The organism is Christiangramia forsetii KT0803, assembly GCF_000060345.1.
In the GTDB taxonomy this organism is placed as follows: domain Bacteria; phylum Bacteroidota; class Bacteroidia; order Flavobacteriales; family Flavobacteriaceae; genus Christiangramia; species Christiangramia forsetii.
This window is the reverse complement of record NC_008571.1, coordinates 3,734,559-3,792,229: the sequence shown is the minus strand read 5'-3', so window position 1 is coordinate 3,792,229 and position 57,671 is coordinate 3,734,559. Positions and strand designations below refer to the sequence as shown.

Below are 57,671 nucleotides of genomic sequence, written 5' to 3'. Positions count from 1 at the left end.
ACGGAACCGGGGCAGTATTTCTTTTAGATAGTGGTATTACCGGTGAAACAGGCCCAATGGTGAGCATTTTTATGGAAAACATGAAACAGGAACCTTTCAGAAAAATGCTGAAAGATCAGTTTGTAAAACAAACCGATGCCTGTGTAGATGATTTCTTAAAAGGAGATGTAAAATCTTTATTTTCAAACGTAAAGAAACTCTCACATACTGTTCTTGACAACTTTAAGCCGATGATTCCTGCTAAATTTCATAAACTTTGGAAAAATGGGATCGAAACAAATGATTATTATTTAAAACTTTGCGGTTCTGGTGGCGGAGGCTATATTCTTGGTTTTACAGAAGATATAGACAAGGCCAGAAAAGCTCTTAAAGATTATAATTTAGAAGTAGTATATAACTTCTAAAATCTACTTATGCCTTCCACTGCGAATAAGCGCTTGCTACTGAAGATTTTCAGTCTTTTTTCTGTAGTCAGAGGTTACAACATTCTGGTGGTTGCCATAGCTCAATACCTGACTTCGGCTTTTATACTGGCTCATGATAAACCCCTTAGGGAGGTTCTTTTTGATGCCAACCTTTTCTTTTTGATTCTGGCATCTTCAAGTGTGATCGCTTCCGGTTATATTATCAATAACTTTTACGATAGCGAAAAAGACCTTATCAACAGGCCTAAAAAAACGATGCTGGATCGTGTGGTTAGTCAGCGAACCAAATTATCTGTATATTTTATTCTAAATTTTGCGGCAATCTTTTTTGCCAGCTATGTTTCGTTTAGAGCCGTAGTCTTCTTTTCTATATATATTTTTATTATCTGGCTGTATTCACACCGTCTCAAAAAGATTATTTTTCTGGGTAATCTTGTTGCCTCCATTTTAACGATCACTCCGTTTTTTGTGATTTTCGTTTATTACAAGAATTTCGAAACCGTAATATTTATCCATGCTACCTTTCTTTACCTGATGATTGTAATGCGGGAGCTTGTAAAAGATCTGGAAAATATGCAGGGAGATCTTGTCCAGAATTATCAAACGATCCCTCTTGTATATGGAGAAAAATGGAGTAAATTTTTTCTGTCTGTTTGTAGCGTCCTGGCAATAATTCCTATTTTTCTTTTGGTTACCAAGTTTGAAACAGGATATATGGATTATTATTTCTATGCTTCTTTTATACTGTTGGTGATCTTTCTTCTAATGCTTTATTTCAGCAAAGCAAAATGGCAGTACCTCTTACTTCATAACATTCTAAAACTAATTATCGTTACAGGGGTTTTCAGCATCTTATTAATTGATATTGATGAAGTTCTAAACCGGGTATTTTAGGATAACCCGCTCATCCTAAAACTTTTCTCAAATACTTAGCTTGCTCATTGGGGATAATGTATCTTTGCAAAAAATTTAGCGATGAGTAGAAACGACAGATCTTCGGGCAACAGAAACAATAAATCTTCAGGTAGCAGGGGCGATAGATCTTCGAGTGGAAAACAGAGCGGAAGACAAGGTGGTGGAGAAAGAAAAAAATCTCATGCCCGTGGAAATGCGCCAGTGAAACCAAAAATGGAGAAAAGCCCGTTAACGAATTCTGACGGGATTCGTCTAAATAAATACATTGCTAATTCCGGGGTTTGTTCTCGTCGTGATGCCGACATGTATATCGCAGCCGGAAATGTTACCGTAAATGGTAAATCTATTACAGAAATGGGGTACCGTGTAAAGCTGGAAGATGATGTACGCTTTGACGGAAGAAGATTAAACCCGGAAAAGCCGGAATATATTCTGCTTAATAAACCTGCAGGCTTTTTTGTGACCGGAAACCCCGAAAAAGGTGGGAAAACTGTTATGGAGCTAGTTGCAAGAACTACCAGCGCTAAAGTAAGTCCGGTAGGGAAACTGGATAATCAGGCAAAAGGCCTTTTGCTTTTCACAAATGATGGCACGCTTGCAAAGAAACTGGCTAAACCAAAGAATGGGATCAGACAGATATATCAGGTCACTCTAAATAAAAATTTAACTAAGGAAGACCTCGAAGGCATTGAGAAAGGTGTTTATATTGAAGGTTCCAAAGTACTCATTACTAGTATAAGCTTTATTGAAGACAAGCCTCATAATGAAGTAGGCATTGAACTTTACAGCATTAAAGAACATATTGTAACACGTATTTTCAAAAGTTTAGGTTATGAAGTAGAGAGCCTGGATCGTGTTGTTTTTGGCGGTCTTACCAAGAAAGATCTACCTCGCGGAAGACATCGTAATCTTACTAAACAAGAGGTAATAAACCTCGGGATGCATTAATTATATTTTTAGGTTTTCCATTCTGTTTTTTTAATACATTTACTTAGTCAAAAACCGAAGCAGTCTAAAAAGTAAAAAAGCGTCTTCCTGAATTTATTTCAGCTTGACGAAATTTTGACTTTGTAGATAGTTTCTTTTGGATTTTATTTAATTGGACAGAATTTTTCCTTTTAAGTCTGAAGTTACTTCAGCATTTCAAACCCCTAATGGTCATCATCTTTTTGATCAGATAAACGGGTTATCAGATTTTATTCTTAACATTAATTTACCAGTTGATTCTTTCGACCCTATAAATTATTATCTAATTTTTAGCCTTAAATCTTTTTAGGAAATTGAATACTAAATACAGCGATCTAATAGACCAGACTTATTACTTCCCTCAGGAAGAATTCAATCTGGACGGAGCCGAATTAAAATTCCATGATATAGACCTTATGGAATTAGTTCGAACATATGGAGCTCCTTTAAAATTTACCTACTTACCAAAGATATCTCAAAATATAAATCGTGCTAAAGACTGGTTTAAATCAGCCATTGAAAAGCATGATTATAAGGGATCTTACAATTATTGTTATTGTACCAAAAGCTCCCATTTTGAGCATGTTTTAAATGAAGCTCTTAAAAATGATATTCATATTGAAACTTCTTCTGCATTCGACATTAATATTGTGGAGAAGCTGAAAAAAGCGGGGAAAATTTCAGATGACAGATGGGTAATTTGTAATGGTTTCAAAAGAGATCAATATATAGAAAATATCAGTCGGTTATTAAATGGCGGGCATAAGAACTGCCTTCCTATAATTGACAATTATGAAGAATTAGACCTGCTTTCAGAAAAGATCGATGACAAATTCCAGGTGGGAATTCGGATCGCTTCTGAAGAAGAACCAAAATTCGAATTTTATACTTCCAGACTTGGAATAGGATACAAAAACATTGTCCCGTTCTACAATAAGCAGATCAAGGAAAACGATCAGGTAGAATTGAAAATGCTACATTTTTTCATCAATACCGGGATTCGTGATACGGCCTATTACTGGAACGAATTAAATAAATGTTTAAAAGTTTACATTGCACTAAAAAAGGTTGCGCCACACCTGGACAGCCTGAATATTGGTGGTGGTTTTCCTATTAAAAACTCCCTGGCTTTCGAATATGATTATGCTTATATGGTTGATGAGATCATCAATCACATTAAACTAACCTGTGATGATGCTGAAGTTGACGTTCCAAATATTTTTACTGAATTTGGAAGCTTTACCGTAGGAGAAAGTGGGGGAGCGATCTATGAAGTTTTATATCAGAAACAACAGAACGATCGTGAAAAATGGAATATGATCAATTCATCTTTCATTACCACTTTGCCAGATACCTGGGCGATCAGCAAGAAATTTGTGATGCTGGCGGTGAATCGCTGGAATGATGAATATGAAAGGGTACTTTTAGGTGGGCTTACCTGTGATAGTGACGATTATTATAATTCTGAACAACACACAAATGCCATTTACCTTCCAAAATTCAAAAAGGAAAAGCCTTTATACATAGGATTTTTTAATACCGGAGCTTACCAGGATACTATTGGTGGTTTTGGTGGATTACAGCATTGTTTAATTCCGCAGCCGAAACATATTTTGATAAACAAAGATGAAAATGGCCAATTAAACACCCGCCTGTTCAGTGAGGAGCAAAACCATGAAGACATGCTGAATATTTTGGGTTATGATAGAAACAAATAATATTTATAACTTTAAAGATCAACTAACTAATCAATTCAATTAGCCATGAGCAAAAAGAATTATGCCGGGATACCCGATAAACACGCTCGTATAGACGAAGCAAAAGTGGTATTGATTCCTGTTCCCTATGATGGGACCAGTACCTGGCAAAAAGGTGCCGATAAAGGCCCTGAGGCATTTTTAAACGCCTCCGAAAATATGGAGCTGTACGATATTGAGACTCGAAGTGAGGTTTACAGACAAGGTATTTACCTTGCTCCTCCTGTAACCGAAGATTCTTCTCCGGAAAAGATGGTGGAAGCTGTTTATAAGACCACCAAAAACTATATTAAGCAGGACAAGTTTGTTACTTTATTTGGGGGTGAACATTCGATCTCTATTGGGAGTATCAAAGCTTTTAACGAGTCTTTTGAAGATCTAACGGTAGTACAACTAGATGCACATGCCGATCTTAGACCGGAGTATGAAGGCTCCAGCTGTAATCATGCATGCGCCATGCACGAAGCTAGCAAAACGACGAATTTAGTACAGGTAGGAATTCGTTCTATGGATGTTTCAGAAAATGACCATATGGATGAAAATCAGGTGTACTTTGCTCATGATCTATATGAAGACTGGCAGGAAGATGCTATAGGACAAATGACGCCTAATGTATTTATCACCATAGACCTGGATGCTTTGGACCCAAGCATTATGCCTTCTACAGGAACCCCCGAACCAGGAGGATTGTTCTGGTATGAAACGCTGGAATTCCTAAAAATGATGTTCAAGAAAAAAAACGTGGTAGGCTTTGACATTGTAGAATTATGCCCGAATAAAGAGGAAAAATCGTCAGATTTCCTGGCGGCAAAACTTTACTATAAAATGTTGAGCTACAAATTCAAATATCAAGATTATAACGAACAAGACGAAGATGAGTAAAGGACAGATATCTCAGTTTATTGAGAAATACTATTTACATTTTAATGCAGCGGCTCTTGTAGATGCTGCGAAAGATTACGAAAAACAGCTTGAAGGAGGTTCTAAAATGCTGGTTTCCCTGGCTGGCGCGATGAGTACAGCCGAAATTGGGAAAATCTTTGCTGAAATGATCCGCCAGGATAAGGTTCATATTATCTCCTGTACGGGTGCAAACTTGGAGGAGGACGTAATGAACCTTGTGGCCCATTCACATTATAAAAGAGTTCCAAATTATCGTGATCTTACTCCGCAAGATGAATGGGATTTACTGGAAAAAGGATTGAACCGCGTGACCGATACCTGTATTCCTGAAGAAGAAGCTTTTAGAAGAATTCAGGAGCATATTTTCAAGATCTGGAAAGATGCTGAAGAAAAAGGGGAACGTTTTTTTCCGCATGAATTTCTCCATAAGCTTTTATTAAGCGGCGTGATGGAAGAGCATTATGAAATAGACCTGAAAGATTCATGGATGTACGCTGCAGCTGAAAAAAACCTGCCAATGGTAGTTCCGGGTTGGGAAGATTCTACGCTTGGGAATATTTTCGCCTCTTATGTTTTAAAAGGTGAATTAAAAGCAAGCACCATGAAATCGGGTATTGAATATATGACTTTCCTTGCCGACTGGTATACTGATAATTCTAAGGACGGAATTGGATTCTTCCAGATTGGCGGTGGTATCGCAGGGGATTTCCCAATTTGTGTAGTGCCTATGTTATACCAGGATATGGAAAGACCAGATACTCCTTTCTGGAGTTACTTCTGCCAGATTTCAGATTCTACAACCAGTTACGGTTCCTATTCCGGAGCGGTTCCAAATGAGAAGATTACCTGGGGTAAATTAGACATCGATACTCCAAAACACATTATAGAAAGTGACGCAACCATCGTCGCTCCCTTAGTTTTTGCATATCTGCTGGATATGTAATTAACAAATTATTAAAGTAAGTTAAAGCTGTTCAGTATTTCTAAATTAGTAATATTGAACAGCTTTTTTAATATGGCCTTTTTAGATGAAAAAATATTTTATTTTACTTGTCGCCCTTTCTTTTACTCTAATTTCCTGCCATAGTCCCAGCTATGTATTTGACCGAACTTCATCTAACTATTTTAAATTTCCAAAAGGAAATTATCTATTGAATACAATTGATGCGCCAGAGGCAGTACGACTGGATATGCAGGAGATGATTTTTGAAGAATTTGGTGAAGAAATAGGTCAAAAAAATATTACAAGCCTGCAAAAAGCAACAATACGTATTATCCCATCGAAAATCCACTTTCACCCAGATCAGGAAACTATAAAGGAATGGGATCAAAGTACTGGTAATTATGACTATATTATCAATATCATTGCAGAAAAAGAAAGTGATGATGTACAATCAATGGTTATAGGCAATCTGGATCCATCTGATAAAAATATAGTAACGGTAGGAATGGAAATTATTAATTTAAACGATCAGGCAAGCATCTTTTTTTCTCAGGTAAGAGCAGAGCTTTCTGACAACAATGATACTAAAGATTTTTCTTTTGCCGTAAGTTCGAATACCATGCTTAATAAGAGTTTGAAAAAAATCTTGAGAAGAATATAAATATTTAACTAATGGAAAACTGGCCCATATTTACTATTGGTTTTTTAGCGCAATTATTATTCTCTGCCAGGCTCATTTCACAGTGGTTTTTATCTGAAAAATCTCAGAAAGTAGAGACTCCGGTTCTTTTCTGGAAACTTAGCCTACTCGCCTCGATCCTTTTATTTATCTACGGGTATTTGCGGGAAGATCTGGCTATCATGCTTGGACAGTTTTTAATTTATGGTATTTACTGGCGAAACCTGAATTTACAAGGTGAATGGCATAACAGGAATATTTTTTTTAAATCTCTGGTCATCGTTTTTCCAATTGGTATTACCGCTTATATTTTATTTCTGGGCTCCTTACAATGGTCAGATCTTTATAAATCTGAAAATATCACGGCGCTGCTTATAGCATTGGGAATAATTGGCCAAATAGTTTATACCTCAAGATTTTTTTACCAGTGGTACCATTCTGAAAAGACTCAAGAATCTTCATTGCCAATGGGGTTTTGGGTACTAAGTCTTATAGGTTCTATTTTATTATTTACCTACGGAATTTTCAGAGATGACCCGGTTCTGGTGGCCGCCCATTTCTTTGGAGGTATTATCTATGTGCGAGATATGTACCTCTTGAAAAAATCTGGAGAACGAACGGAGAGCATTGAGTCCTAATTTCATTTCAATGTTTTTTTCAATTAAATAAGTATTGAGAGGACTAGCTATTGAAAAATACCAGCTTTACGGAAAAAATTAGTTTTCCTATGATCAAAGATCTAAGTTTTGACAATCCTTCCTGACTTTAAAAATAGCTCTCTAATCATATATCCAAATACAACCAGGTATTCAAATGCAACCAACCAAAGATTCTCCTGGAAATCGGGATTAGAATAGGCGTAATAACTAACCATAATTACAATGGACCATGCGATTACATATTTCATCTCTGTAAACACACTAAGAATTAATGGAATAGCTAGATACCATGGATGCACCGTAGTTGCTAAAAATAAATAGGCGGTTACCGCAAACAACATATTTTTCAAAAGCTGTTGTATATTTTGATATTTCCTCAAAAAGGTCAATCCTAGAATTATAAGAATGGTAATAATTGGTAAGATCTTTCCAACGGTTTCAATAATATTGTAACCCTTAACCTGGAACCCAACCCACCTTATAATATAATAGATGCTGGCATTGAATTCGAATTTCCCAAACCATAATCCCACACTGCTAAGGAAATTTGAAACTACTTCCGCAGAATAAAATGGCAGAAATGAAACAACTACAGTTGAAATACATACAACATAATACAGAAACAACCTTTTGAAACCGTCTATCCTTCGACTACGCTCAGGATGACTTTTATCTGTAACATTCTCATCTTCACTTATAGCATTTGTCTGGCTGAGCGCAGTCGAAGCCTTAAAGAAATATTTGAACAATAATGGCAACAATAATAATGGCAGTAATTTTACAGATATGGAAAGTCCGAATAGAACAGCACTCCAAAACCATTTTCGCTGGTGTAACAAATACAGCGACCAGATTAAAAAGAAAACCATTACAGACTCGAAATGCAAGTTCCCAGTCATTTCAATAATAATAAATGGATTTAGAACATACCAGAAAATTTGATATTCTGGCAATCCAATTGATTTCAATAATTTTCTTCCGAAGAACAGCGTACCAAGATCTGCAAGAATAATAAATATCCTGAAGATAACAACGGCTCCTAAAATACTTTGAGCCGAAAGCCAACCTGCAATCGCGAACATCAACTGATTTAAAGGCCCATAATTGGAATAATGGCCGGAACTTAGACTTCCCATTCCTTTTATTAGTTCCATAGGCTTAGAAATGCTAAATTCCGCTTTACTAATTAATTCATCAGGAATAAATTCATACGGATTCCAACCTTCAGCAATTAACCTCCCATCCCAGATAAAGCGAAAATAATCCTGAGACAGTTCCGGTAAGGAAACAATAAAAACCAATCTAAAAATTAAAGCCAGCGCTGCCAGAAACCAGAAATTAAATTTCTGCATCTGTATAAGTTTAAAGCTTAGATAAAAAAGTGCCGCGTAAAGACCTATCAGCCTAATAAAGTCTGCCCGTTCAAGCCCATAAGCAAAAGAGAAATAAAAAGCTACGCAAGAAAGCGCCAGCAAGATTGGGAATTTATAAAGTTTAAAGAATCTGAAATCCATAAAAGAGCAGTAGACTTTCAGCTAAAATATAAAAATTTATGCTCTCAGACTTTTAAAGAATACAAAGCCAAAACCTGTAAATAACATTAAATGAAAGATCAACAGGCCAAAATCATTCAACTTAAAGGCACTCCATATGGCAAAGCCAAAATAAAGAAACAAGAGTCCTTCTAAAATTATATTTTTTGAAAACTGATTGCTTAAATATTTATTTCCCTTCCAGGAATCTTTGACGGAATTAAGATTGAACTTTGGAGTTCTAATAAATTCAGATTTCTTTCCAAAATGTCCTTCCAGTACTGCCAGTGAATTGTGAACAGAAAAACCCATAGCAATAGAAAAGAACGTAATAAACATGCCTATAAATTTCAAAAAACTTTTAAAACCGGCACCATGAATTCTTGAATAGGCTACGTAATAACAAGCAAAAAATATAAAAGTACTGGTCGCAAAAGTTGCCAGCACATTGAAATACCACGAAAAGTCCGGGTTGTTATTTTTGATATAAAGCACCGGAACGCTCAAAATCCCTAATAGCAAAACTATTAGAAACATACTGGAATTCAATAAATGAAAAAAGCCATGAAATTTGGTACTAAAAGAAACCGATTTATCCTTCCATAATTTCCCGTAATTCTTCTTAAAGTTCTCTGCAGCTCCTTTATTCCATCTAAATTGCTGACTTCTCGCCGCACTAATTACTACGGGAAGTTCAGCTGGAGTTTCCACATTTTCAAGATATTTGAATTCCCAGTTTTTCATTTGGGCACGATAACTTAGATCAAGATCTTCGGTTAAAGTATCCCCACTCCAGTTACCGGCATCCAGAATACACTCTTTTCTCCAAATTCCCGCAGTGCCATTGAAATTGATAAAATTTCTTCCAAAATTTCTACCTGTTTGCTCCAGAATAAAATGAAAGTCCAGCGCAAAAGCCTGAATTCTGGTAAGCAAAGAATAATCTCTATTTAAGTGACCCCAGCGGGTTTGGACTACTCCTATTTTTGGATTTTTAAAATAAGGAAGTGTTTGCATAAGCCAGTTTTCACCTGGAACAAAATCGGAATCGAAAACGGCAACAAATTCCCCTTTAGCTATTTTCAAGCCTTCTTTTAATGCACCTGCTTTAAAACCGGTTCTATTTTCTCTTCTTATATGTTGAATATCGAGACCTGAATTTTGAAGCTCCAGAATGATTTCTGAAGTTTTATCAATAGAATGATCGGTAGAATCATCTAAAACCTGGATCTCCAATTTATCTTTGGGATAATTGATCTTCCCTATATTTTTCAGAAGTCTTTCCACGACATAATATTCGTTATAAAGTGGAAGCTGGATTGTAACTATGGGCAATTTATCTTCTGAAAAATCAAACTTTTCAGCATCATCAGTAGCTTTGGTTGCCTTTAAATAATTGATTAATAAATGAAGCTGGGAGAGGCTATAAACAAAAATAGCGAGTAAGGCTAGTGTATAAATTATAATTACCGCTAAATCGATCATTTAAAACTGTATTTAAAAATCCAACCAAGAATCTTCACGCCGGCAAAGATAGCACCTTTGATGGTTCCTGAAACTTTTGAAACACCAATCCTATTTTTATAATGCACAGGAACCTCAGCATAACTTAAATTTTGTCGTAAAGCTTTCAATTGCATTTCAACCGTCCACCCGTAAGTTTTGTCTTGCATATTTAGCTGAAGCAATTTTTCATACTTTATCGCTCTAAATGGACCAAGATCTGTAAACCTGGAATTGAAGAATAACTTCATTAATGTGGTCGCCAGTTTGTTTCCAAATCTCTGAGGAAGCGTCATGGAACCTTTTTCTCTCCATTCATCAACTCTTGCCCCTACTACAAAATCTTTATCATCATTGATAATTGGATCTACAATTTTGGACATCTCATCAGGATAATCGGAATAATCACCATCAAGAAATACGATAATATCAGGTTTCTGGTTTTGTTTAGAAATATAATCCATCCCTTTTAAGCAGGCATAACCATAACCTTTTTGAGCTTCAGTTAATACCGTGGCACCTGCGCTTTCAGCATTCGCTTCAGTCTCATCTGTGGAATTATTACTAACCACGATTACCTCATCTACTGAATCCGGAATTTCCGAAATCACATGCGAAATCGATTCAGCTTCATTAAATGCGGGAATAATTACCTTGATAATAAGTGGCACTGGGGTATGCAAAATTCAGAGTTTAACAGGAAGTGCGAATATAAGCCTACACCTTATAGATTATTTACTTTTTTGATTGATTAGATCCAGAAGATCTACATTATCGCCTAAGATACCATCTTCAGAATCAATCCTATTTTTTTGCGATCCATTTTCGAGTTTCAGTACTCCTCTTGGACAAACTGCTGAACAAATTCCGCAACCAACGCAACTGGATCTTACAATATTCTGACCTTTCTGTGCATATGCCCTAACATCAATTCCCATTTCACAGTAAGTAGAACAATTTCCGCAGGAAATACACTGCCCGCCATTCGTGGTGATTCGGAATTTTGAAAACAACCTTTGTTGTAACCCAAGAATCGCTGCCATTGGGCAACCAAATCTACACCAAACCCTGTTTCCGAAGATTGGATAAAAACCTGTACCAATAACTCCGCTGAATATCGCTCCAATCAGGAATCCATAGGTTGATCTAAGGGTTTCAGCATTAAACAGGAACAAATTATTTCCGCTCATATAATGAAAACCGATTAGTGAAAGAATAATCACCAGATAACCAATTGCGCCATACCGGGCATCTTTTTCAAGTTCTTCTCTCTTAAAATGCCAGATAGCAGCAAAAAGTAAAGTAAGAAACACCCCCACTCCAATGAGAAAAACATCCCTTGTGAGCCAGTACTTTGCGGGATCGTCTCCCAGATAAGAATAAACAACAGCGGTAGTCATTACCACTACAAAAACCAGTACGCTATGCACCACCCATCTTTCTACTTTCCAGGCAAACTGGCTTTTATCTGATAAATGACGGTAAGGGTCTCCGGCGGTTTCAGCCAGACCTCCACAACCACAAACCCAGCTACAGTACCAGCGTTTCCCATATTTATAAGTTAGAATTGGGGTAATTATAAAGATGGAAGCGATCCCGAATAGTAATAACGCCAATCCAATATTCCCTGCAGAAATAAAATCATCTACGCGATATTGTTCAAAATTATAATAATTGAGCGGCCATATATTCTTAAGATCATAATAGGGCAGGGAAAAGCCTTTACCATTCAATCTCGACATAAACTCCGGAATAAGAAAGGCGAAAGACGTCTGGAAAAACATAACAGAAACCGTTCTGATCTTTTCATATCTATTATGCCGGTATTTTAAGAAAAACTTTACCCCGAAAGCAGTAATGGCAATCGTATATAAGGTTCCATAAACAAACCACTGGCTGGCGGGATTTCCGCTTAATAGGTTACTTAAAGGATCAAATAATGCAATTAAACCTACATTATCACCTTCTGCCCTTAAACCAATAAATTGAGGATAAAAATAAAGAACAATATAAAAACCGGTGAGTGCGATACCTGCAATCCAGGCTAGGTAACCCCTATTGGTCATTGACTTGAACCACACTCCATCATTTTTGATCCCCGGATGTGTATCTGCATAAGCAGCCTGGGCAAACCAAACAATTCCGGTAATTATGGAAAGTAAAGAAATACTTAACCACAAAATTTTATTCGGAAAATTTATATTCAAAGAAGCAAGGAGAAGGATGATAAGACCAGCCATTCCTAAAAAAGTAGCGAGCTTTTGTTGGGTATTAATAGCTTTGGGAGCTTCTCCGGTAAGCGCCATATTATGTTCAATTCTACTCATTAGTATGCTTTCTCTAAATTATTTTTAAAACTTCTGAAAATCTCTTTTTCGTGTCGGTCGTAAAACTCGGGATCAAAATTTGCAAGTTTCAGGTTTGCAAGAACATGATCTATCTTTCGATGTTCGTCCAGCCATAGGTTTATCACTTCCTGTCTCATTCGTATTCCGAAGGTGTTAACACCCAAAAATTCATTGATTTCAGAATTATAGGAAATGGTAATGGCTTTTAATCCCGACTCATGTTGCCAGTGAAAGTGTTGTTCATTGTTTTTCGGCCTCGGCCAAACCCAGCCATAAGTTTGATACTCTATATCAAAAAATTTAGCTGAATTAAACCAATTTCCCGGTTGATAGGCGGTTCGCTCTCCGGTTAAAGTATAGGCAAGTGTCTCCCCCATGATTCTCCCTGTATACCACACAGCTTCCACTGGTTTTCTTAAACCTATGGTCGTTTTTTGTTGAGCGCAATCCCCAATAGAATAAACGTCTGGAATATTGGTTTCCAGAAATTCATTTACCAAGATACCCTTATCGGTTTCCAAATCTGAATCTTTTAAAAAGTCTATATTAGGTCGTACTCCCGCGCAAAGCCCTACAAGCTGACAGTCTATTTCTTTGCCATCTTTAGTTTTCACAGCTCTTACTCTTCCATTTTCATCGGAAAGAATTTTATCCAATTCGGTATTATGCCTTAGATCTACCCCATGAGACTTAATATGGTCTGAAATCAGCTTTGCATTTGGAAGCGGTAATACACTACTCCAAAAAGCTTTTTCACGAACCAAAAAAGTAACTTCTATCTTACGAGTCCTAAGCATTTCAGCAAGCTCAACACCAATTAAACCTCCTCCAATGATAACGGCTTTTTTTGTATAAGGAGTATTCTCTTCGAGTTCAATAAGGTCCTGTTTCGTAACCAGTCCCTGAACTCCTTTAAGATCCTGTCCCTCCCAACCAAATTTATTATAAACAGAACCTGTGGCAATTACGAGCTTATCATATTCCAAAGGCTCTCCCGAAGAAAAACGCAATTTCTTTTTCTTAAAATCTATTTGTTCTACCCAGGCTTTCTTTAATTCAATTCTATTCTTCTCCCAAAACCAGTCTTCATAAGGTTTTAAGTGGTCCCACTTCATATGTCCCATATATACATACATTAGGGCGGTACGGGAAAAAAAATAATCTGATTCGCCTGAAACCACAGTAATCCTGTGATCGGAACGTTTCCGGATATGCCTCGCAGCAGTGATCCCTGAAATTCCGTTACCAATAATTACAATATGACTCATTAATTTTATGATCTAGAAGAATAGCAGGTAAGAAACCAACGTATTAACTTTAGTAAAGTAATAAGAAAAGTTAAGGATTACCAAGATAAGCCTGGATTAAATTAATATCTCAAAATTTAATCTAAATAATAAAAGATTGATACGATCAATCTCCATAATTAAATTACTTTAAGCCCCTACTTTTTATTTCACTTTTTTAGACGAATTAAAAAGCTGAGATTACATCTAATGTTGAATTAAATTTAGCCTGTACTTTTTATGGATTTAACGAATCCCTTGATTTATGGAGTTCCATGCTTTATAGCATTAATCTTACTAGAACTTTCTTATAGCCATCATGATGGAAATAAGGAATTATATTCTTGGAAAGATCTTATGGCAAGCGGATCTATGGGAATTGGAACTGCTATTATATCCCCACTGTTAAAGGTGGTTTTCATGATTTTCTTATTTGAATCGGTGTATGCACTCTTTAATCCCGTAGTGAATGGTGTACACACTAATATTTTTGGATATGAATCCTTTGGATACCAATGGTATTTCTGGGGTTTATGTATGCTTGGAGATGATTTTGCATATTACTGGTTTCACCGGGCCAATCATGAAATAAGAATTTTCTGGGCCGCACATATTGTACATCACTCTTCAGATAATTTTAATCTCGGAACGGGCATCAGGAATGGCTGGTTTACCCTTGTTTATAAACCTTTCTTTTATATGTGGTTACCTGCGATTGGTTTTCCGGTAGAGATGGTTATTATTTGTTTAGGTATCGAGTCCTTATGGCAATTCCAGTTACATTCTCAATACATTCCCAAATTGGGCTTTTTTGAAAAGTTCCTGAATACGCATACCATGCACCAGGTACACCATTCTCAAAACGTAGAATATCTGGATAAAAATCATGGAGGGATTCTTAATATTTTCGACAGGATGTTTGGTACCTGGAAAGAATTTGATGAAAGTATCGAAGTAAAATACGGAGTGACCCATGCTCCCAATTCCTATAATCCGCTGATCATTCTGACCCATGAATTTAAAGACATTTGGAAAGATGTAAAAAATGGGGAAAATTTTAAAGAAAGATTCATGTACGTATTTGGCCCTCCCGGCTGGAGTCCTGATGGCAGTACTTTAACGGTGAAACAAATGCAGCGTCAGTTTGAAAGTGTGAATAAGAAAAACCCGGAAAAGTCGTATCAAAGACCTAATTAAGATATTAATTTGCTTATTTCTAATTAAATTTGATCATGGATCATTTCAAGCTTTTACCAGTATGCAAAGCCCTTTATTTTAATTTGAATTAAGCGTGAAATTTGAATTTTTCTTTACCAGAAATTCCCTGAATTATTTATTGCTGATAGGCTCCCTCTTTCTTTGTTCCTGCCAGAGTTCTAATAACAAGGAAAAAATCAACGGGATTAGTCTTGTAGCTTCCCGGGACAGCCTTCATTCAAATCATCTGGATCCAATTATAAATATCAATGCTAATGCCGTAGCACTTATGCCCTATGCCTTTATGCGGAATAAGGAAAACCCTGAATTGATCTTTAATATAGAACGGCAGTGGTTTGGCGAAAAAGCTGAGGGCATAGAACAGGCTATTTTGCTTTTGAAAGAGCAAAATTTGAAAATTATGATGAAGCCTCACATCTGGTTAAGAAATGGGGATTTCACTGGTAATCTCAAATTTTCTTCGGAAGCTGAATGGAAGCAATTTGAAGCTTCGTATAAAGAATACATGATGCTCTATGCAAAGATCTCGGAAAAGCACCATATTGAGATTTTATGCATTGGCACAGAATTGTACAACTTTGTAAATTCCAGACCTCAATTCTGGAAAGAACTTATTGTAGATATTCGAAAAGTTTACAATGGAAAATTGGTATATGCCGAAAACTGGGATAAAGCTGATAAGATAGATCTGTGGAAACAATTAGATTATATTGGTGTAGATGCTTATTTCCCTTTAAGTGAAAAGATTTCTCCTACTGAAGAAGAGATCAAGCAGGGGTGGGAAAAGCATAAAATAATGCTTGAAAAGCTGTCTTCTAATTATGATAAGCAGGTGGTATTTACAGAATATGGTTATAGAAGTATTGATTATTCTTTAAAAGAACCCTGGAATTCAAATAGGGATATTATTGGGACAAACCATAGTCTACAAGCGAGGGCGCTGAAAGTTATCTATGAAGAGTTCTGGACCCAAAGCTGGTTTGCCGGCGGTTATATTTGGAAATGGCATCAGCATGAAACTTCTGGCGGACTAGATAATAACCGTTTTACCCCCCAAAATAAACCTGCTGAAAATATAATTAAAGAATACTATGAAAAATTCAGGAACTAAGCCTTTTGTAGTAGTGATTGTAGAGTTCTTCGGGTGAAGCTCCACGCCTTCTTTTCCAGTAAATTTCAATAAAAAACCACTGTGTATTCCAAACTCCCATTCTTTCGTAGAGGCGCGCTGAGGTAGTGATCCAGCTTTTAATTACCGTAAACTGTTTCTTTTTATAAAGTCTTCTAATAATCTCATTGTCTTCATATACCCTGTACGTCTCATTAAAACCACCAATTTCATCAAAAAGATTTTTTTCAACAAACAGGGATTGATCACCTCCTCTACAGGTAATGTGGTTCACTTTTGTAAAGTGCCCCATTAGATTAAGCCACCAGTGATCTTTATCAAATTTCATTTGAAAACAGCCGGCCTTATTACCATTTTTGAATTCATTTACAATTAAAGAATCAAAATTTTTGGGCGGCAAACTATCTGCATGTAAAAAGTAAAGTATTTTTCCCCGGGCAAGTTTTGCACCGGTATTCATTTGAACGGCCCTACCTTTTTCTGAAGGTACATAGAATACTTTTGGATGATTTCTGGAAATTTCAGCAGTATTATCAGTACTTCCACCATCCACGATTAATATTTCAGAAATATAACCCGAGGAAACAGCTTCGAGATGCTTTAACAACACAGGAAGCTGTTCTTCTTCATTATACGCCGGAATGATAATACTAATCATAAAACCTATTTCGTATCATTCAGGTTCCAGTTATAATCTTTATAGGTAGTCTTAGTTCCAGAATTAATCTTCGTATTGGAATATTGATTCACATATTCAATAATACTCATCCCAGATTCTGTATAATCTTTTTTATACCAGTCAAAAATTGATGATAATTTAGCTGAATTGGCCGTAATCTCATTTTTGTCTGAATTGATAAATTCTTTGGTTGCCTGGTCCAACTGCTTATCAATTTTATCAGCTGTATAGGCCCAGTTCATAAGTTTCGGACATGAAATGGAAGCACAATTAATAGCAAAATGAATTCTTGGTTCATTCATTTTACGCAACACGCTGTTCTCAATTCCGCCAAGAGAAATTTCGGTATCCCCAACTTTTACAAATTCTTCTGTCCATGGACTATCAATATCTTTAATACTTTTTACTGGATAATTTCTCAATATAAGATCTACCGTATAGGCATTATAAAGATTGATATAGTAAGCAAGTAACTCGTTTGCTCCCCAGTCTTCCGAAGGATTTTTTGAAGAAAGCATTTTCAGGTATTTATCCAGTTTTTCACGATCGTTCTTAAAACCTTTATAATCTACCAGTCCGTTTTCCTTTACATGTTTTTTCAGAAGTTCATCCCATATACTGTGATCCACAATTTGTTCTGAATTATCTGTGCTCGATTGTTCAGAAGCATCTGGAGTAGGCAATCCTTTACTGTTTAATCCCGCACTGGAAATAAGATTACAGGAAGCAAACATACATGCTCCTGAAATTAGAATTGCAAAACTTAAAAATAACTTTTTCATAGTTTAAATTTTAAAAATTAACAGCAGCCTCCTCCATCATAATGAAAAGTAGACTCACTGATATAAATATCATCGCGACCTAAGTCGGCTAAAGCATTTGCTGTTTTATCGCAAATTGCTAAAGGTTGATTTTTTAGTAAAATATGTCCTTTTTTATCATCAAAAAGATCTTCCTGTCCATAATAAATTGCCGCCTTTCCGGTGAAGATACAGGGGCCATCCTCCGGCATTGGATCTTTGATCGCCGCAACTTCAATAGACTCTATATATACGAGTTCTTCAGTAGGATAGTTTTTTGGATCCAGAATTCTGTATGGTTTTCTCGCCCTAATTTCAATTGTACCAAAACCTGCATCGGTTAGTGCCTTTACATAATCTTTGATAGATAAGCTTCCGCTAAGACATAATGCACGTAGTCTTTCATCGTTTCTCAACTCGTCATTCATCTCCTGCTCACAAGTAGGATCACTCATTACAAGTTTCCCATGCGGCTTCAATACCCGATACATTTCCTTCAAAGCCTTGGTAAGCTCTTCAGTTTTAAAAATATTGAAAAGACAATTCTGAGCCGCTACATCAATAGAATTATCTTCTACAGGCAGATCTGTGGCATCCCCTTTTTTAAGGTCAACAAATTCTGATTTGAACCACGGGTTCATTTCTTCTGCTACTTTGAAATTCTTTCTGGAAGCTTCCAGCATTTCATCTACTACATCTATCCCTACAACACCAGATTTTTGCCTTGAAAAATAAGCGAACTGCAGTAACTCCATTCCTCCACCTACACCTACATAAAGTATTCTGGGGTCGTTGGTGAGATCTCTTGCATGCACGGTAGTTCCGCAGCCATAATTCATCTCCTGCATGATCTTAGGTATCTTTAAACCCGGTAATTCCCAAACAGGATTGGTAGTACAACACAATCCAACATCTGGAGTTAATGCTGCGTCTCTATATACATCTTTGGTCGTTTCTAAATAACTCATGTTATATCTTCTGAAGTAATTCTTTAAATAATTTCACCATATCAGGTTCTGCTTTCGCCGCATTGGCGAGTATCTTCTGAATATTCACTTTTTCAAGATTCTCAGGATCACCCTGATCTGTGATCACAGAAATTGCTGAAACCGGGATTCCCAAATGATTCGCCACAATAATTTCCGGTACCGTACTCATTCCTACTGCATCTGCACCGATAATTTTCAAAAATCGATATTCTGCCCTGGTTTCCAGTTGCGGACCAACAACCGAAGCATATACTCCTTTATGTAAAGTGATATTCTGGTTTTTGGCAGCTTCTTCAAAAATTTGGTTCATGGTAGCATCATAAGGTTCGCTCATATCCACAAAACGTTCTCCCAGTTTTTCAACACCATGGAAAGCCAAAGGAGATCCACCTTGTAAATTAATGTGATCATCAATCAGCATTAATTCTCCCTCTTTAAAATCAAGATTAATTGCTCCTGATGCGTTGGAAACCAATAATCTTTTCATCCCCAAACGCTTCATTACCCTTACCGGAAAGGTAACATCAAACAGGCTGTAACCTTCATATAAATGAAACCTGCCCTGCATCACCACTACTTTTTTCCCTTGTAGCGTTCCGAAGATCAGCTTCCCTTTATGAAATTCTACCGTGGCGGTTGGAAAATAAGGTATATGGTTATAACTGGCTTCTACTTCTATTTCTACATCATCCAGAAGTTTCCCCAGGCCTGTACCTAAGATGATTCCGACTTCCGGCTCACCAAAGCCTTTGGATTTTAAATAATCTACAGATTCGTTTATTCTATCGGTCATATAGTTATATATTTTTGAAATGCAGGATGATCTTTAATATCATCCAATAGATCTACATCGTTTCGGGATTCCAGTAATTTGACGTCTTCATTACTAAGATCTTTCAAAGTATCTTTTAAAACACTGGAAGTTCCCCATTCTTTATCTTTAAATACGTCCGAATTTAAGGATTTCATCCCGAATAGATAGTACCCGCCATCTTCAGCAGGTCCAATTACATACTCGTGATTTTCCAATTCCTCGAAAGCATTTTCAATATCATTAGAATCGATATCATACATATCGCTTCCAATGACAATTATCTTTTTATAATTCTCTTCAAATCCATTTTTGAACGCATTCAGCATGCGCTCACCAAGATCTTCCCCAAATTGTTTCTTTTTTGAATACATCTCATTATTCCAGATATCATTGTTATTAACCGAATCGGAATAATGAACCTGTTTAGCAGCATTTACAGAAGAAGTAAATTTTGCAGAATGATCTAATAAAAACTTATAGATTTCGAGTGCTTTCTCATTTCCAAGATCTTTCGCCAGCCTGGTCTTTACTTTTCCGGCAACCGGATTTTTTGTAAATATGAGAAGTAATTTTTCTTTATTTATTTCAGTCACTTAATATATTTTTTCGCCTTTTTCTAGATACTTCGCCCAGTTTTTGGAGAAGGCATGTACTTTATTCGTTTCTTTCCCGTTGGAAAAAACCTTAAAACCTGTATTTTTCCATTCAAAGATTCCACCGTACAAATTTGAAACATTTGTATAACCAGCTTTTTGAAGTTTTTCAGCAATATTTTCTGAACGAATCCCTATAGAACAGTAGACCACGATAGAAGCAGATTTGTCTTTAAACCTCTTTGAGACTTCATCCTCAGAAAAATTGGAATACCCAACAAATATTGCCTCGGGCAAATGGCTCACATCATACTCTATCTTTTCCCGTGCATCCAAAATAACCACAGCATCATTCAAGTATTTCATCTTCAACTCTTCCACAGAGATATATGAAACCTTTCCACTATTATACCTGGATAACAATTTGTCTAAAGGTTTATCTTGCGCTGATGCGATTAAGCAGCCGGATATTATAAAAAGTATAATTAGTAGGTTCTTCAAAGTAATTCTTTCTTCTATTTACGAATTTAAAGCGACAAGAGATGTTATTGTTTTCTAAACATTTAAGCCAAACCCCTGTAAACCGCTTTCCAGGCCGGGTAATATTTCGGTGTTATCCCAAATTCCGGTAATAAGGGTTCGTGCATATTCTTGCGGCAACTGGTTCTTCATCATGAGTGAACTTGCCAGTTGATGATCATATTTTAAGGAATGATGATCAAAAGTAATTTTCTTTTCTGAATCCAGGACCGCATACCAGGTTTTAGGAGAACCATCATTTGCAGGCATTCCAATAACCCCGGGATTCAGCCATAATTTTTCTTCTTTTGAATGCGAAAATGGTAATCCACAATGACCTGCTATGATCACATCGGTGTCAGTTTCAGTAAAATTCCGTTGTTTAAGCGACCAATCTGTAGACTTAAAAATAAATTCTGAAACCTGAAAAGCCGAGCCATGAACTACCTGCACCTTCTTTCCGACATAATTAAATCGGATATGAAGCGGTAAATCTTTCATCCATTCAATGGAAGCCTGAGAAAGATGAATTTTAGCATAAGGATACCATTGCTTTGAAAAGTCATCACAACGAGAGCCTTCACGAAAATCGCATCCACAATCCTCCTTATCTTCCGCAAGCTGAATTTCGACATTCCCGGCGATGCTGTGAGCGCCCCATTTCCTGAAAGCCTGCACCGTTTCTTCCGGTTGTGCACAATAACCAACAATATCTCCTGTGCATATACAGTTTTCAGGAGGAATCCCTAAAGATTCAGCCTTATGAATGAGTTCCTGTAATGCCTGTAGGTTGCTATAAACACCCCCGAATACAAGGATTCTCCCTTCAATATTATTTAGATCGATTACTTTTTCAGCCATTTCGGGATCAAATATAAGATTATACAACTAAGTATTCCCCAAATATTAATCCACAGAAGATCGGCATAGGGACCTTCCGTAAAAATCAGGAATTGAGGGAAAAAATTAAAGACCAGTAGGAATCCAAAAACGAGTCCGCAAATCACACTAAGATAGAAACTGATCTTCGGCACTTTCATATTCCAGAATATAAAAATAGGAGTTAAGCCAATAACCATTGTTCCTGAAATGGTAGTTGCTGAAAGTATTTCAGCATTTAGGAAAACGGGAATTGTTCCCAGTATCGCCACAATGATCATCGCGATTCTACCTGATTTGATAGTTTTTCCAAATTTCAGGTCCAGGGTTAATAATTTTGAAGATGATGAAAAAGTAGAATCCAGGGTAGATGCCGCAGAGGTGATCATGATAAAATTGATCACCAATAATATCACCACTCCAAAAGACTTCCCAACCTCAACGGCCGCCTGACCTTCCATTCCGTTTTTCTGAGCATAGACACCAATAATACTGAATAAAACAATGCAGATTCCGCCGAAAATACTAGCAAATATAAAGCTTCGAAGCGTAGTTTTAGGTTTACTAATAAAGCCTCTATCGGTTAATACAGGATCATGAAACGGATAACTAAAAGATTGCAATACCGCCGCAAAAAGCAGATTCAATCCTGTAGCCATGGTCCAGTCACCAGAGCTTACAACTTCTTTCACCTCCATTTCTCCAATGCTAAAAATATTCCACAAGATCACACATAGCAATACAGCGAATAAGCCCATCTGGATCACATCGGTAAAAATGGAACTACTAAGGCCTCCCTTTAGTGCATAGGCCAGGGTTAACACTGTAAACACTAGAATAGACCAGTAAAAGGATGATGATCCAATTTCACCAAAATAACTTCCGATTACCATGGTATTGGACCAAACCTCATTAAAAAGCCGAATACTGATAAGAATCGAGAAAATAACAATTGCTCCCCTGCCAAACTTTTCAATAAGAAACTGGTGGATGCTTTTAAAACCACCTTTTACCCGCATTAAGTAAATTATGATCCCAGCGATCGCAAAAGAAAGGTAATACCCCGCGTAAGCAACTCCTCCAACGATCCCAAAATCAAGCCCAAGATTTGCAGCATTGGTAATGCTCTTGGCAAAGATCCAGGAAATTATAAGGCTCCCGGTGAGCATCCCTGCACTTGGAGCTCTATTACGGAAGGTAGCTTTGAAAAACTGCGCTTTAGTCTTTGCCCAGGGCGACAATATCAAAAATGCCAGACTGGAGACTATAAGCAACCACCATTGCCAGTAAACCGGTGCTATTTCAGAAAAATCAATCAATTAATTCACTTTTAATATTCAGGTTCGAAAGCATCCTTCGACTGCGCTCAGGATGACAAGAAATTCATTTACTCATCCCACCATACCGGGAAATTGATACTATTCCCATCAGTAGCCGCAGCCGCTTCGTCGAAATTTTCAGCATTTAACGCTTCTTCTTCTGTAGGATATGGCATTCTAACAGGAATTAAATCATTATTCAGGCTGGCAGAAATGGGTTTTAGATCTGGATAGCCGGTTCTTCGCCACTCAATCCAGCCTTCATATCCATTAATCATATTCCCAATCCATTTTTGAGTAATAATTTGCTCTATATTATTTCCTGTTGTCCCATATGCAGCCGTCCCGTTTAAATATTCTTCAGAAAAGGGTGTATTCCAGTAATCAAAACTTTGTTCTACTGCAGTGTTGTAAAGCATTTCAGGATTTGCGGAAATCATTCCTTTTTCAGCAGCTTCTGCCAGCCAGAAATTGGTTTCCCAGGCAGTAAGAAAATTGGCGTCTAAAACACCTGTATTTTCTCTGAAAATCATTCCTGCATACGAATAATTTGCAGGGGAAATAGAAGTTTGAGAAGCATCAATTCCGTTTATAAGTCCGTTATAAATGGCATCATCATTTGCCGTTGGCCTAAATAAAACTTCTATTCTTGAATCATCTAATTCTACAAGTATCTCTTCAATTGTTTCAGACATGACGAAATTATTAAAATCACCAACTCTTAGTTGTTGCATTCTAAAACTATTTGGCTCTCCTGAAGTAAAGTCAAACACCGCATTTTGAGCGTTTTCTTTGATATAATTCCCTTCAGAATAAAGCTCTTGTAACTCAGCTGAAACATTTTCCCGGGAAGAAATTCTCATCAAATATTTAATCTTCAATGAATTGGCAAAACGAACCCAGTTATCAAGATTTCCATCAAAAAGTATATCCCCTTCTAAAGAAAAATTACCATCATATGCCTCTATTGCTGCAATTCCATTCTCCAGATTTTCCAAAATTCCATCTTCAGCTAAATAAATATCCTCCTGCGCATCATATACCGGGGTTGTTGTCACTTCTTTTCCCTGAAAAGCTTCAGTATAAGGAACATCGCCAAAAAGATCGGTCAAAGTTGCGGCCATATAGGCTTTTAGTATCAATGCCGGACCTTCATAAACACGAAAAGCTTCATTTTCCCTTGACTTATTCAGGATGATTTGATTATTGCGAAGATTGGTATAGAGAATTGGCCAGGGATTTCCTCCCAACTGTGGTGACTTCAAAGCATGACGATCAAAAAGGTTAAAATCCAGAGCAGTTAAATACTGCCCCAGCAAATTACCGGCAACAAAACCCTCATAAGACATTTGCTCGCCATAATCGTAAATTACCTGCCTCAATAATAAACCAGGTTGAACTTCTACCGGGGCATTAGGATTGGTGTTCTTCTCCTTGAAATTATTAGTGCAGGAAAGCATGGCGAAAATTGCCAAAACGATCACTGCTATATTTTTATATTTTTTCATCCTCTGATTTTTATAATTACATCATTCTGAACTTGCTTCAGAACCTAAAATTGAGAAGCTGGAACATGTTCAGCTTGACGAATCCTTTTCATTTATAAATGCCCATTATGGACTAAAAATTAATCCCTGCTTTAAATCCTATACTTCTCGTAGTCGCATAAGACATATCTTCCACTCCGCTGATAAAACCCTGTCCCTGTACAGCAAGTTGTTCAGGATCAAAATGTGGAATTTCGCTAAGTGCAAATAGATTCCTGCCAATCAACGAAAGATTCACGGTACCGCCCTGCTTCATAAATCCAAGAAAATCGTTCTTAAGATCAAATGTATATCCAAGGGAAAATTGTCTCAACTTCAAATAAGAAGCGTCGTAAGTATTATTTTCTTCATGATTTCGATCATAAAACTGGCGATAATACGACTCTGCTGAAACTGCAGTCGTATTTTGCACATATTCAGGATTCTCTTCAGTCCCCATATTTACCACACCTTGGGGTACTATTCCTTCTTCAGGTCGTGGAGTGGTTTCAGCTAGTTGTCCGCCAACCGTTGCTAAGGCTCTGGTTCTGGAAACCAGGATTCCGCCCTGTCTCCAATCAAAAAGAAACGAAAGATTCCAGTTTTTATAATTGAAGTTATTATTGATGCCCAGCATAAAATCGGGATTATAGTTCCCTAATTTCTGCAAATTATTATCGGCTATATAACGGCCTTCTTCCGTTAAAATAAAATCTCCATTTTCATTCTTTCTATAGCCGGTTCCGTAAAGATCTCCTATTTCACCACCTTCTTCCACCTGTAGCCAAACGGTTTGATCTGGATTATCATAAATTCTATTATATGCCAGCGTTAATCTACCGGCTTCCTGCGGCAACTCTTCCACTCTTGAAACATTCTTGCTGAAATTAAATGTGGCGTCCCATTGAAAATTAGAAGTTCTAATAGGAACCATTCCGGCAATAATTTCCACCCCCTGAGATCGTACTTTTCCTGCATTCACTACTTTCTGGGTATAGCCTGAAGAAATCCCTATAGGTAGGGAAAGGATTTGGTCTTCAGTCAATGCATTATAATAAGTCACATCAAAGCGCAGTCTATCATTGAAAAAGCGAATATCACCTCCTACCTCATACGAAGTTGTTTGCTCAGGATTTAAGTTAGGATTGGAAATAATGTTCTGATCACTGTAGGTAGGTTGCGATCTATAAGGAGTTTGCGACACAAAAGCGCCCGTAGTTTGATAAGGGTTTGTATCGTTTCCAACCTGCGCCCAACTTGCGCGTAGCTGCACAAAAGATATCACTTCAGGCAATTCTATCACTTCAGATAAAATAAAACTGGAAGAAACCGAAGGATAAAAGAAAGAGGTATTATCTACTGAAAATGGTGTTGCCAGTGCACTCGACCAGTCATTTCTTCCGGTTACATCCAGAAAGAGAAAGTTCTTATACTTCAACTTCGCAATTCCGTAGAGGCTGTTAATCCGTTTTTCAGATTCAAACTGATACACTTCAATTGGTGAAGCTGCATTAGTAAGTTTGAAAACCCCAGGCTGTGCAAGTGTTGTTGTTTGACTTTGTGTATTCGAAACCTTCTGGTCTAATCTATTTCCGCCGAAAGAAATATCAGCAGAAATATCGCCAAAATCTTTGGTATAGTTTATTAAAAAATCGGTGTTTATTTCCCTATAAAGTACATCCTGCTCGCCGTAAGCGCCATTCTTAAACCTGTTAGAACTGAAAGCTCGTTTAAATTTCCGTTTTTCATTAGAATAATCCATTCCCGAACGTAAACTCACGCTCCAATTGGAATTGATCTTTTGGGTAGCAGAAATGTTTCCAAAAACACGATCCCTTCCAAAGGAGTTGGTATTTTCATAAAGCGTAAAATATGGATTATCAAAATAGGTGTAATTATAAGAGAACTGCTTTACACCTTCTAGCCCGGGCTGCCAGTAATCTTTTAAATTTTCGATCTTTAAAGAACGGGGACCCCACGCAACCAGAGAATAATTCAGGTTTTCTGAACCATATCCATTTGCAGGCCGATTATCGCTACCGGAATTCACGTAATTAATATGAGACCTTATTTTCAGACCTCTTAATGGCTTAAAATTTAAACTGGCTGCTACGGTTTGCCGGTCTAAATTAACTCCCGGAAGAATAGATTCGCTTCGAAGATCGGTAAACGACAGACGATAATTACCATTATTAAAACCGGAAGAAACTGCGGCATTGTTAATCGTTGTCACTCCTGTTCTATAAAAATCCTTCAAATTATCGGGATGGGAATTGAAAGCAGTAGGAGTGATAGCTTCTTCTCCATAGACCGAAGTATCTCCTCCTCTAACTAACGTTCCATTATCTAAAACTACCGGGCTATCGAATTGCGAAATCATATTTACCACATCCAGTCTCGGACCCCAGCTATAAGTAATTAGATCGTTGATTCCACCTCCAAGACCATCTACAAATTCAAACTGACCTGAATTTCCCTGTCCAAATTCGTTCTGAAATTCAGGTAATTGAAAAGCGGTATCTATAAAAACACTGGAATTTATACTAATTCCCAAGCCTTTTTGTTTAGAACCATCTTTAGTTTCAATAATAATAACCCCGTTAGAAGCACGCGTACCATAGAGTGCTGCTGCACTAGGACCTTTTAAGACCGAAACCGAAGCGATATCATCTGGATTCACTTCCATAGCTCCATTTCCAAAATCTACCTCCTGAAATCCTGCAGCAGCTTCAGAAGTTGCCGGGAATACAGTATTGTTATTAATAGGAGTACCGTCTACTATTAACAATGGATTGTTGTTAGAAAAAGAAGCTTCTCCCCGAATCGTCACTTTTGTAGATGAGCCTACTCCAGTTGCACCCTGGTTAACGGTGACCCCGGCAAGTTTTCCGCCCAGATTATCAAGGAAATTCGGAGCCTTAACTTCTGAAATTTCTTTCTCCTGAATGCTTTGTACAGCATACCCAAGACCCCGGGTTTCTCGGGCCTGTCCCAAAGCGGTAACCACCACTTCATTAAGGACAGATTCAGACTCGTAAAAGACCACATCAATAGTATTCCTTCCCTTTATCGGTACAAGTTGTGTTTTATATCCCAGAGAGGAGAATTCAAGATTTCCTTTCAGTTTTTCCAGACTAATACTATATCGCCCGGCATCGTTGGTAGTAGTTCCTTTTGAGGAATTTTCCAGAATCACGTTCACATAAGGAAGTGCAATTCCCGAACTATCGGTTACCCTACCCGTGATTTTCTGTTGTGAAAATACAGATAGTGATAAGCACATAGCAATGCTTATGAAAATAAACTTCATTGGTTAGTTAAGTTAAAATGAGTGTTTGCTGAAGAGTTCAGCCTGAGTTCAACTAATTATGAAGTATTACGGGAGAACCTTTGTTGTAAAAGCTATACTGGTAAGTGCTTCTTTCTATTTTTTGCTTCTTTTGAAAGAATGAGAAGCTTTTTCTTAGAAGCTGAACAATGATGCGGCGTATCTCTGACGAAATTCCGCTAAAAATATGAAGTAAAGAATTTAAGTCTTTGGCATCATCAATATCCTGAAGCACTTCCAACCGATAACTGGCAGCTCCGGATTTATGAATTAATCTTTCAACACATTTTACTAAACTGGCGGTTTGCCATGGTAATTTCAAGAATTGCGCTCTTCTAAAGAGAGATTTATGAATACCCATGAGATAAAATCCACCATCCAGGGAAGGACCAAGTACGATCTTTTTATCCCGAAGCAGTTCATTGGTCTGTCTTAAATGAGCAGCTGTAAGTTGCGGAGTATCATTTCCAATACTTATAACATTTTCATAGCCCTTATCAAATACCTGCTGAATAGCATTACTAAAACGTTCGCCAAAAGAATTCCCGATTTGCTCATTTTCAGTAATCAGGAAATAAGTTAATCCAGATTTTTTTACAGTCCGAAGTACCTGTTCATTGAGCTCGTCAAAAAATTCAGAAGAAGGAATTCCCTTCTTCAAAATCTCTTTTTCAACAGTATTTGCAAAAATTAGAACAGCAGAATTATTCCTCATTCTGCTATTTATTCTGTTACTGTTCCCTGACAGCTACTTCCTGCTCCGGCAGTACAGCCATAGCAATGCTGAGAAATTATAATTTCTCTATCGTTTAAAAGGTCTTCGTTATACTCGCTGATATGTTGCACTTTACTGTCTACCTTAAGCTCAAGCATTTGATTAAAATCACAATCATACAACCAGCCATCCCAGCTAATAGAAATAGTATTGGTACACATTACATTTTCTACCGCTGTTGGATTATACGCTTCTACCAGTGCATACATATAATCTTCGTAATTCTCTGATGCTATTAAATATTCAAGAAAACGACTTATTGGCAAATTGGTAATAGCGAAAAGACTATTAAAATCTATATTAAAATCCTCTTTTAAGGCAACTTTGAAATCATGTTCCATAGCTTCCTGGTCGGTAGGTAAAAATGCTCCGGAGGGATTATAGACCAGATCTAGTTTAAGACCGGTACCTTCCTGGGCATAACCAACTTCATTCAACATCTGTAAAGCTTTGATAGACTTATCAAACACTCCACTACCACGCTGCTTATCGGTTTTTTCCCTTTTATAAAAAGGAAGCGATGAAGCTACATGGACATTATGCTTCTTAAAAAACTGCGGAAGATCGTGATACTTTTTATTTGCAAGAATAATGGTAAGATTAGATCGTACAATAAAATCTTTGATCCCGGCTTTCGAAGCTTCCTCTACAAACCATCTAAAATTAGGATTCATCTCCGGTGCACCCCCTGTAAGATCTAAAGTATGTGCTCCGGTAGTTTTAATAACTTCCAGGCACTGTTCCATGGTCTCTTTAGTCATGATCTCCTTTCTATCTGGACCGGCATCAACGTGACAATGAGAACATACCTGGTTACACATGTAACCAAGATTTAATTGAAGAATTTCCAGCTTTTTAGGTTTTAAGGGGAAATTTCCAGTTTCTGCAATTTTATCTTTAAATCGAGGAAGTTCCCCCTCTTTAAAGATTCCATTATTTAAAAACTTTAATTGATTTTTAGGGCTTGAAAGGTCGTCCTTTCTCGCTTTAAGCGATTTAGTAAGCATAAAGGTAATTCAATTTACAGGGTTAGTATGATAAGTTATGGGAAACTTACATACTCAGTTTCTTGTATTTATTCATCATTTGCACTCCATGCACCAATGTCGCGCCACTTTCAATTGCAGCACCGGCATGAACCGCTTCCATCATTTCTTCTTTGGTGATCCCACGCTGCAAACCATCTTTTGTATAAGCATCTATACAATAAGGACATTTCACCACATGTGATACAGCAAGGGCTATCAACGATTTTTCCCTTGCAGAAAGAGCTCCTTCTTCAAAAACTTTTCCATAATAGTCAAAGAATTTTGTTCCCAGTTCTTCACTCCATTCGGTTATTTCACCAAATTTTCTTAAGTCGGCAGCGTCATAATAATTTTTAGACATACTATCATTATTGGTTTATACTATTTACGAAATATTACGACGTTCAGTTTTACAAATTCACTACGCCGGTAATCGCAAGAATGATAAGCAAAAAAATGATTACCACTAGTATAACAACCCATAATTTTGAACGGGAATTTTGAGTTCTGGTTTCGGTTGACTGATTTACACCGTCTTCAGATTTTTTATGATCTGTAGGAACAGGCGAAGATCTATCTTTATCTGTACTCATATTAGGATTTTTATTGAAAATACAGCCTTAATGAAGTCTATAAAAAGTTTTAACAAATAATTCTAATTATACAATATCCTCCAAAAATCTAACAGGAAAAATACGAATCTGCAAATAACGTTATTCGCATTAGAATTAACTTAATAGACAATAATGTTTATGAAAACCCCTATATTTTCAGACAAATTTTACTTTTGCATAATTATTGAATAAAAAATATTTGTTAAAAAGCGTTAATTGCACGAAATTTACAAATGAGAATTGATGTAAAAACCCTACCGGTTAATGAAATCCTTGAGGATATTGCCGAAACTCTTAATACCGAACTAAAAAACGACAGTGGTGAACTAACTGTTGATATACCTTCTGAAATTGGCGAAGGCTCTATTAAGGGAGTAAGCTTTGATTCCGGAATGGGATATGTTTCTTATAACTGTAAATTTTTCGAAGACGTTGAAATCCATTTTTCTCTAAATACAGTTCATCCTTTAAAATTTATCTTTTGCTCTGAAGGTAGCGCAGGGCATTGTTTTCAGAAAACAGAAAGAATTCATAAAATAGACACCTATCAAAATATTGTGGTGAGCAGTAATGGCTACGATGGGCATATTTTATATTTCAAGAAGGATGTTCCTACCCATGTTTCCAGCCTGGAGATTATCCGGTCTGTTTTCACCCATAGATCTAACTATGATTTTAAAGATCTTGATCCTACTCTAAAGGAACTTTTTAAGGATGCGGTTTCAAAAAAGCAATTCTTCTATCAGGGAAATTACAGTATTAAGGCTGCAGATCTTATGGAAGAAATCAATACAAAAGATTATACCGGATTTTTGAGAAATCTTTTTCTGGAAGGTAAGGCCTTTGAAATGCTTGTTATCCAGATCGCTCAATATGAAGATGATGAAAATGGAGAGAATCTACCCCAGATATTGAGAAAATCTGATATTGAAAAAGTAGATTATGTAGCCAAAAGAATTCAGGGAGACCTAAGCACCAATCTTACCGTAGAAATGCTGGCAAAAGAAGCCGGCACCAATGTAAATAAGCTTCAGGAAGGTTTTAAATATGTGTATAATTTTACGGTGAATAAATATATGCAGCATATAAAACTGGAAGCTGCTAAAGAAATGCTGAAACTTTCAGAAAAGAATATTTCAGAGATTGTTACTTCTATCGGTTTAAATAATCGGAGTTATTTCTCAAAGATCTTTAAGGAGAAATATGGTGTAAGCCCCAAGTATTTTTTAAGATCTAAAAAATTCGCTAAAAACGAAGAATTCGAAGAGGAACAAGATTAAGTCACTGGTATTTTAAATTTCTTCGGAATAACTTCAGGATCAAAATCCCAAAGTAATGGTAGCGCAAAATATACCACGAGACTGAGTATAATTATAGAAAGTATATTCATAAAAATACCTGTTTTTATCATATCCGGGATATGCAGATAACCTGAGCCGAAAACCACGGCATTAGGCGGAGTCGCTACCGGAAGCATAAAAGCACAGGAAGCGGCCAGGGTAGCGCCTACCATTAAAAAGTAAGGATGTAAATTCAGTGCCACGGCCATAGAAGCGAGAATTGGCAGCAACATGGCGGTAGTGGCCAGATTGGAAGTTACCTCGGTTAAAAAGTTCACAGCAGCGATGAGCACTAACACCAGCAAGAATAACGGTAGGTTTTCAAGATTGGTTAGCTGACCTCCTATCCAAACCGCTAAGCCTGAATCACCAAATCCTTTTGCTAGCGCCATACCACCACCAAATAGTAAAATGATACCCCAGGGAATCTTTACGGCTTGCTCCCAATTTATAAGCTTCCGTCCTGATTTGCCTGACGGAATCAAAAAAAGACAAACGGCAGCCGACATGGCAATGATCGTATCATCTATAAAAGGTAAAAATGGCTGAATTAAAAAACTCCTGCTTATCCAGCAAAAGGCAGTCAGGCCGAAAACAACCAGCACTCGTTTCTCCTGCGTGCTTATTTTCCCAAGTTCATTAAGCAGTCTTTCAATTTCTTTTTTACCTCCCGGAAATTCATGATGTGTAAACTTAAATGCCTTTGTAGTTAGATATTTCCAGCAAATAAATAGCAGGAGAACAGAGATGGGAAAGCCCAGAATGATCCATTTCGTAAAGCTGATTTCTATGCCATAGAGCTCTTCTACGATCCCGGCAAGAACCAGATTTGGAGGAGTTCCAATAAGCGTTGCGATCCCACCAATAGAAGCACTGTAAGCTATAGCTAGCATCAGTGCTTTACCAAAGACTTTATTTTCATTGTGCCTGGTATTGGGATTGTCCTTAAGCTGACTTATAATTGCCGTTCCTATTGGCAACATCATTACCGAAGTTGCCGTATTTGAGATCCACATAGATAGAAATGCTGTAGCCACCATAAACCCAAGGATGATCAATTTTATATTGGTCCCGATAATGTTGATAATAGAGAGTGCTATCCGTCTATGCAGATTCCATTTTTCAATAGCCACAGCCAGCATGAAACCTCCAAGATATAAGAACACATATTTATGTCCGAAAGCGGCGGTGGTAGTTTCAATATCTAATGCCCCGGTTAGCGGAAAAAGAATTATCGGAATCAAAGCCGTTACCGAGATTGGAATTGCTTCAGTTACCCACCAAACTGCCATTAAAATGGTGACGCAAAGTACATCAAAGGCAGCTTCTGGCATTGACGCAGGCTTACCAATAATCTGTAATAAAATAAAGACTAGTGGCCCCAGAAAAAGGGCAATACGTTTAGAAATGTGATTCATTATATCTCAGATTATGCATCCAAGATAAATAACTCCGGTTAATTTATTCAGATAGCAGAAAGATAAGCTTCACTAAAATTTACGATATTGAAGTTTTAAAGCACGTATTTATGAAAGAACTGGAAATTAAAGCAGCTTTACAGATTAGAAAAACGGCACAGGAGGTTTTTGAAGCAATCGTAGATCCGGAAAAAATGTCTCATTATTTTATTTCCGAAAGCACCGGTAAAATGGAAGAAGGGATCTCTGTAACCTGGAAATTTCCGGAATTTGAAGATATGGAAGTCCCCGTGAGGGTGATTAAAACCACTGCTCCAAAATTGATCATTTTTGAATGGGAAGGAGCTAAAGATGAGTTACTGCAAGTCAAAATTACCTTAGAAGAAAAACCTAATAACTCCACATTAGTAAAAATTACCGAAGGAAAAATGCAGGCTACAGAAGAAGGAATCGTTTGGTATGGGAGAAATACAGAAGGATGGGCAAATTTTCTGGCCTGTTTAAAAGCGTATCTGGAATTCGGGATCAACCTGCGTAAAGGAGGTTTTGATTTTATGGAATCTCCCGAGTAATCTATAAAAGCTCACATAAAACAAAAACCCGACTGAGAAGTCGGGTTTTTTATATTGAGTATGGATGTATTTACTACATCATTCCTGGCATTCCGCCACCCATACCTTGTGGCATTCCGCCTCCACCAGCATTATCTTCTGGAATATCGGTCAGTGCACACTCGGTAGTAAGGATCATTCCGGCAACAGATGCAGCATTTTCAAGTGCTACTCTGGTTACTTTCTTAGGATCTATAATACCAGCCTTCAGCATATCTACATATGTTTCAGTCTTCGCATCATAACCAAAGTCTTTTTTACCTTCAAGAACTTTATTGATCACTACAGAACCTTCTCCTCCAGCATTTTCAACAATGGTTCTTAATGGAGATTCAATTGCTTTAGAGACAATTTTAACTCCGGTAGCTTCATCAGGATTTTCAGTTTTGATCTTGCTAAGTACAACCTGAGCTCTAATTAAAGCAACACCACCACCGGCAACAATACCTTCTTCTACAGCCGCTCTGGTTGCATGAAGTGCATCATCTACACGGTCTTTCTTCTCTTTCATTTCAACTTCTGAAGCTGCACCTACATAAAGTACGGCAACACCACCTGCTAATTTAGCAAGACGCTCCTGTAGCTTCTCTCTATCATAATCTGAAGTAGTAGACTCTATCTGAGCTTTGATCTGGTTCACACGTTCTTTGATCGCCTTATCATCTCCAGCTCCATTTACTACAGTAGTATTATCTTTATCAATAGCTACTTTTTCAGCAGTACCCAACATATCTATCGTTGCGTTCTCAAGAGAGAAACCTCTTTCTTCAGAAATTACAGTTCCTCCTGTGAGAATAGCGATATCTTCTAACATTGCTTTTCTACGGTCACCAAAACCTGGAGCTTTTACAGCTGCAATTTTAAGTGATCCACGAAGTTTATTTACAACCAGCGTAGCAAGTGCTTCTCCGTCAACATCTTCAGCAATGATCAATAATGGTTTTCCAGATTGAGCTACTGGCTCCAGTACCGGAAGTAGATCTTTCATTGAAGAAATCTTCTTATCAAAAAGAAGGATATAAGGATCTTCAAGATCTGCTGTCATTTTCTCTGAATTCGTAACGAAATATGGAGAAAGATAACCTCTATCAAACTGCATCCCTTCCACAACATCTACATGCGTTTCAGTACCTTTTGCTTCTTCAACAGTAATAACTCCTTCTTTTCCAACTTTTCCGAATGCCTGAGCGATCAAATCACCGATCATATCATCGTTGTTGGCAGAAATAGAAGCTACCTGCTTAATTTTTTCTGAAGAATCACCAACTTCTTTAGTTTGTTTTGCAAGATCTGCAGTAAGTGCTTCTACAGCTTTATCGATTCCTCTTTTAAGATCCATCGGGTTTGCACCTGCAGCAACGTTCTTCAAACCTTCCTGTACGATTGCCTGAGCAAGCACAGTTGCAGTAGTAGTACCATCACCAGCAAGATCGTTGGTTTTAGAAGCAACTTCTTTTACCATTTGAGCTCCCATATTTTCTAGAGGATCTTCAAGTTCGATCTCTTTTGCTACAGTTACACCATCTTTAGTTACGGTTGGTGCACCAAAAGACTTACTGATAATAACATTACGCCCTTTAGGTCCTAAGGTTACTTTTACAGCATTGGCCAATGCATCTACTCCACGTTTAATCCCGTTACGGGCCTGGATGTCAAATTTTATATCTTTTGCCATTTTTATAAATTTTAATTTTCAGAGTTTTCTAAATTCTGAAAATGTGGTTAATTAATTTTTATTGAATTGATACCCTGCGGTTGCAAGGCAACTATATTTTTAGAAAAACTTATACGATTGCAAGTATATCATCTTCCCTCATTATAAGGTAGTCTGTACCTTCCAGCTTTAGCTCAGTACCGGCATATTTTCCATAAAGCACCATATCACCTTCTTTAACGGTCATTTCGTGATCTTTGGTTCCCTTACCAACAGCTACTACTTTACCTCTTTGAGGTTTCTCTTTAGCAGTTTCAGGAATAATAATACCAGAGGCAGTTTTGTTTTCTGCAGCAGCAGGTTCAATAACAACCCTATCTGAAAGTGGCTTAACGTTTAGTCCCATTTTTTTCGAAATTTTATTATAGGTTAATTAATTTTTTCAATGTTGCTAGGGATATTTCTAAAATTATGCCAGTAGTTTATTTCTGCCATAAGCCAAAAAAAAATGCCAGCTTGTCATAAGCTGGCATTTTCAAAGTATAATGTTTTGTGAAATTTACTGAGTACTGTCAGTTTTCATTGGTTGTTGTGCCGGAGTTTGAGTTGCAGGAGCTTCTGTATTTACAGGCTCATCACTTTCAAAAACTCTGGTTCCAGTTTCAGCCGGAGCATCCATAATAGTTACGTTAGAAAGTAATATTAGCACCAATAATAATGTTGCTAACGTCCACGTACTTTTATCAAGAAAATCTCCTGTCTTTTTTACTCCTCCAATTTGTTGACCTCCGCCACCAAAAGATGAAGAAAGCCCTCCTCCTTTAGGATTTTGTACCATAATCACAACTACCAGCAAAAATGCTACGATAATTATTAAAGCTAAAAATATAGTGAATGTACTCATTCTTAATCGTTATTAGTGTCTTGTAATTTCTCTATTGCCCGAATTTGGTCTGCAAAGAAACCACTTTTTTCGGGATTTTTCAAAATTAATATTTTATATGCCTGGATGGCCTTTTTATAGTTTTTTTGTTCTAAATAAACCTTGGCTAAAGTCTCTGTCATCAATGACTCTGGAGCGGTAATACTATTTTCTGCAAGGTTTGCTTTATTAGCTTTTTTACCAGGTTTAATTTTCGGGTTTTTAGAAATAAACTCCTCTATAAGTTCAAACTTTCTCGAACGTCCCTCATCGGTTTCCTGATCTATTTTCTCTTCTTCTCTTTCTACAGGTTTTGCTTTAGTAAGTTTTAACCATTCTGAAAAAGAGTGAGATTCTTTTCCATCAAATTCTAAAGGTTTTCCGATTCCTAATTTTTCTTCAGAAGGTTCATTTGGTTCAACCCGCTCATTTTCGTTTACGTCTGTTGTTGCAGGTCTTTCAAACAAAGCAGGATCCATCACTCTTTCAGATTCAGACTGCTTCATCTTAATAGCCTCATTGATATCCAGACTGCGCTTACCGTGAACTTCTTCGGCTTCGTAAACCGTGATCTGCTTCAATTTCTCATCCTGCTCACGAATTTGTTTCGCAATCTGGTTCTGATTAAATTCCGGAGAGGTTATAAAATCAAACAAAATACTTCTGTCTGTAGTGTACGCCGCCGTTTTCTTTAATGCATCATTATAACTAAACTCCTGATGTTCTTTTAGCCCTTTGAGTCTAATGGCTCTTGCTGCCTGGAAATAGGGCGCTTTAGATAGCACACCTTCGATCTCGCGAGTATCTTCTGAGGTGATCTCTCCCGGATTCTCTAAAAGATATGTAAGTTTATTTACCTCCATTACCAGTCGGTCAATGCCGCATTAAAAATATCCTGGGTCAACCTGTTATAAATCTCATCAAGCGCCGTCTCCAGGGCTGCACCTACTAATTGCGTCTGAGCCGGATAATCATAATAGAATGAAAAACGATTTTCAAAGTCTTTCTCCGGTTCCAAAGTATTGTAGTATCTAACATTTACAGAAATGGTTAACCTGTTCTGTGCTGCTGTATTCTGCGCCGTTGCAGACATTGGTGAAATATAAAACTGCGTGATCTCCCCCTCAAAAATCAGGTCTCCATTAGTATTGGTAAGACTTAAACTTGTTTGGTTTAATATAAGATCCTGCAATGAATTTGTAAAAGCCCTGTCTATTCCCGGTTCTACGAGATCAGCATTATTCTGAAAAAAGTTTACCTGGAAAGTTTCAGCTTTACCTGTATCTGCCCCGGTAAAGGAGTAAATACCGCAAGCCTGCAGGCTTAAGAGTAAGATGGAGCAAAAAATAAAAAATAGTTTCTTCATATGTTTTTAGCTGTAAGCCTTAAACTCTAAGCCCTAAGCTATTTGAGAACCAAAATACTAAATTTCAGAACAAAAGCTTATAGCATTAGGCCGACGGCTTATTTCTACAAATTATATTGTTTAATCTTTCTGTAGAGCGTTCTTTCGCTTATCCCCAGTTCATCTGCAGCAGCTTTTCTCTTACCGCTATGTCGTTCTAATGATTTCTTAATTAGCTCCAATTCCTTATCCTGTAAAGAAAGGGTTTCTTCCTCTTCGATTTCTTCAGCAAAATAATACTTATCTTTTTCTTCCTGTTTTGAAGCAGATGAATTTTGTTCGGGAATCTGGAGTACGTTTAATTCATCTTCATCTATATCGGCTTCATCAATATCATCCCCGCTATTTCCATAAATTTTCTCTATAAGCCCTTCATTTTCATCCTGAACCTGTTTACTATCGCCATCCTGCATCAGTTTCAATGTTAACTTCTTAAGATCATTAAGATCACCTTTCATATCAAAAAGCACCTTATACAGGATTTCCCTCTCATTACTGAAATCCCCTTCTTTCTTTTTATCTGAAATCACTGCAGGAAGATTACTCCCCACATCCGGAAGATAATGTCGCAAATCTGAAGCCGTTATAATTCTACTTTGTTCTAAAACCGAGATCTGTTCAGCAATATTTCTAAGCTGACGGATATTTCCGCCCCAGCGATATTTCAGCAATAGGGCAACAGCCTCATCTTCCAGTTTTATAGTTGGCATTTTGTATTTAAGGCCAAAATCTGAAGCGAATTTTCTAAATAACAGATGAATATCATCCTTTCTATCACGAAGCGGAGGAAGATTGATCTCCACCGTACTCAAACGATAATAAAGATCTTCCCGAAATTTCTGCTTTTGAATAGACTCGAACATATTAATGTTAGTAGCCGCCACAATACGTACATTCGTTTTTTGAACCTTCGAGGACCCTACTTTTATAAATTCGCCATTTTCGAGAACCCGAAGCAATCTAACCTGGGTAGGCAACGGTAATTCCCCTACTTCATCTAAAAAGATGGTACCTCCATCTGCAACTTCAAAATACCCGTTCCTGGTTTGAGTCGCACCGGTAAAAGCTCCTTTTTCATGACCAAAAAGCTCACTATCTATTGTGCCTTCCGGAATTGCCCCACAGTTTACTGCTATATATTTACCATGTTTTCTATGTGATAGCGCGTGAATAATTTTAGGAATACTTTCCTTTCCCACCCCACTTTCTCCGGTTACCAATACCGAAATATCTGTAGGAGCCACCTGTATCGCTTTTTCAACCGCACGGTTAAGTTTTGGATCATCACCAATAATTCCAAAACGTTGTTTAATTGCCTGAACTGATTCCATATATTCTATATCCTGATATTCAGGAGTTATTTAATTGTTATCGCTTAATCCTATTGGCTCCCCTATTAAAGTCGCACTGGTACAATCATGAATTTTGACTTTCACAAAATCTCCAATTTGGTAGTTTTCTTTTGAAAATACGGTCACCGTATTTCGCTCATTTCGACCACTCCAATGCTTATTAGATTTTTTAGATTCTTTCTCAATTAATACTTCAACCGTAGTCCCTATTACTGAATTTGTATTTTGTTTACTATGCTTTTGCTGAAGATCTACAATCTCCTGAAGTCTTCTTTTCTTAGTCTCTTCAGGAATATCATCTTCAAGTTTACGCTCGGCTGTTGTTCCTGGTCTTTCAGAATAGGTAAACATATACCCGAAATCATATTTCACATATTCCATTAGAGACAGCGTATCCTGATGGTCTTCTTCAGTTTCTGTAGGGAAACCTGTGATAAGGTCATGAGATATTCCGCAATTAGGGATCATCTTCTTGATATTATCTATCAAGGTAAAATATTCTTCCCTCGTATGGAGACGATTCATTTTCTTCAAAATACGATCGCTTCCACTCTGTACCGGTAAATGAATGTAATTACAAATATTTCTATATGCTGCCATTGCTTCAATTACATCCAGCGTCATATCCTGCGGATTAGAAGTAGAAAAGCGAATTCTCATTTTCGGCTGAGCTTCAGCAACAAGTTTTAAAAGCGCGGCAAAATTAGTCGCCGTAGCTTTCTGAATTTCTGTAGCATTTTTGAAATCCTTTTTGAGTCCGCCGCCATACCATAGATAACTATCTACATTCTGACCCAAAAGCGTAATCTCTTTGTATCCTTTAGCTGCAAGATCATTTACCTCCTCCACAATACTTTGGGGATCCCGGCTTCTTTCACGCCCTCTTGTAAAAGGAACTACACAAAAAGTACACATATTATCACATCCACGGGTAATAGACACGAATGCCGAAACTCCGTTGCTCTGTAATCTTACCGGTGAAATATCTCCGTAAGTCTCTTCCTTACTTAAAATCACATTAATAGCATCCCGGCCTTCTTCTACCTCATTTATAAGATTAGGAAGATCTTTATAGGCGTCTGGACCTACAACAAGGTCCACGATCTTTTCTTCTTCCAAAAATTTATCTTTCAAACGCTCAGCCATACAACCAAGAACACCTACCTTCATTCCAGGATTGATTCTCTTTACAGCATTATATTTTTCTAAACGCTTGCGTACAGTTTGTTCAGCCTTCTCCCTTATAGAACAGGTATTTACCAAAACAAGATCTGCTTCTTCCAGGTTTTGTGTTGTATTAAAACCTTCTTTTGAAAGAATAGAGGCCACTATCTCGCTATCGCTAAAATTCATTGCACAGCCATAACTTTCAATAAAAAGTTTACGGGTGTTCTTCGCCTTAGGCTCCAATACCAAAGAGTTTCCCTGCTTCTTCTCGTCTATTATCTTCTCCATAATTCTTTAATAACCTGTCGGTTTTTAGATTGGCAAAGATAGGACTAAAGACAGTTCTGACAAAGTGACAGAAAAAAAATTATAAATATACACGCAACCTTTTCTTTTTAATTGCATCTACAAAGTAACTAACCGGGTTTTAAAATGAAAAAGCTTCTATTCCTTCCACTCTTATTGATGTTTTTCAGCTTCCAATCTTGCGAAGATGATAAAGAAGCTAATCTTTCAAATGTTGCAGTACCGGTTACACAATCTATCGCAGACTTTAGAGCTTCGGTGAAAGTTCAGGAACCCAGAACGATACAGGAATCAGGAAAAATATATGCCTGGAAAGATTATATTTTCATTAATGATAAAAACGAAGGTGTTCATATTATAGATAACACCGATCCTTTTAATCCCCAAAATATCAAATTTCTCAAAATTCCTAGAAATATGGATATCGCCATAAAGAATGAAAAACTTTATGCCGATAACGGAATGGATCTGGTTGTTTTTGATATAAGCAATATTGATAAAATTTCTGAAGTGGGCAGGGTTCAGGATGTATTCCCTAACTATTACGCAACGGCTCCGGAAGGTGTTAGCTACGTTGATTTTGCAAGTTTTGATCCAAGTCAGGAAGTAATTATTGGTTATTTAATTGAAAAGAGAAAGATTGAGTATGCAAGGGACGATTCCCCTATGCCCGAATTCGCTAATGGAGATAGCGGTGGAGGAACTACCGGAACCGGTGGAAGTATGGCGAGATTTAGCTTAAACGATAATTATTTATATGTTGCCGACGAATCTTCACTTTCGGCTTTTGATATATCAACTCCTTCCAACCCTATCAGGATTAGTAATGAGTATATAGGATGGCAAATAGAAACTATCTTTAATTATCAAGATCATTTATATCTGGGAAGCAGTACCGGAATGTACATTTATAGCATTGAAAATCCCGAAAAACCCGAAAAACTTTCGTTTTTACAGCACGTTCTTGGATGTGATCCTGTTGTAGTTAAAGACAATTATGCCTATGTCACCATACGTGGTGGTAATGCCTGCGGCCAGGATTTGAATCAGCTCGAAATTGTTGATATTTCAGATAAAGCTCAGCCTGAAGTGGTTGGTACCTACGGCATGGTGAGTCCCTATGGACTGGGTGTAAAGGATAATTGGCTCTTTGTATGTGATGGAAGTGCCGGTTTAAAAATATTCGGAATAGAAAACACCCCTAACCTTGAGTATATCGATCAATTCAATAACATTAACACCTATGATGTAATCCCCCTGGATGAGAGATTACTTATGGTTGGGGACAATATACTTTCTCAGTACTCCTATAAGGGAAACGAGATTAATTTAATAAGTACTTTCAATTTAAATTAATTCCCTTTTTTTTTGTTTGGTTTTTTTAAAAATCCCCGTGTAGGGCGGGGATTTTTATTTAATATTTCTTCTTGGAAATTCTATTCCCTGTGATTAATCTTTGAGAATTACTTTTAAATCTTTTCACTTCATCTCCCCTCAACTTTTCATGTTTTGTCTTTCTACCCTGAACACGTGCTCTCCACTTTCTCCAATTATGAGGATGCATCTGCTCTTTCATAAATTTAATCACCTGCTTCTCGGTTAATCCAAATTGATATTCTATTGCTTCAAAAGTGGTTCTATCTTCCCAGGCCATTGCAATAATTCGATCTACCTGTCTTTCATCAAATTGAAAATCATCTACTACGCTCATTTTTGTTTATCTTTTATGGTATAAAATTAAACAAAAATGATTCTACAGCAAAAAAAACCCTTTCAATAAAATAATGAAAGGGTTCTTATATAAAAGTTTATTTCTAATTAAGCTTCAAAAGGCTCAATAGAAACATAAGATTTATCATCTTTCTTTTTTGTAAACTTTACAAGACCATCTACTCTAGCGTGTAGCGTATGATCTTTTCCTGCGTAAACATTGTCACCTGGACGATGTGCAGTACCTCTTTGTCTTACAATGATATTTCCAGCAATAGCAGCTTGTCCACCAAAAATCTTCACACCTAAGCGTTTTGATTCTGATTCTCTACCGTTCTTGGAACTACCAACTCCTTTTTTATGTGCCATTTTATTTCGTTTTTAGTAGTTTAACTTAGCTTAATGCAGCAATCAATTCTGCTTTCTTCATAGAAGAATAACCTTCAACACCTTTTTCTTTAGCCATTTCTCTAAGTTCTACAACTGTATTCTGGCTAAGGTCTTCTGATTTTTTATCAGAACTGGCATCATCACTCTTCTTAGTTTCTTTCTTTGCTTCTTCTTTTTTAGGCTCAGCCTTTTTAGTTGAAGTAGCTTTTTTTCCTCCTTTAAGGTCTATCCCTTCAATAAGAATCTCTGTTAGAGCTTGACGGTGGCCGTTCTTAACACGGTATCCTTTACGTCTTTTCTTTTTGAATACAATAACCTTATCACCTTTTAAGTGACGATTGATTTTGGCTCCAACAAGAGCTCCATCTATAGCCGGGGCGCCAACGGTTATACTATCACCATCTGCAGTAAGAAGTACTTTATCAAAAGAGATACTATCTCCTTCTTCTCCTGCTAAACGGTTAACATAAACCTTTTGGTCTTTTGCAACTTTAAATTGCTGCCCTGCTATCTCTACAATTGCGTACATAGCGTATAATTAATTATTAAAATGCATAAAATATAACTTACGTTTTCACGCAAGCGGGTGCAAATATAATTCTAATTAATTAATTCACAAAGGTTTTTCTATTTTTCAGAATTACCTGAAATAGTATGCTTTTTAGCTTCTTTAGTGTTCCATGACTGTTTAAATAACTGCATATATGCAAGCGTAAGAACTAAGCTTGTGGCAAACCCCATAACAGCGACAACAAAAAGCACTATACCTATATTCGTATTATAATCGGTAATCCAAACACTAATAAGGTCATCTAAAAAACCTGGATTGAATTCTGCCGCATAAAGTCCGAAGAAAATAGTAAAAATAATGGTTGCATTAAATCCCGTTAAGAGACTCGCCATAAAACCTTTTTGATATTTGAATTTATTCCCTTTATGTAGTCTGTAATGTTTAATGGCTTCAAACATACCATATGCCATGATCACCCCATTAAACAAACTGTAAATAGGATTTACATGACCCCCAAAGAGAGACAAAATTAAAAAATAAGCAATTAAACCGGCTGCAATCGCAACCCCATATTTAATAGGAATACTGAATTTACCCATAGCATTTTGAGATTTTAAGTCTAAATTTCTAAAAATTGTAGCGGTTTTTACCTTAACAGCATGTTAATTTTAACACATTACGCATAATTGATTTATTTTCTTCAAATTTCTGTAACTTTTCACCCGTAACTGTTACAAATATTTAAAATTGAAAAAACTTATTTTAAAATGATTAACAAACTAAGACTGTTATTCTGCTTTTTCTTTATAGGATTAGTAGGATTCGCTCAGGAAGTTGAATTCTCTGAGTATGATTTAGACAATGGGCTGCACGTGATCCTGCATAAGGATAATTCTGCCCCTGTTGTTACAACCTCTGTGATGTACCACGTTGGTGGAAAAGACCGTGAAGATGGTAGAACCGGAATGGCGCATTTCTTTGAACATCTTCTTTTTGAAGGGACAGAAAACATTCCAAATGGAAAATGGTTTGAGATCGTAGCTTCTAATGGTGGAAGCAACAATGCGAACACAAGCCAGGATAGAACCTATTATTATGAGGTTTTCCCATCTAATAATTTAGAGCTTGGCCTTTGGATGGAATCTGAAAGAATGATGCACCCGATCATCGGTCAAAAAGGTGTTGACACGCAGAATGAAGTTGTAAAAGAAGAAAGAAGACTTCGTTACGACAACTCTCCTTACGGAAACCTTCTTCAGTCTATGCAGGATAATATGTTTGTAAAACATCCATATAAAGATCCGAATGTTGGCTACATGGAAGATCTTGATGCTGCAACTCTTGATGAGTTTAAGGCATATTTTGACAAATATTATGTTCCTAACAACGCAGTTTTAGTTGTTGCAGGGGATATTAAAATCGATGAAACAAAGAAAATGATCAAGGATTATTTTGGACCTATCGAAAAAGGTGAGGAGATCACCAGAGATTATCCAAAAGAAGAACCGATCACAGAGCAAATCAATGCAAAAGCATATGATACAAATATCCAAATACCTGCTTCAGTAATAGGATATAGAACTCCTTCTTTTACCAAAAAGGATTCTTATGTACTTAATATGATTTCAGATTACCTTAGTGATGGTAACAGCTCTAAATTATATAAGAAACTTGTAGATGAGCAAAAACAAGCCTTACAGGTTGGAGCTTTTAACCTTGAGCAGGAAGATTATGGAATGTATCTTATTTTCACAATCCCACTAGGAGAAACTTCCCTGGAGACTTTGAATACTGAAATTGAAAAAGAGATCGCCAAACTTAGAAATGAGATGATTTCTGAAAATGACTTTCAGAAACTTCAGAATAAAGCAGAGAACAGTTTCGTAAACTCGAATTCAAGTGTTGCAGGAATCGCCAACTCTTTAGCTCGAAACTATCTTCTTTACGGAAACACAGATCTTATTAATGATGAGATCGAGATTTATCGCGCTATCACTCGTGAAGATATCAAAAGAGTTGCAGGCGAGTACCTTAAGCCTAGCCAGAGAGTAGTATTAGAATACCTACCTGCAAGCGATCAGGCAGAATAATAAATCAAAAAAATTGAAAATAATGAGAAAAAATATATTAACTCTAGCAGCGTTTCTTACGATATCTGTTGGGGTTTCAGCTCAAATAGACCGTAGCACGATGCCCGAACCGGGACCTGCTCCGAAAGTAAATATTGATGAACCTGAAACTTTTGATCTTGACAACGGATTACAGGTAATGATTGTTGAAAATCATAAATTACCCAGAGTAGGTATATCACTAAGATTTGACAATCCTCCACACCTCGAAGGTTCTAAAGCCGGGGTTTCCGGACTTACCGGAGACCTTTTAGGAACCGGAACTAAGAATATGTCTAAAGACGAATTCAACGAAAAAGTTGATTTTCTTGGGGCAAGACTTAACTTCTATTCTGGAGGGGCTACCGCCAATACCTTATCAAAGTATTTCCCTGAAGTTCTAAAGTTAATGGCAGATGGCATGGTTAATCCTGAATTCACTCAGGAAGAATTTGATAAGTCTAAAGCCAGAACCATTGATGGATTAAAACAAAGTGAAAAAGATGTTTCCTATAACGCAAGAAGGGTTCGCTCTGCACTTGCATATGGTAAAGACCACCCTTATGGTGAATTTTCTACTGAAGAAACTGTAAATGCAATTCAACTTGCAGATGTAAAATCTTATTACAGCAAATGGTTCTCTCCAAAAAGCGCTTATTTAATAATTGTTGGAGATGTAGATGAAGATGAAGTGAAAGACCTCGTAAAAAAGAGTTTTTCTAGCTGGAAAGGAGCTGAAGTTCCAAAAGCAAATATGCCAGCGGTATCTAATGTAGAAAAAACAGAGATTAACTTTGTTAACATGCCTAATGCTGTACAAAGTGAGATCGCATTAGTAAACACGATAGATCTTAAGAAAAAAGATGGCGATTATTTCCCTGTTCTTGTTGCAAACAAGATCTTAGGTGGTGGTGGTGAAGCCAGACTTTTCCTAAATCTTCGTGAAGACAAAGGTTACACCTACGGAGCATATTCCAGTGCAGGAAATGACAAATACGCTTCTACTTTCGTAGCCAGTGCAAGCGTTAGAAATGAAGTAACAGATAGTTCTGTGGTGGCATTTCTTGACGAGGTATATAAAATTAGAAATGAGAAGGTAACTGATAGTGAACTTGCAAATGCAAAAGCAAAACTTACCGGAGATTTTGTACTTGCTTTAGAACAACCAACAACCATTTCTAATTTTGCGATGGAAATTGAAACTGAAGATCTTGACGATAACTTCTATGAAGAATATCTTGAAAAGATTGATGAAGTAACCAAAGAAGATGTTCAAAGAGTTGCTAAGAAATATTTCATGGCAGATAACTCTAGAATTGTAATTGCAGGTAAAGGTTCTGATGTATTGGAGAACCTTGAAAAAATGACTTATAACGGTAAAACTATTCCAATCAATTACTACAATAGATTTGGTGAAAAGACAGAAAAGCCGGAAGCTAAGAAAGTAGATGCTTCTGTAACAGCTGAGAAAGTATTCTCTAAATATATTGATGCTATAGGTGGTAAAGATGCAGTGAATAAAGTGGAGAGCGTAGTCATGATGGCCGGTGCTGAAATCCAGGGAATGCAACTAAATCTTGAAGCTAAGCAAACCACGAATGGAATGTCTTCTCAAGCTATCTCCATGAATGGAAATGTGATGAACAAGAATGTTTTCAACGGAGAGACAGGGTATGTGATGGCTCAGGGTCAAAAAATGCCTTATAGCGAAGAACAAATTGAAGCTGCTAAGACTGAAGCTACTCCGTTTCCTGAATTAACTGTTGGCGATGCCAAGGTAAATGGTATAGAACAGGTTGATGGAAAAGACGCTTATGTAGTTATGATGGATGAAAACAACAAGAATTTCTACTCTGTAGAAAGCGGATTGAAAGTTAAATCTGTGAAAACTGTAAATCAAGGTGGTCAATCTATGACTATCCCTACAATGTTTAGTGATTATCAGGAAGTGGAAGGCGTTAAGTTTCCATTTATGATCGCTCAAAGCATGGGACCACAGTCTTTTGAATTCAAAGTTTCTGAAATCTTAGTAAACGAAGGAGTTTCCGAAGAAGATTTTAAAGTAGATGCGGAGTAATTTCCAAAATTGTTAGATAATAGAAAAGCCCCTTGATTGGGGCTTTTTTTATGTTGCCTGTTTACTATGCCTGGAAATAAGATTTCTAGACTTATTCACTATAAAAACTCCTACTAAGATCACAAAGGCTGAAACAAGCTGCCAAAAACTAAAAATCTCACCATCCAAAACTCCCCACCCCAAGGCTACTACAGGAATAGTATAGGTTACGGAAGTTGTAAAAACCGGATCTGTTATTTGAACAAGCTTATTAAAAATGATCATGGCCACCCCAGTTCCAATAACACCAAGAATCGCTACAAACAGTATAGATAATTCAATCTCCTGAGTATATTCCGGAAGACTAAAGAAACCCGTAAAATATAGTAAAGCGAGTGCAGGAATTAGTAGTACAGTGAAGTTTCCGGCGGCAATCCCCAAAGGCGAAATATCACTCATTCGGGTCTTTAAGATATTTACATTCATAGCATAACATCCTGCAGCAATAACAACCAGTAGAGAATAGAGATAATTCTGATCTGGATTGATACTGGCTCCACTTAAAATAAGTCCGGCTGTACCCAATAATCCTATTATAACCCCTAGAATTTTATTCTGAGTAAAAACAGCCCGAAAGAATAAGACTCCAAAAATGAGGGTTAATAATGGGGTGGTTGCATTCAGAATAGATGCAATAGCGCTGTCTATTTCAGTTTCAGCATAGGCAAATAAATAAACCGGAAAAAAAGACCCAAGAAAACCTGATATTATGATCCATTTCCATTGTTTTCCTGTTAACCTGCTAATACTCTTAAAGCCTACCAATATCAAAAATATAGCTGCAAATATGATCCTGAAAGAACCAACCTGCATAGCCGTTAAACCAATAAGCGCCTTTTTAATTAGAATAAAAGAACTTCCCCAAACTATAGAAAGTATGATTAAATAGATCCATTTTAGGTTTTTCAAAGCCTGCTATTTTTAATTTCAGACTGCGAAGATATATTTTAGGTTTGGTTTGAAAATAAAAAATCCACTTCAAATAAATTGAAGTGGATTTAATTCTAGCATTATGAGCTTTTAATTACTGATTCTCGGTAAGTGGAATTGGAAATTGCACAAAGACATCATCTTCCGGCCTGTCTGTTGGCAATTCATCTAATCTATCATACCTTCTCATATCTATCCATCTATGCCCTTCTGCATACAGCGAATACCTTCGCTGCATCAACATTTCATCAATTAGAGCTGTTTCAGAAGTAGCTCCGTCATAATCATCAAGACCAGCCGCGTTTCTTATAATATTTAAAGCACTTACAGCTTCATCTGGGTTTTGAAAAATATTGGCTTCCGCATAAAGAAGTATAAGCTCTTCATTACGGATAATTGGAATATCATCTGTATTGGATTTATATCTGAATACGGCATAAGTTCCAGATAAATTGTCCTGCGTAATTGGCGCATCCAACTCGGCAACTTTATCTAATCTTTCGTCCCCACTTTCAGCATCTGTTAAAAATGATGGTTGCATAACTCTTGCATTCCCCGCTGTTAAACCTTCCACAGCAAAAAACAATGGATTTGAAATATCAGTTTGATCCAGGGAAAAGTTATAAAAAATACCATTATTCAGTTCTGTAGCATCCAGAGATAAGAAAGAATCCTCTAAGAAAGATAGTACAGCAGGATAATCTTCCTGATATGCTGCAACCCTTGCCGAAATTGCTTTATTAGCTTCTAAAAATGAATCTGGTGAATCGAATTCACTAAAGCCTGAGGATAGAATAAAAGGAAATGAATCCCCGCCACTTGCTAAATCGCCGGCACCTTCTTCCAATAATGATCTAATACCCGATAGAGCTTCAGTTCTGGAAACAAACGGACCTAAATTATTTTCATCATCTACATCTAATCGAATCCCATTTTCGTAGGTAAGATTAAGATTTAACAGTAATTCATAGGCAATAAATGTTTTTAGAAATCCTCTGGCTCCGGATAATTCAGCTTCAGAAAATTGAGCTGAAAGATCCTGACCTTCTAAAAAGCCCAGAATTAAATTGGCATTTTTAACCGTTCTATAGCGAGCGCCCCATGGAGCAGTGATATAAAAGGTATTATTATCCAGCATAAGCCCTTCTCTACCCAGTAAATCGCCTGTAAAACGAGGTTCTGAGCCTGAAAATCTGTAATATTCGCGACCTATCACTCCGGTATCGTCAAAATAGGTTCCTAAACGAACTCTGGAACTATAAAGAATACCACCTACAAGATCCTGTAAGTCCCCTCTTGTAAGGTTATCTTGAAATGCATCTACTTCCGCATTATTTAAATCGGAATATTCTTCTACCTCGCAGGAATTTGTTACCAAAAGAAGCGAAGTAAGAAACAATATTTTATATATATATTTTTTCATCATTATTTTGCTTAAAAGTTAACTGCTACATTGAATAAAAACCTTTTTGAAGAAGGAAAAGGTAAAACATCAACTCCTGTAAAGATTGAGGCTCCTCCAAAATTAGAAACTTCGGGATCGTAACTGTTATAATCAAAGAAGTTCAATAGGTTAGTTCCAGAAAGTCCAAATTTCACGCTGTCTATACTTCCATTAAGAATCCCTGAAATTATATCATCATCTAAAGTATAATACAGACCAACTTCGCGTAACCTTACATAACTTGCATCTTCCACATGCACTTCCGGTGGCGCTCCAGGTCTATATTCACCATTGGTCAATTCTCCTGATGGATCTGCTCCAAAATCATCAAAATCATGACTTGTTCTATTAAGATCTGTAAGAAGTGTGGTGAGGTTCACATTGTCTCCTCCATTTTTCCACTGCCATAGCATGGTGAATTGAAAATCTTTATAATTGAAATCACTATTGAATCCCATTTGAAAGTCGGGTTCAGCATTCCCAATCACTCTTAAACCTTCAGGATATCCCCCAACTATCTGGGTTGCACTTTTACCTTCTTCAATTCTAAAAGTTCCAAGACTCGCCCCAAAGGCACCAATATTAAAAGGAGGAACATCTAATTCTGTAATTTCAGAAGTGTTCTTAAAGAAATTTACCCCAACATTCCAGTGCATATCATCTGTGAAAATAGGAGTTGCATTTAAACCTATCTCCACACCTTTATTCCTCAAGCTTCCCGCATTTACAAATTGAGTAGTAAAACCTGTAGATGGTTCAAGATTCGCTTGCAGAATAAGATCTTCAATAGTTTTAATATAATAAGTAGCAGAAAGGCTCAATCTATTTTCAAAGAAACTCACATCAGTACCAAATTCCAGTTCCTTCTGGCGCTCAGACTTTAGATCACCGTCTCCTCTAATACCAATAAGACTGATCCCGAGAATACCATCTGTTGAAAATGCGTTATATGAAGTAAATAACGCTCCAAAAGGAGGAAAGTTTCCAGCTTCCCCATAAGCAGCCCTTAATTTCAATTGATTCCAGGCTGAAGATTCATTCCAGAAACCGAATTCATTTAGATTAACTGCCAAGGATGCTTTTGGATAATAAAATAAGTCGTTTGCATTACCATTATTAGAAGATTTATCTCCACGAATACCTAAAGTAGCTATAAACTTATCTTGAAAATTAACCTCTTCCTGAGCAAAGAAACCTGAATCTTCCTGTAGTAATCTAGTTTGGTTCACACCGGTATTGGCAGCCTGATCCACATTGGTTTCAGAAGCTACGAGTCCGGTAGCGGTAATAAGCTCTATGTTTTGATCAAAATATTCTCTGGTTACACCAAATTGTGTTCTGAAATTTACATCACTATCCGTAAAATAGTTGTGCACTAAAAATGCTGAAAGGTTATAATTTTTATTTTGAGTATCTCCCTGAACGGAAACACCATTTAAACCACCATTCGAAATTTTTTGAAATTGCAATGCTTTCGGAAATATTGCTCTCGATTTTTGTCCATAAAAATCAAGTCCACCTCGTAGAATTAATTCAAGATTAGAACTATCAGCTCTGTAAATATCCAGATTTGCAGTTCCACCCATTATAAGTCTGTTTACAATTTCTCTATTCGTTACCAAATCACGAGTTTGTAATGGGTTTGATGAGTTATTCGGGTGATCCGGATATATTCCGTCTTCGTTTGGAAAAAGTTGATCCCAAGGTCTGGATCGTGTTAAAGCAATACCAATAGTTGTTCCCGAGTTATCATTGTTGAAGAAACCACGGTTTGATGCGGAGTATATATAATTTGAGCTTAAAGTGAATTTTAAAAAATCCTCCGGACTATGATCCAGATTCAGTCTTAAAGATGTTTTCTCGTATCCGGTTCCTTTCACAATACCTTCTTCATTATTATGAGTAACTCCTGCAAAGAATTTAGTGTTTTCGCTACCTCCACTCATACTGAAATTTGTAATCGCAATGATTCCTTTTTCACCATAAATTTCATTCTCATAATCTACAAGTCTCCCAGCATCTCTAGCCGCGATGAAGGCTTCAAGATCATCTTCTCCAAAGCTATCTAATACTCTTTCTTCAGTATAATCACGAACACCTAAAAGATTAATTGCTTCGCTCCAACCTACCGACTGGGATAATCTAAATTTGGTTTCGCCGGCTTTACCTCTTTTAGTGGTAATAATTACAACCCCGGCAGCAGCACGAGATCCATAAATAGCAGCCGCAGACGCACCTTTTAATATTTCAATATTGGCAATATCTTCTGGATTTATATCTGCTATACGATTGGTTGGGTTATCCTGGTTAGAAGCACTACCTCCCGCAGCAGCGGCAGACACTGTATTTAAACCAGCGGCAATAGATGAGTTATCTATATATACACCATCTACTATATATAATGGCTGTGTATTTCCCTGAATAGATGTAGCACCTCTTAACTTTACCGAAAGACCTCCCCCAGGTGCGCCGGAGTTGGCGTTAACGATAGCGCCCGGAAATTTACCATATAGCGCTCCATCTAGTGTAGGTGGAGGGGTGGTTCCAGTAAGTTCATCAGCTGAAATTGAAGCTACCGCATTTGCAGAATTAGTACGTTTAACAGATGTTGCGAGTCCCGTAACAACAACTTCATCCAGCGCTGCGGCAGATTCAGTAAAACTTATTGTTAAAGGAGAATTCTCGGTAACATTTAGCTCTTGAGTTTCAAAACCTAAATATGAGAATACCAGGGTCGTGGGGAGTGACGGTACGCTAATACTAAAATTACCTTCAAAGTCACTGGTAGTACCATTACTAGTTCCTTTCTCGATCACATTTACAAAAGGCACCACCTCACCGGTAGCATCATTGATCGTTTTCCCTTCCAGAACTTCCTGAGACAGAAGTAAAGAAGGAAAAAGCAGAAAGAAAATCACTTTGAAATAACTCAAAGAAAATTGCTTCATAATTGTTAATTTTACAGTTATATTAACAATAATAAGCATTTTTATTAAGGATTTCCCAATAAATACTAGGAATAATTAACATACAAATGTTAATAAGACCAGCGAAGACTTTCCATCAAATGACGAATATCTTTTTTAAGATACTCAGCAGCAGGAACTATAGAGTCAAAATTTGGAAGACTTTGAAAATACACAGAACCCGTAAGAAAATGGTTCGTGCTATCGGTAAGATAAAATTGAGCTTGCGAAGCAGCATCCCCGTCAACCTCATAAAACATTCCATAAGTACTATGGAGTTTATTGGTATATACATCACCTTCAATCACATCTGCTTTGATGGTGTGTTGTAAGGGTAATTTTTGAGCATCAGTCAACAGGGAATCTAAATTATTTTTCACCGGTTGATAGGTAATAAAAATAGAGCCTTTCATGTTTTCATAATCCAGTTGAATCCAACATGGGATACGATTTCTGGAAGGAGCCACTTTTGCCAGCATATTTTTATCAAAAATATAAGGACAACCTATATCAACCTGATCATATTTCGCTTCCGGATACTCTAGTGCAAGAAAAGCTTTAGGCTTAGGCTGCACATCATTCTTACATGATGAAAACAGAAAGGAAATTCCTATAAAAGCCAAAATCAATTTTCTCATACTGGCGCGATACTCAGTTTTATTTGTTTGATTCGTTTATCATCGATCACTTCAATTATAAAGGAATAATTTAAAAATGTGATCTCATCATTTTTCTTTGGAAAACCTCCGGAAATCTCTAATAGAAATCCTGCAAGCGTATCTGCCTCTCCTTTTTGATCTTCAAAAACCATTGGATCTTCGATCTTGGCTATCTTATAAAAATCTTTCAACGGAGTTTTGCCTTCAAAGACAAAATTATTTTCATCCAGTTTAGAATAGATAAGATCTTCATCATCAAACTCATCACTAATATCCCCTACAATCTCTTCAATAATATCCTCCAAAGAAATAAGGCCACTGGTACCACCATACTCATCTACAACGATGGCAAGGTGATTTTTCTTATTCTTAAAATCATTTAATAGATCATCAAGCTTCTTATTTTCTGGAACAAAATAAGGTTCTCTAAGTAAACTGGTCCATTCAAAATTCTTCTTATTAAGATAAGGTAACAAGTCCTTTATATATAAAATCCCAGTTACATTATCTACATTCTCTTTATATACCGGAATTCTCGAATATCCATTTTCAATAATATCGGGAATAATATCAAAGTAAGAACTCTCTTCATTAAGAGCAAAAATGTCCATTCTTGGCCTCATTACCTGCTTGGTATCTGTATTTCCAAAGCTAACAATTCCCTGAAGTATTTTCTGTTCTTCCCTTGTGGTATCCTCTTCACTGGTAAGTTCCAGGGCCTGGGAAAGATGATCTATGCTAATAAAGGATTTCTGTTTTCCAAATTTCTCATGAAAGAAAAGGGTTACTGCCCGCATTGGAGTACTGAGCGGAGAAAAAAGACTATCCAAAAAATTGATGGGGTAAGCCATAAAGTTTGAAAATTGAACTTTATTTCGGCTCGCATAAACTTTAGGCAAAATTTCACCAAAAAGAAGGATTAGAAAAGTTACTAAACCAACTTCAAAGAAGAATCGGAGATCCACCCCATAAAACTCTGTATTTATGCCAGAAAAAAGATCGTCTGCCAAACTATCGAATAATAGAACGATCGCGATATTTATAAAATTATTGGCCACCAGAATAGTAGCCAGAAGCTTTTTAGGCTTTTCCAGAAGATTTATAACAATATTTTGCGTTTTTGACCTTTTCCCGTCTTCAGTAATAAAATTCGCGGGAGTTAGTGAAAAGAATGCTACTTCAGCACCTGAAATAAGCGCAGAACATAGCAATAGCACAAATAAAAATATCAAGCTGAAAAGATGGGTAATTCCCATTGTGGTCCACAACAAAAGCAAACTGGGAGGCTCCGAATCCAAAGGCGAAAATTTTAGTTAAATTTAGAATGGTAAATCATCTTCCTCTTCGTCCTGAGAGTAAAACTCATTCTTGTTTGCAAAGTTATCACTTTTAGGTTTAGCGGAAGTATTTCCAGAAGCCTGTGATTTTCCTGAAGGCTCCGCATTAGATTCATTTTTAGGCGTTAAAAATGTAAATTCTGTACAATGAACTTCTGTAGAATACTTTTCATTTCCAGCATCATCCTGCCATTTACGTGTTTTTATACGACCTTCAATATAAACCTTATCCCCTTTCTTGAGATATTTCTCACAAACTTCAGCAGCTTTATTTCTAACCACTACATTATGCCATTCTGTATTGGTAACACGTTCACCGGTAGTACGATTGGTATAGCTTTCATTTGTAGCAAGCGGAAATCTTCCAATAGAACCGCCACCTTCAAAATAATGCATTTTCACGTCATCTCCTGTATGCCCAATTAGCATTACTTTATTCAATGTTCCTGTCATTACCTACATTTTTTATTAGCCGAAAAACGGTTTTATTGAGTCAAAATTTATTCTAAAATACTAAAAATTTCTGCCTGATTGGGCAAAAAACGTCAAAGATATAAACAAGGATCTATTTATAGCCATCAGGCAGATACTCATTCAAAAAATTTTCAATTAAAACCGGGACGGGATAATCTGTAACATTTTTAAGTTTGACAGAATTTTCTGAAGCTGTACCCGAATTTACCACCCAAAACCTGGTAATTAAATGTTGGTGTGATAGCTTATGAATCACAGGAATCTCATTAAAAAGTTCCAGTTCAACACCAGAACCGGTAATTGAGTTTTTAAAAGCTTCAAATGTTACCAATTCTTTTTCATCTATTAATCTTTCAGATTCTACCAGTGGAAATTGATATAACCCATTCCAGATCCCTTTTCCAACACGTTGCTCAAGAATTGTTGTTTCATTTTCATGATTAAAAACCAGGTAATTGAAATACCTTTTCTTAACCTTATTCTTCTTCAGCTTTACCGGAAGCTCTTTGATCTTATCATTTTTTAGAGCTAAACAACTATCGTTAAAAGGACATATTTCGCATTTTGGTTTCTGTGGCTTGCAATGCAAGGCTCCAAACTCCATAATAGCCTGATTAAAAGTTGCCGGATCATTTTTATCCAGTAATTCTTGCGCCAGCAGCTTAAATTCTTTGATGCCTGCGGCACTATTAATAGGAGTGTCTATTCCAAAAATACGTGATAGCACGCGATAAACATTTCCATCAACAACCGCTACCGGCTCATTATAACAAATGGAAGCAATAGCACTGGCAGTATAATCACCAACTCCTTTTAATTTTAGAAGCCCCTTATATGTACCGGGAAATTTACCATTGAGCTCAAAGGCAACATATTTTGCTGTTTCGTGAAGGTTTCTAGCTCGGGAATAATACCCTAATCCCTGCCAAAGTTTTAGTACTTCTTCTGGGGTTGCATTTGCAAGATCAAAAACACTTGGATAAGCCTGTATAAACTTATTATAATAAGGTAAACCCTGCTCTATTCGCGTTTGCTGAAGCATGATTTCGCTTAGCCAAATGTGGTACGGTTCGTGAGTCTTTCTCCATGGCAGATCACGTTTGTTTTGCAAGTACCAATGCGTCAGTCTATTGGATAAAACCATATTAAATTAGGAATCTCTGCAATAATAGGAGTTTATTCCGTTATTATTAGTGGATTAGGTTTGAAATATTGCAGATTTAATTCTTATATTTGCCCCCTTGAAAAATTGAAACCCCAATTATAAATTTAAATAGCACGAAAATGACGAAAGCAGATATCGTAGCAAACATTTCAGAAAAGCTGGGAATGGAAAAAGGAGACGTACAAGCTACTATTGAATCTTTTATGGATGAAGTAAAAACTTCTCTTGAAAGTGGAGATAATGTGTACCTTCGTGGCTTTGGAAGCTTTGTTGTAAAAACAAGAGCAGAAAAAACCGGTAGAAACATTTCTAAGAACACTACCATTAAAATTCCGGCACACAACATTCCGGCATTCAAGCCTGCAAAGATTTTTGTTGAAGGAGTGAAATCTAATGTTGAGGTAAAATAATTGATCCCCGACCCTGGTCAGGCTTCAAAAGAAATAATTATTAATTTAAATGACAGTACACTATGCCAAGTGGTAAAAAAAGAAAAAGACATAAGGTGGCTACGCACAAGCGTAAGAAAAGAAGAAGAGCAAATCGCCACAAGAAAAAGTAGTGTGATTACTACTTTTTTTATTTAATTAAAATCGTTCTTTGAAATTGAAACCCTCGACAAATTATTTATGTCGCCGAGGTTTCTTCAGGATTCAAAACCTGTGAAAAAATAATGTTTAATCCATCTATGTTTGTTTTAATACAGATATGGATAAAAAAATCTGGAAGTGTGGACAAAGAATTAATTATCCGGTCCGAACCTTCTGCTGTAGATTTTGCCTTATTAAAAGATGGAAAACTTATTGAACTCAACAAGGAAGAAGACAGTACAAAATTTAATGTTGGTGATATTTATATCGCTAAAATTAGAAAAGCTGTACCGGGTTTAAATGCCGCATTTGTTAATGTTGGCTATGAGAAAGATGGTTTTTTACACTATCATGATCTGGGACCTCAGGTATCTTCTTTATTGAAGTTCTTAAAACGTGTAAGCACAGGTAAATTAAAAGATTATTCTTTAAAGAATTTTTCTTTTGAAAAGGATATAGACAAAAACGGCTCTATTGCCGATGTCTTAAAATCAAATCAGTCGCTACTGGTTCAAATTGTAAAAGAACCTATCTCTACAAAAGGCCCAAGGATAAGCTCAGAGCTTTCCTTACCCGGCCGTTATATTGTATTAGTACCTTTTTCAAACCGAATTTCAGTTTCTCAAAAAATTGAAAGCAAAGATGAAAAGGAACGCCTAAAGAGATTGGTAAAAAGCATTAAACCCAAAGGTTTTGGGGTTATTGTAAGAACCGTAGCCGAAGGCAAAAAAGTAGCAGAACTGGACAGAGATCTCCAAAATTTAGTAGGTCGCTGGACAGCCATGTGTAAAAAACTGTATAAACCGCATCATCCTTCTAAAGTATTGGGAGAATTGAACAGGGCATCGTCCCTGCTAAGAGACATTTTTAATGACTCCTTTACTTCTATAGTAGTAGACGATGAGACGCTTTATACCCAAATTAAAGATTATGTGAGCGAAATTGCTCCAGAAAAAGAATCAATCGTAAA

55 protein-coding genes (2 of these 55 cut by a window edge) are annotated in these 57,671 nt (G+C 36.9%); 17 read left to right on the top strand and 38 right to left on the bottom strand.

The window, feature by feature from the left end:
* The 8 genes from GFO_RS17125 to GFO_RS17090 all read left to right on the top strand — a co-directional run.
* A protein-coding gene (locus GFO_RS17125) for a mevalonate kinase family protein (protein ID WP_011711468.1) crosses the window boundary here: on the top strand, window positions 1-404 show its final stretch. The gene continues 535 nt to the left of window position 1, outside the view; only the last 404 of its 939 coding nucleotides appear in the window; its start codon lies off the left edge, out of view; the stop codon is at window positions 402-404.
* Window positions 405-413: 9 nt separating this feature from the next.
* The gene (locus GFO_RS17120) at window positions 414-1,319 is read left to right on the top strand and encodes a geranylgeranylglycerol-phosphate geranylgeranyltransferase (protein WP_011711467.1); all 906 of its coding nucleotides are present in this window, start codon (window positions 414-416) and stop codon (window positions 1,317-1,319) included.
* Between the two features lie 81 nt (window positions 1,320-1,400).
* Complete coding sequence (locus GFO_RS17115; RefSeq protein ID WP_011711466.1) at window positions 1,401-2,288, top strand: pseudouridine synthase; 888 nt, start codon at window positions 1,401-1,403, stop codon at window positions 2,286-2,288.
* Between the two features lie 332 nt (window positions 2,289-2,620).
* Window positions 2,621-4,024, top strand: coding sequence for an arginine decarboxylase (locus GFO_RS17110; RefSeq protein WP_011711464.1), 1,404 nt, complete (start codon window positions 2,621-2,623; stop codon window positions 4,022-4,024).
* Between the two features lie 45 nt (window positions 4,025-4,069).
* Window positions 4,070-4,945, top strand: coding sequence for an agmatinase (speB, locus tag GFO_RS17105; RefSeq protein WP_011711463.1), 876 nt, complete (start codon window positions 4,070-4,072; stop codon window positions 4,943-4,945).
* Window positions 4,938-5,909 carry a deoxyhypusine synthase family protein gene (locus GFO_RS17100; RefSeq protein ID WP_011711462.1) on the top strand — a complete coding sequence of 324 codons (972 nt, stop codon included), beginning with the start codon at window positions 4,938-4,940 and terminating at the stop codon, window positions 5,907-5,909. Before speB ends, GFO_RS17100 begins: the two co-directional genes overlap by 8 nt.
* A gap of 85 nt (window positions 5,910-5,994) precedes the next feature.
* Window positions 5,995-6,570: a hypothetical protein gene (locus GFO_RS17095; RefSeq protein ID WP_011711461.1), complete on the top strand. Its 576-nt coding sequence runs from the start codon at window positions 5,995-5,997 to the stop codon at window positions 6,568-6,570.
* A gap of 11 nt (window positions 6,571-6,581) precedes the next feature.
* Entirely contained in the window at window positions 6,582-7,226 is a 645-nt protein-coding gene (locus GFO_RS17090) for a lipid-A-disaccharide synthase N-terminal domain-containing protein (protein ID WP_011711460.1), read from the top strand.
* A 101-nt stretch (window positions 7,227-7,327) separates the two neighbouring features.
* On the opposite strand, the gene GFO_RS17085 is transcribed toward GFO_RS17090, so the two are convergent.
* The 5 genes from GFO_RS17085 to GFO_RS17065 form a co-directional block, all read right to left on the bottom strand.
* Window positions 7,328-8,599 carry an MptA/MptB family glycosyltransferase gene (locus GFO_RS17085; RefSeq protein ID WP_229664744.1) on the bottom strand — a complete coding sequence of 424 codons (1,272 nt, stop codon included), beginning with the start codon at window positions 8,597-8,599 and terminating at the stop codon, window positions 7,328-7,330.
* A 198-nt stretch (window positions 8,600-8,797) separates the two neighbouring features.
* On the bottom strand, window positions 8,798-10,264 hold the full coding sequence (locus GFO_RS17080; protein WP_011711458.1) for a cellulose synthase family protein: 1,467 nt from the start codon (window positions 10,262-10,264) through the stop codon (window positions 8,798-8,800).
* A complete protein-coding gene (locus tag GFO_RS17075) occupies window positions 10,261-10,965 on the bottom strand; it encodes a glycosyltransferase family 2 protein (RefSeq protein WP_011711457.1) in 705 nt (234 codons plus the stop codon). Before GFO_RS17075 ends, GFO_RS17080 begins: the two co-directional genes overlap by 4 nt.
* Before the next feature lie 48 nt (window positions 10,966-11,013).
* The gene (locus GFO_RS17070; RefSeq protein ID WP_011711456.1) at window positions 11,014-12,609 is read right to left on the bottom strand and encodes a 4Fe-4S binding protein; all 1,596 of its coding nucleotides are present in this window, start codon (window positions 12,607-12,609) and stop codon (window positions 11,014-11,016) included.
* Window positions 12,609-13,898 (bottom strand): NAD(P)/FAD-dependent oxidoreductase, encoded by a 1,290-nt coding sequence (locus GFO_RS17065; RefSeq protein ID WP_011711455.1) that lies wholly within the window; start codon window positions 13,896-13,898, stop codon window positions 12,609-12,611. Before GFO_RS17065 ends, GFO_RS17070 begins: the two co-directional genes overlap by 1 nt.
* A gap of 258 nt (window positions 13,899-14,156) precedes the next feature.
* Here GFO_RS17065 and GFO_RS17060 point away from each other — a divergent pair, with 258 nt between their 5' ends.
* Together GFO_RS17060 and GFO_RS17055 are read left to right on the top strand one after the other, a co-directional pair.
* Window positions 14,157-15,113, top strand: a complete 957-nt coding sequence (locus GFO_RS17060) for a sterol desaturase family protein (protein ID WP_011711454.1) — start codon at window positions 14,157-14,159, stop codon at window positions 15,111-15,113.
* Between the two features lie 94 nt (window positions 15,114-15,207).
* Window positions 15,208-16,245 carry a glycoside hydrolase family 113 gene (locus GFO_RS17055; protein ID WP_011711453.1) on the top strand — a complete coding sequence of 346 codons (1,038 nt, stop codon included), beginning with the start codon at window positions 15,208-15,210 and terminating at the stop codon, window positions 16,243-16,245.
* Here the strand turns inward: GFO_RS17055 and GFO_RS17050 are convergent.
* The 14 genes from GFO_RS17050 to GFO_RS16985 all read right to left on the bottom strand — a co-directional run bounded on the left by GFO_RS17050 (window position 16,235) and on the right by GFO_RS16985 (window position 30,105).
* Window positions 16,235-16,921 carry a TIGR04283 family arsenosugar biosynthesis glycosyltransferase gene (locus GFO_RS17050; protein ID WP_011711452.1) on the bottom strand — a complete coding sequence of 229 codons (687 nt, stop codon included), beginning with the start codon at window positions 16,919-16,921 and terminating at the stop codon, window positions 16,235-16,237. The genes GFO_RS17055 and GFO_RS17050 overlap by 11 nt on opposite strands.
* Window positions 16,922-16,926: 5 nt before the next feature.
* Window positions 16,927-17,724 carry a DUF547 domain-containing protein gene (locus GFO_RS17045; protein ID WP_011711451.1) on the bottom strand — a complete coding sequence of 266 codons (798 nt, stop codon included), beginning with the start codon at window positions 17,722-17,724 and terminating at the stop codon, window positions 16,927-16,929.
* A 17-nt stretch (window positions 17,725-17,741) separates the two neighbouring features.
* Complete coding sequence (arsM, locus tag GFO_RS17040; RefSeq protein WP_011711450.1) at window positions 17,742-18,710, bottom strand: arsenosugar biosynthesis arsenite methyltransferase ArsM; 969 nt, start codon at window positions 18,708-18,710, stop codon at window positions 17,742-17,744.
* A 1-nt stretch (window position 18,711) separates the two neighbouring features.
* Complete coding sequence (locus GFO_RS17035; RefSeq protein WP_011711449.1) at window positions 18,712-19,524, bottom strand: purine-nucleoside phosphorylase; 813 nt, start codon at window positions 19,522-19,524, stop codon at window positions 18,712-18,714.
* Complete coding sequence (locus GFO_RS17030; RefSeq protein WP_011711448.1) at window positions 19,521-20,138, bottom strand: TIGR04282 family arsenosugar biosynthesis glycosyltransferase; 618 nt, start codon at window positions 20,136-20,138, stop codon at window positions 19,521-19,523. Before GFO_RS17030 ends, GFO_RS17035 begins: the two co-directional genes overlap by 4 nt.
* The gene (locus GFO_RS17025) at window positions 20,139-20,639 is read right to left on the bottom strand and encodes a rhodanese-like domain-containing protein (RefSeq protein ID WP_011711447.1); all 501 of its coding nucleotides are present in this window, start codon (window positions 20,637-20,639) and stop codon (window positions 20,139-20,141) included.
* 54 nt (window positions 20,640-20,693) lie between these two features.
* The gene (locus tag GFO_RS17020) at window positions 20,694-21,518 is read right to left on the bottom strand and encodes a metallophosphoesterase family protein (protein ID WP_041250430.1); all 825 of its coding nucleotides are present in this window, start codon (window positions 21,516-21,518) and stop codon (window positions 20,694-20,696) included.
* A complete protein-coding gene (locus GFO_RS17015) occupies window positions 21,503-22,837 on the bottom strand; it encodes an SLC5/6 family protein (RefSeq protein ID WP_041250429.1) in 1,335 nt (444 codons plus the stop codon). Before GFO_RS17015 ends, GFO_RS17020 begins: the two co-directional genes overlap by 16 nt.
* 86 nt (window positions 22,838-22,923) lie before the next feature.
* Window positions 22,924-24,363, bottom strand: coding sequence for a SusD/RagB family nutrient-binding outer membrane lipoprotein (locus tag GFO_RS17010; protein ID WP_011711444.1), 1,440 nt, complete (start codon window positions 24,361-24,363; stop codon window positions 22,924-22,926).
* Between the two features lie 112 nt (window positions 24,364-24,475).
* Entirely contained in the window at window positions 24,476-27,691 is a 3,216-nt protein-coding gene (locus GFO_RS17005; RefSeq protein ID WP_011711443.1) for a SusC/RagA family TonB-linked outer membrane protein, read from the bottom strand.
* Window positions 27,692-27,743: 52 nt separating this feature from the next.
* Window positions 27,744-28,424 (bottom strand): TIGR04282 family arsenosugar biosynthesis glycosyltransferase, encoded by a 681-nt coding sequence (locus tag GFO_RS17000; RefSeq protein ID WP_011711442.1) that lies wholly within the window; start codon window positions 28,422-28,424, stop codon window positions 27,744-27,746.
* A gap of 8 nt (window positions 28,425-28,432) precedes the next feature.
* Window positions 28,433-29,491, bottom strand: coding sequence for an arsenosugar biosynthesis radical SAM (seleno)protein ArsS (arsS, locus tag GFO_RS16995; protein WP_011711441.1), 1,059 nt, complete (start codon window positions 29,489-29,491; stop codon window positions 28,433-28,435).
* A gap of 46 nt (window positions 29,492-29,537) precedes the next feature.
* On the bottom strand, window positions 29,538-29,873 hold the full coding sequence (locus tag GFO_RS16990) for an arsenosugar biosynthesis-associated peroxidase-like protein (protein ID WP_011711440.1): 336 nt from the start codon (window positions 29,871-29,873) through the stop codon (window positions 29,538-29,540).
* A 49-nt stretch (window positions 29,874-29,922) separates the two neighbouring features.
* The gene (locus GFO_RS16985; RefSeq protein WP_011711439.1) at window positions 29,923-30,105 is read right to left on the bottom strand and encodes a hypothetical protein; all 183 of its coding nucleotides are present in this window, start codon (window positions 30,103-30,105) and stop codon (window positions 29,923-29,925) included.
* A gap of 254 nt (window positions 30,106-30,359) precedes the next feature.
* On the opposite strand from GFO_RS16985, the gene GFO_RS16980 reads away from it, so the two are divergent.
* The gene (locus tag GFO_RS16980; RefSeq protein WP_011711438.1) at window positions 30,360-31,406 is read left to right on the top strand and encodes a helix-turn-helix domain-containing protein; all 1,047 of its coding nucleotides are present in this window, start codon (window positions 30,360-30,362) and stop codon (window positions 31,404-31,406) included.
* Here the strand turns inward: GFO_RS16980 and GFO_RS16975 are convergent.
* Window positions 31,403-32,884, bottom strand: a complete 1,482-nt coding sequence (locus GFO_RS16975) for an SLC13 family permease (protein ID WP_011711437.1) — start codon at window positions 32,882-32,884, stop codon at window positions 31,403-31,405. The two genes, GFO_RS16980 and GFO_RS16975, sit on opposite strands and share 4 nt — an antisense overlap.
* A 110-nt stretch (window positions 32,885-32,994) precedes the next feature.
* On the opposite strand from GFO_RS16975, the gene GFO_RS16970 reads away from it, so the two are divergent.
* Entirely contained in the window at window positions 32,995-33,456 is a 462-nt protein-coding gene (locus GFO_RS16970; protein WP_011711436.1) for an SRPBCC family protein, read from the top strand.
* A 73-nt stretch (window positions 33,457-33,529) separates the two neighbouring features.
* On the opposite strand, the gene groL is transcribed toward GFO_RS16970, so the two are convergent.
* The 7 genes from groL to miaB all read right to left on the bottom strand — a co-directional run bounded on the left by groL (window position 33,530) and on the right by miaB (window position 40,283).
* On the bottom strand, window positions 33,530-35,170 hold the full coding sequence (gene groL / locus GFO_RS16965; RefSeq protein ID WP_011711435.1) for a chaperonin GroEL: 1,641 nt from the start codon (window positions 35,168-35,170) through the stop codon (window positions 33,530-33,532).
* A gap of 109 nt (window positions 35,171-35,279) precedes the next feature.
* Complete coding sequence (locus GFO_RS16960; RefSeq protein ID WP_011711434.1) at window positions 35,280-35,555, bottom strand: co-chaperone GroES; 276 nt, start codon at window positions 35,553-35,555, stop codon at window positions 35,280-35,282.
* Between the two features lie 153 nt (window positions 35,556-35,708).
* On the bottom strand, window positions 35,709-36,053 hold the full coding sequence (gene secG / locus GFO_RS16955) for a preprotein translocase subunit SecG (protein ID WP_011711433.1): 345 nt from the start codon (window positions 36,051-36,053) through the stop codon (window positions 35,709-35,711).
* Window positions 36,054-36,055: 2 nt separating this feature from the next.
* Window positions 36,056-36,934 (bottom strand): hypothetical protein, encoded by an 879-nt coding sequence (locus tag GFO_RS16950; RefSeq protein ID WP_011711432.1) that lies wholly within the window; start codon window positions 36,932-36,934, stop codon window positions 36,056-36,058.
* Window positions 36,934-37,437, bottom strand: coding sequence for an LptE family protein (locus GFO_RS16945; protein WP_011711431.1), 504 nt, complete (start codon window positions 37,435-37,437; stop codon window positions 36,934-36,936). Before GFO_RS16945 ends, GFO_RS16950 begins: the two co-directional genes overlap by 1 nt.
* 104 nt (window positions 37,438-37,541) lie before the next feature.
* A complete protein-coding gene (locus GFO_RS16940) occupies window positions 37,542-38,807 on the bottom strand; it encodes a sigma-54 interaction domain-containing protein (RefSeq protein ID WP_011711430.1) in 1,266 nt (421 codons plus the stop codon).
* Between the two features lie 30 nt (window positions 38,808-38,837).
* Window positions 38,838-40,283, bottom strand: coding sequence for a tRNA (N6-isopentenyl adenosine(37)-C2)-methylthiotransferase MiaB (miaB, locus tag GFO_RS16935; protein ID WP_011711429.1), 1,446 nt, complete (start codon window positions 40,281-40,283; stop codon window positions 38,838-38,840).
* Between the two features lie 144 nt (window positions 40,284-40,427).
* Here miaB and GFO_RS16930 point away from each other — a divergent pair, with 144 nt between their 5' ends.
* Entirely contained in the window at window positions 40,428-41,657 is a 1,230-nt protein-coding gene (locus tag GFO_RS16930; protein WP_011711428.1) for an LVIVD repeat-containing protein, read from the top strand.
* A gap of 58 nt (window positions 41,658-41,715) precedes the next feature.
* Here GFO_RS16930 and GFO_RS16925 read toward each other — a convergent pair whose 3' ends face one another.
* From GFO_RS16925 to GFO_RS16910, 4 genes are all read right to left on the bottom strand, one after another.
* Entirely contained in the window at window positions 41,716-42,012 is a 297-nt protein-coding gene (locus GFO_RS16925; RefSeq protein ID WP_011711427.1) for a TIGR03643 family protein, read from the bottom strand.
* Between the two features lie 107 nt (window positions 42,013-42,119).
* The gene (rpmA, locus tag GFO_RS16920; protein ID WP_011711426.1) at window positions 42,120-42,380 is read right to left on the bottom strand and encodes a 50S ribosomal protein L27; all 261 of its coding nucleotides are present in this window, start codon (window positions 42,378-42,380) and stop codon (window positions 42,120-42,122) included.
* Between the two features lie 25 nt (window positions 42,381-42,405).
* Complete coding sequence (gene rplU / locus GFO_RS16915) at window positions 42,406-42,930, bottom strand: 50S ribosomal protein L21 (RefSeq protein ID WP_011711425.1); 525 nt, start codon at window positions 42,928-42,930, stop codon at window positions 42,406-42,408.
* Window positions 42,931-43,028: 98 nt separating this feature from the next.
* Window positions 43,029-43,511, bottom strand: a complete 483-nt coding sequence (locus GFO_RS16910; RefSeq protein WP_011711424.1) for a DUF4199 domain-containing protein — start codon at window positions 43,509-43,511, stop codon at window positions 43,029-43,031.
* A gap of 168 nt (window positions 43,512-43,679) precedes the next feature.
* On the opposite strand from GFO_RS16910, the gene GFO_RS16905 reads away from it, so the two are divergent.
* Both GFO_RS16905 and GFO_RS16900 read left to right on the top strand, forming a co-directional pair.
* Complete coding sequence (locus GFO_RS16905; protein WP_011711423.1) at window positions 43,680-45,002, top strand: M16 family metallopeptidase; 1,323 nt, start codon at window positions 43,680-43,682, stop codon at window positions 45,000-45,002.
* A gap of 22 nt (window positions 45,003-45,024) precedes the next feature.
* Window positions 45,025-47,097 carry a M16 family metallopeptidase gene (locus tag GFO_RS16900; RefSeq protein WP_011711422.1) on the top strand — a complete coding sequence of 691 codons (2,073 nt, stop codon included), beginning with the start codon at window positions 45,025-45,027 and terminating at the stop codon, window positions 47,095-47,097.
* Window positions 47,098-47,145: 48 nt separating this feature from the next.
* Here the strand turns inward: GFO_RS16900 and GFO_RS16895 are convergent, their stop codons facing one another.
* The 7 genes from GFO_RS16895 to mutY all read right to left on the bottom strand — a co-directional run bounded on the left by GFO_RS16895 (window position 47,146) and on the right by mutY (window position 56,090).
* Window positions 47,146-48,045 carry a DMT family transporter gene (locus tag GFO_RS16895; protein WP_011711421.1) on the bottom strand — a complete coding sequence of 300 codons (900 nt, stop codon included), beginning with the start codon at window positions 48,043-48,045 and terminating at the stop codon, window positions 47,146-47,148.
* A 115-nt stretch (window positions 48,046-48,160) separates the two neighbouring features.
* Window positions 48,161-49,489 (bottom strand): RagB/SusD family nutrient uptake outer membrane protein, encoded by a 1,329-nt coding sequence (locus tag GFO_RS16890; protein ID WP_041250428.1) that lies wholly within the window; start codon window positions 49,487-49,489, stop codon window positions 48,161-48,163.
* An 11-nt stretch (window positions 49,490-49,500) separates the two neighbouring features.
* Entirely contained in the window at window positions 49,501-52,458 is a 2,958-nt protein-coding gene (locus GFO_RS16885) for a SusC/RagA family TonB-linked outer membrane protein (RefSeq protein WP_041250427.1), read from the bottom strand.
* Window positions 52,459-52,547: 89 nt separating this feature from the next.
* A complete protein-coding gene (gldD, locus tag GFO_RS16880; RefSeq protein WP_011711418.1) occupies window positions 52,548-53,114 on the bottom strand; it encodes a gliding motility lipoprotein GldD in 567 nt (188 codons plus the stop codon).
* Window positions 53,111-54,433, bottom strand: coding sequence for a gliding motility-associated protein GldE (locus GFO_RS16875; RefSeq protein WP_011711417.1), 1,323 nt, complete (start codon window positions 54,431-54,433; stop codon window positions 53,111-53,113). The genes gldD and GFO_RS16875 overlap by 4 nt, the downstream gene beginning before the upstream one ends.
* A gap of 21 nt (window positions 54,434-54,454) precedes the next feature.
* Window positions 54,455-54,925, bottom strand: a complete 471-nt coding sequence (locus GFO_RS16870; RefSeq protein ID WP_011711416.1) for a single-stranded DNA-binding protein — start codon at window positions 54,923-54,925, stop codon at window positions 54,455-54,457.
* A gap of 112 nt (window positions 54,926-55,037) precedes the next feature.
* Window positions 55,038-56,090 carry an A/G-specific adenine glycosylase gene (gene mutY, locus GFO_RS16865; RefSeq protein ID WP_011711415.1) on the bottom strand — a complete coding sequence of 351 codons (1,053 nt, stop codon included), beginning with the start codon at window positions 56,088-56,090 and terminating at the stop codon, window positions 55,038-55,040.
* A gap of 140 nt (window positions 56,091-56,230) precedes the next feature.
* Here mutY and GFO_RS16860 point away from each other — a divergent pair, with 140 nt between their 5' ends.
* Together GFO_RS16860 and GFO_RS16855 are read left to right on the top strand one after the other, a co-directional pair.
* Window positions 56,231-56,521, top strand: coding sequence for an HU family DNA-binding protein (locus GFO_RS16860; RefSeq protein ID WP_011711414.1), 291 nt, complete (start codon window positions 56,231-56,233; stop codon window positions 56,519-56,521).
* Window positions 56,522-56,841: 320 nt separating this feature from the next.
* Window positions 56,842-57,671 carry the 5' portion of an Rne/Rng family ribonuclease gene (locus tag GFO_RS16855; protein WP_041250426.1) on the top strand. The gene runs 709 nt beyond the window's last position, so only the first 830 of its 1,539 coding nucleotides appear in the window; it begins with the start codon at window positions 56,842-56,844; its stop codon lies beyond the right edge, outside the window.

Coding starts and splice junctions, on each gene's coding strand:
- GFO_RS16960 (WP_011711434.1), bottom strand. CDS start 35,555: ATGGGACTAAACGTTAAGCCACTTTCAGATAGGGTTGTTATTGAACCT.
- GFO_RS16950 (WP_011711432.1), bottom strand. CDS start 36,934: ATGGAGGTAAATAAACTTACATATCTTTTAGAGAATCCGGGAGAGATC.
- GFO_RS16940 (WP_011711430.1), bottom strand. CDS start 38,807: ATGGAATCAGTTCAGGCAATTAAACAACGTTTTGGAATTATTGGTGAT.
- GFO_RS16910 (WP_011711424.1), bottom strand. CDS start 43,511: ATGGGTAAATTCAGTATTCCTATTAAATATGGGGTTGCGATTGCAGCC.
- GFO_RS16990 (WP_011711440.1), bottom strand. CDS start 29,873: ATGTCTAAAAATTATTATGACGCTGCCGACTTAAGAAAATTTGGTGAA.
- gldD (WP_011711418.1), bottom strand. CDS start 53,114: ATGAGAAAATTGATTTTGGCTTTTATAGGAATTTCCTTTCTGTTTTCA.
- GFO_RS16870 (WP_011711416.1), bottom strand. CDS start 54,925: ATGACAGGAACATTGAATAAAGTAATGCTAATTGGGCATACAGGAGAT.
- GFO_RS17005 (WP_011711443.1), bottom strand. CDS start 27,691: ATGAAGTTTATTTTCATAAGCATTGCTATGTGCTTATCACTATCTGTA.
- GFO_RS16890 (WP_041250428.1), bottom strand. CDS start 49,489: ATGAAAAAATATATATATAAAATATTGTTTCTTACTTCGCTTCTTTTG.
- GFO_RS17065 (WP_011711455.1), bottom strand. CDS start 13,898: ATGAGTCATATTGTAATTATTGGTAACGGAATTTCAGGGATCACTGCT.
- groL (WP_011711435.1), bottom strand. CDS start 35,170: ATGGCAAAAGATATAAAATTTGACATCCAGGCCCGTAACGGGATTAAA.
- GFO_RS17120 (WP_011711467.1), top strand. CDS start 414: ATGCCTTCCACTGCGAATAAGCGCTTGCTACTGAAGATTTTCAGTCTT.
- GFO_RS16885 (WP_041250427.1), bottom strand. CDS start 52,458: ATGAAGCAATTTTCTTTGAGTTATTTCAAAGTGATTTTCTTTCTGCTT.
- GFO_RS17095 (WP_011711461.1), top strand. CDS start 5,995: ATGAAAAAATATTTTATTTTACTTGTCGCCCTTTCTTTTACTCTAATT.
- GFO_RS17050 (WP_011711452.1), bottom strand. CDS start 16,921: ATGATTAGTATTATCATTCCGGCGTATAATGAAGAAGAACAGCTTCCT.
- GFO_RS17045 (WP_011711451.1), bottom strand. CDS start 17,724: ATGAAAAAGTTATTTTTAAGTTTTGCAATTCTAATTTCAGGAGCATGT.
- GFO_RS17080 (WP_011711458.1), bottom strand. CDS start 10,264: ATGATCGATTTAGCGGTAATTATAATTTATACACTAGCCTTACTCGCT.
- GFO_RS17035 (WP_011711449.1), bottom strand. CDS start 19,524: ATGACCGATAGAATAAACGAATCTGTAGATTATTTAAAATCCAAAGGC.
- arsS (WP_011711441.1), bottom strand. CDS start 29,491: ATGCTTACTAAATCGCTTAAAGCGAGAAAGGACGACCTTTCAAGCCCT.
- mutY (WP_011711415.1), bottom strand. CDS start 56,090: ATGGTTTTATCCAATAGACTGACGCATTGGTACTTGCAAAACAAACGT.
- GFO_RS16985 (WP_011711439.1), bottom strand. CDS start 30,105: ATGAGTACAGATAAAGATAGATCTTCGCCTGTTCCTACAGATCATAAA.
- speB (WP_011711463.1), top strand. CDS start 4,070: ATGAGCAAAAAGAATTATGCCGGGATACCCGATAAACACGCTCGTATA.
- rpmA (WP_011711426.1), bottom strand. CDS start 42,380: ATGGCACATAAAAAAGGAGTTGGTAGTTCCAAGAACGGTAGAGAATCA.
- GFO_RS16975 (WP_011711437.1), bottom strand. CDS start 32,884: ATGAATCACATTTCTAAACGTATTGCCCTTTTTCTGGGGCCACTAGTC.
- secG (WP_011711433.1), bottom strand. CDS start 36,053: ATGAGTACATTCACTATATTTTTAGCTTTAATAATTATCGTAGCATTT.
- GFO_RS17085 (WP_229664744.1), bottom strand. CDS start 8,599: ATGCAGAAATTTAATTTCTGGTTTCTGGCAGCGCTGGCTTTAATTTTT.
- GFO_RS17100 (WP_011711462.1), top strand. CDS start 4,938: ATGAGTAAAGGACAGATATCTCAGTTTATTGAGAAATACTATTTACAT.
- GFO_RS17060 (WP_011711454.1), top strand. CDS start 14,157: ATGGATTTAACGAATCCCTTGATTTATGGAGTTCCATGCTTTATAGCA.
- GFO_RS17020 (WP_041250430.1), bottom strand. CDS start 21,518: ATGGCTGAAAAAGTAATCGATCTAAATAATATTGAAGGGAGAATCCTT.
- GFO_RS16945 (WP_011711431.1), bottom strand. CDS start 37,437: ATGAAGAAACTATTTTTTATTTTTTGCTCCATCTTACTCTTAAGCCTG.
- GFO_RS17115 (WP_011711466.1), top strand. CDS start 1,401: ATGAGTAGAAACGACAGATCTTCGGGCAACAGAAACAATAAATCTTCA.
- GFO_RS16930 (WP_011711428.1), top strand. CDS start 40,428: ATGAAAAAGCTTCTATTCCTTCCACTCTTATTGATGTTTTTCAGCTTC.
- rplU (WP_011711425.1), bottom strand. CDS start 42,930: ATGTACGCAATTGTAGAGATAGCAGGGCAGCAATTTAAAGTTGCAAAA.
- GFO_RS16905 (WP_011711423.1), top strand. CDS start 43,680: ATGATTAACAAACTAAGACTGTTATTCTGCTTTTTCTTTATAGGATTA.
- arsM (WP_011711450.1), bottom strand. CDS start 18,710: ATGAGTTATTTAGAAACGACCAAAGATGTATATAGAGACGCAGCATTA.
- GFO_RS16900 (WP_011711422.1), top strand. CDS start 45,025: ATGAGAAAAAATATATTAACTCTAGCAGCGTTTCTTACGATATCTGTT.
- GFO_RS16860 (WP_011711414.1), top strand. CDS start 56,231: ATGACGAAAGCAGATATCGTAGCAAACATTTCAGAAAAGCTGGGAATG.
- GFO_RS17090 (WP_011711460.1), top strand. CDS start 6,582: ATGGAAAACTGGCCCATATTTACTATTGGTTTTTTAGCGCAATTATTA.
- GFO_RS16970 (WP_011711436.1), top strand. CDS start 32,995: ATGAAAGAACTGGAAATTAAAGCAGCTTTACAGATTAGAAAAACGGCA.
- GFO_RS17000 (WP_011711442.1), bottom strand. CDS start 28,424: ATGAGGAATAATTCTGCTGTTCTAATTTTTGCAAATACTGTTGAAAAA.
- GFO_RS17010 (WP_011711444.1), bottom strand. CDS start 24,363: ATGAAAAAATATAAAAATATAGCAGTGATCGTTTTGGCAATTTTCGCC.
- GFO_RS16925 (WP_011711427.1), bottom strand. CDS start 42,012: ATGAGCGTAGTAGATGATTTTCAATTTGATGAAAGACAGGTAGATCGA.
- GFO_RS16980 (WP_011711438.1), top strand. CDS start 30,360: ATGAGAATTGATGTAAAAACCCTACCGGTTAATGAAATCCTTGAGGAT.
- miaB (WP_011711429.1), bottom strand. CDS start 40,283: ATGGAGAAGATAATAGACGAGAAGAAGCAGGGAAACTCTTTGGTATTG.
- GFO_RS17070 (WP_011711456.1), bottom strand. CDS start 12,609: ATGAGTAGAATTGAACATAATATGGCGCTTACCGGAGAAGCTCCCAAA.